Here is a 57,671-nt window from a genome sequence, read left to right as displayed (position 1 = left end):
ATCACACATTAACTGTTTTCCTCTTGAAAGGAGATCTAAGTATGCTGCATGTAAGACAGGTTAGTAAAATATATGAAGGTAAAATGTCCTATCGGGCTTTGACCGACATTAATTTAACGATTGATGATGGTGATTTTGTTGGGATTATGGGCCCCTCTGGAAGCGGGAAAACAACGCTGCTGAACTTAATTGCAACGATTGACGAGCCGACAACGGGAGACATATCATTTCACGGCAAAACGACCAGCAAGCTGGGCAAAAATGAGTTAGCTATATTTCGCCGCCGTGAGCTTGGATTTGTTTTTCAGGATTTCAATCTGCTTCACACCTTGACGGTTGAGGAGAATATTGTGCTGCCGCTGACATTAGATGGCAACAAGGTTAGCGAAATGAAGAAAAAAGTAAAAGCCATAGCAGAAAAGCTAGGCATTACAGAGATTATGGATAAACGCATGTATGAAATATCTGGGGGGCAGGCACAGCGAGCAGCGATAGCAAGGGCTATGATTCACTCTCCCAAGCTGCTGCTGGCAGATGAGCCGACAGGAAATCTTGACTCCAAAGCAGCGAAGGATGTTATGGAACTGCTGGAGAAAATTAACCGTGAGCAGAAAGCAACAATGATGCTGGTCACGCATGATGCGGTGGCTGCTAGTTATTGCAATCGCGTTATTTTCATTAAGGACGGCAGGTTCTATACGGAAATCCATCGGGGTGACAATCGTCAAACCTTCTTCCAAAAAATTATCGATACGCTTTCGCTGTTAGGAGGATATCATAATGACGTTTCGCCAGTTCGCATTCCGTAACGTCACTCGTAACAAACGGCTTTATGCAGGTTATTTCCTCAGCAGTCTATTTACGGTGATGGTTTTCTTTACTTTTTCTATCTTTGCATATCACCCTGTCCTTAGCGGGGAAAATATTCATTCCAGCGCTACGTTTGCGCTTTCTGTATCCAAGTGGATTATTTATGTCTTTTCCTTCTTTTTTGTTCTCTACTCCATGAGTACATTTCTACAATCGCGCAAAAGAGAATTTGGGCTGATGATCATGCAGGGCATGACCACTGTCCAGCTCCGTCTGATGATTTTTTTGGAAAATATGATTATTGGCCTATTTGCCATTATCGGCGGCATTGGTTTGGGACTTGTGTTTGCAAAGGCGATTTTGCTTGCAGGGGAAAATGTTCTTACCATCAATGAAAAGCTATCCTTTTATATTCCTTATAAGGCTATTGCCCTCACTCTGGTTTCATTTTTGATTCTATTTATTCTCATCTCTTTTTTTATTTCTACCGTACTGCGCAGCGGGCAGCTGGTTACGCTATTAAAGGCAAACAAGCAAGCGAAAAGTGAGCCAAAGTCATCCTTCCTTCTTTCCATGCTAGTACCAATCTTGATTGGAGCAAGCTACTTTCTTAGTTTACGAGCCGATGGGACCGAGGCTATTTTTCTGCTCATTCCGGTTACGATCATGGTTTGCATCGGCACCTACCTGCTGTTTACACAGCTTAGCGTTTATATCATTCGGAAGCTAAAGAGTATGGAATCGATTTTTTGGCTCAAAACGAATATGCTGCTTTTTTCCGATCTCGCCTACCGCTTGAAGGACAACGCGCGTTCGTTCTTTCTGGTCGCTATTATCTCCACTGTCTCGTTTTGTGCGATAGGCTCGCTTTATGGATTTCAATCCATCATCGGAGGAGATCATGTTAAGGGAAATCCTTATCTATTCACCTACCGGACAACGACGGATGGTGATAGCAGCGAGCAAAAGCATATGGAGCAGATTGATCGCACACTGAAAGAATCGAACATCGCAAATGAAAAAGCAATGCTTAAGCTTGGTTATTACAAGGCCTCCAATAGCGATAAAATGATTGTAGTGGTTAAGCAATCCGACTATAACCATTTGGCCGAATTAATGAAAATAGATAAGATTAAGCTTTCAGGCGGCAAAGCAGCGGTTGTCGACTTTGGGTTGTCACGAGCGGGTAAAGCAATGCTTAACGAGCCATTTACGCTGGAGCCTAGTGCTGTGATTGAAGCCAATCGAGCTGTTGTATCGCCAGCGGTACATGGTTTCAGCGGCTATTTCATTGTATCGGATGAACAATTTGCAAAACTCCAGCCTCCAGTACAAGAGAGCCATTATTATGCATGGCATGGACCACTGCGGCAGAAAGAAGCCATAAAGGCAGGCGGTAAGCTTACGAATCTTATTCCCTATAGCGATAAATATGAGTTTTACGCGCTTGAATTTCAAAATTCCGTGTTAAGCGAGCGCTTTGGCCCGATACTGTTCATTGGTTTGTTTATCGGAATCGTGTTTTTTGTCTCCGCAGGCAGTTTTCTTTATTTCCGCCTGTACAGCGATTTGGATGATGACAGGCAGAAGTTCAAAGCGGTTTCGAAAATGGGCCTAAGCGACAAAGAGCTTGCAAAAATACTGAATCGACAAATTATATTGCTATTCTTTGCACCAATCGTGGTGGCATTAGTACATGGGGCTGTTGCCCTCATGACACTATCCAACATGTTTAAATACTCGCTGCTCAAGGAATCCATACTCGTGCTTGGCCTATTTTTTATCGTTCAAGTCATTTACTTCTTCATCGTTCGTTTCTTCTATATTAGGCAGGTAAAGATGGCACTTGCCTAATTGAGCATCATAAAGAAAGAGTGCTTCGGAGGCGATTACACCTTCAAAGCACTCTTCTTTATTTGTCTAATGCTTTAATGAGCAGGTCTGCATAAAACTGTGCTCCATGCTTTTTCAAATGCACGCCATCAGCGGCAAAAAAGTCCTTTTTCCCTTTGCTTGCTGTATACCAGTCTACAATGGTCACGTTCTCCGTCTTTTTCGCTGTGGCTGCGAGCATTTTATTTACGGAATCCTGCCATTTGCGCGGGACACGCGTATTGATGAATATGATTTGACGTTCTGTGCCTAACGTGTCAAGAAGCTCATTCATCTGTTTTGTCGTAAAGGCACCGTTCGTTCCGAGCTGAATGACAACCGTATTTCCAAGCTGGTCATTTTTTTTCAAGCCCTCGATCACATCTAATGCCTGCCCAAACTGTCTTCCTATTTTTCCATCAACCACGATACCCGGAACCAGCTTCTCTAGGAATGGTTCAGCATCCAATAGGACGGAATCACCGATTGCTGTCACGCTGTTTTGATCGATAGGGGTGACAGTCGGTTTGTCTGGTACAGGCTTCTGATTTTTATTTCCCTGTGCGGGATTGCTGGTTGGTTTGTCATTAACAGTTGGTACAGGTTTTGGCTTACTGCCATCGGTACCGTTCACAATGGTATCAACTTTCGGCTGCTCAGGATCGGTGATAGACGGTTCGGTTTTATCCTTACCTGTACCCGGAGCCGTATTAGATTGACCAGGTTGTTCCGTCGCTTGCGGAGGCGTTTGTTTTTCTGGTTCAGCTGGCTTCGGCTCGATCACAGCCTCATTTTGTCCAGTCTTGCCTTGTTCACGATCTTTGCCTGGAGCAGCTTCCTCCGAAACATTCGGCTTGGCGGGCGCAACTACAGAGGTTTCATTGTTCGTGCTATCGCCGCTGGCTGACTGCAAATTCACACTGCTTGTGCAGGATACGCTCGAGAATACAATGACAAGCACGGCGAGATAACTGCTAGCTTTTTTTAATCCAATCCGCTCCGTTATTTGCAGTTTAAACAGGGAATATATTTTTCCAAGCGCACCATGCCTTATAGGCTCCTCTATAAACCGCCAAGAAAGCTCAGCAAGTACGAACGTTAGGATTACTTGAATAAGTGCTCTTACAGGATGCAGCTCCCCACTCTCGGCCGTTGGAGTCGTTAACACGATAATTGGATAATGGTATAAATAAATGCCGTAGGAACGGACGCCGATCCATGCAAGCACTTTACTTCCGATTACATTTKCGAATTTACTTGCGGGATGGGCGAGTGCAGCCACGACAACCGCAGTAGCAAGGGAGAACAGCACCATGCCTCCGCGATATAGAAAAGAATCATACTCATTGGTCTGATTAATCATAACCAAAATGATGACGAAGCCGAACGTGCCTACAGCATCCATAAGCATGCGGCTGCGTGCAGACAAGGTCGATGACAGCTTCCAACTCGGCCAAACGATAGCAAGCGCTGCCCCAATGAGAAGGGCAAAGGCTCTGGTGTCCGTCCCATAGTAAACACGGCTTGGATCAACACCCGGCTGGTAAAGGAGTACCATTGCACTGGCTGATACCGCAGCTGCCGCCAGTGTCCACAGTGCAAGTTTGCCCCGTTTTGGAGAGAAGCGGATAACGGCTAACAGCACGAGGGGCCACAATAAATAAAATTGTTCTTCCACTGCAAGCGACCATAAATGGCCGAACGGTGAAGCGGGGCCGAAGCTCTCGAAATAGGAAACCTCATGGAAAATAAGATACCAGTTGCTTATATAAAGAAGCGCTGACCCGATATCGCCTTTTAGAGACAATAACCGGCCTGTATCACTAATCAACAGCCATAATGAAACGACAGCTATCATGAGGAACATCGCAGGCAGCAATCGCCTAGCTCGGCGAATAAAAAACGTTTTGAGATCTAATTTCTTGGAAGGATGAAGCTGTTTCAGCAAAATGTCCGTGATTAAATACCCAGAGAGGACAAAAAACATAGTAACCCCGAGCAGTCCGCCCGGTACCCATTGCAAGTTCAAGTGATAAGCAATGACGGCAAGAACGGCAATGGCGCGCAAGCCATCCAGTCCCGGCATATAGCGACTACTGTTGCCGATTGGTTTAGGCATGGCGGAATCCTCCTACATGAATTTGAATGGGGAGAATTGCAGCAAGGTCGATGAGAATAAGACGGTGGAAAAAGCGATGATTACGAATAATACCGATGGTAAAAATGGTGTTCAGCCCCTCTGGATGATGAATCGTTGTAAATCAATTATATGGCGGCAGCTAAAATAATTCGTAACAGAACAGTTACAAATCGGTATCAAACTGGAAACAAAAAAAATGAAAAGCTACAGAACGAATAAATGCATGTTTCCACCAGTAAAGGGAACCGTAACCACAAGTATTTTTTTGGGAGGTTCCCTAGATGAGAATCGTAAAATTTTGGATCGCTTCGTTTCTTGCGTTGTTGTTTATGACGAGTGGAGCAGATATTGCAGCGGCACCGAATGGGGAACAAGAACAACTTCTAAGGGCTGCTTTTGTGCGAAATGGCGAGCTTTGGCTAAAGACAGGTCAAGTGGAGAAGAAGCTTGTAAGCGGACCTATTGTGCGCAATCCCAAGTGGTCATTCGATGGAGAATGGCTTGCATATACGCAGGGAGATGCAGAGCAAGAGCTATGGGTGCTGCATTTACCAACAGGCAAGAGCAAGCTCGTCGCTGCAAATGTCGGCAAAAATTTTCAATGGGCACCGAAGAATAAGCTGCTGGCATATCAGATAAAGGATCAACTGCAATACGTTGATGCGAGCTCGCCGGACAAACCGCTTGGTTCCGCTGCAGCCATAGATAATTTCTCATGGCTGCCATATGGTAAAGGTTTTTTTGCTTCTTCACAGTCAGAGCTGCTCCCGGATGGATGGACGCCGATCCATCTTTATCAAATACCACTTCGTACAATGGACGATCCTCGCACCTATACAACCGTTCATGTGCTGCCAGCACCATCTGACGATTTTTTTGCGGTCGGCACGAGCGAGTTCAAATGGTCCGCTGATGGTCGATGGATCGCATTTCTTGCTAAGCCAACCGCGTCATTATCGGCCGATAGCAACATCCTTTGTGTGATTTCAACGGACGGCGTTGTATTTCGAACACTTGATGAGATGGTGAATAATCCCCAGTGGTTCTCATGGGCAAAGAGCGGCAGCCGGCTCGCTTACATTGCAGGGATCGGGCGCGAGGCCACCAGCAATAAACAGCTGAAGGTGCTGGAAGTAACCTCAGAGAAGGGGGCTGCGTACACGCCTAAGCATTTCGTTGATCAAGTATTTGTTTGGCAGGATTTGCAGCATATTATTGTGTCGAGAGCAGCGGAATCTAAGCCGGATGGTGATCAGCGCCGCGCAGCATTTCCTTACTTAGTGAGGGTGGAGCTGAATAATGGCGTGCAAAAACATTTGACAAAGCCCTCCCGAAAGCATGGCGCTTATAACCCGGTAGTTCTTCATTCGAAGCTCTTTTGGGTGAGGGATGATCACATTACAGCAAATGTAATCATGGCGGACATAGATGGACACCATGCAGTGGAATGGATAAAAGGTATCGACCAAGCAGATTCTTATTATGGACAATGGGACTGGTCTGAGGTGATTGCATTCTATTGAGTGCATCATAACGTATGCCGCAAAGATCAGAATATGCTCAATTGATAACCTATTCTACATGCTATAATATAAGGAGGTAATGAAGACAAGCTGGCTGAGGAACGCCCAGTTCAATTATAATAATTACTTAAACAAGGGAGTGGAACAATCAATGATTAGTAAAGTCGGTCAAATCATGCTGTATGTAGATAACCAAGATAAGGCAGTAGAATTTTGGACAGAAAAAGTAGGTTTTCAAGTCATTTCTGAAGAAAATAACGGCCAAGGGTTTCGATATATTGAAATTGCTCCTACAAAGGATTCAGAAACAACGATCATTCTACATAATAAGGAATTCGTTGCAAAAATGTCACCAGGATTAAATCTTGGTACACCATCTTTAATGTTTTTTACGGAACACTTCGAACAGCTGCATGGCGACTTGTCCAATAAAAGTGTCACTGTCGGTGACATTGTAACGATGCCTTCTGGAAGAGTATTCAACTTTGCAGATGATGAAGCAAACTACTTTGCTGTAATGGAGAAAAAGTAATATTCCCCTCCAATGTTAGTGTATTAGGAAACGAAAGCTCTATCAAACAGCGGCAGTCTTTCGAGACTGCCGCTGTTCTTGCAATGACAAGTTAATTCATGCTCTTTATTCGAACAATCCCTTCAGTTGATGCCGCGTCTTCGTACATAAAATATAAAGAATAATCTCCTGTTGTATAACTAATGCCATATTCATCATACCCGCCTTCAGAATTGCCTTCGGAATCTGGTTCTCCCAAAACCTTTTTAACCTCTTCTACAGATTCGTTTATTTTTATATCGATTACGCCTATCTTATTTTCGTCCCAAATATAGAAGTAGCAGTTATCATATTTTAAATAATCAGCATTTTCAAATCCAACCTCGTCAGGCTGTCCATAGGCTTCCTCTAGTTCGCTCCTAGAGTGGTTTAAATTTACTTTCAAGCCCTTAAGCTGCCCTTTTTCGGCTGTTTCTAGAAGCTCACTGTCGAGGCTAAATCGACACGAATTCCCTTTACCCGTTTCTATTTGAGGTGTTGCAGGTTCCTCGGCTTTCGTACAAGCAGAGAGGAGGAGCATCGATAGTAAAAGGCATATTCCAGTGGTTTTGCTTATCATTCTTATCATAGAAACGCCTCCAATAGTTCACTCGATATAACTATAAACGGGCCGAGTAAATGTAATGTTTCAAGAGCCTCGCGCTGTCAAGCTAGGTCAAGTGTACAAGATGTCTGAGGACTGGCTGAGAGAGGACCCTCTTTCTATGCTGAGACAAATGAGCGGTGTTGTGAAAAGGCTTGGTGAGTGAGGTGTGGTCGTGCTTGGCCAATACAGATAGAGCTCTGTTCATGAAGCACCCGCCACCTATTTGAAATATTTGCTAATTAATCAGACTGCGTAATAGGGGAAATGTTTCATCAATAAATTAAATTATGTTCGAGGTTTAGCAAGGCGGCGTCTAGTCTCATGAAGTCGTTGCATCTAAACAAAAAAAGGGATGCTCTTAAGCAAATAAATTCGCTTGAGAGCATCCCTATTTCTTATATCTGAACAAGCAGCAAAATGATAGATGATAAACATAAGCATGTGCTGACCAAGCATAGGAACATGACGACCTGCTTATGATTGAGGCCAGCCCGCAGCAAGCGATAATGCGCTTGGCTTGCATCTGCCTGATAGATCGCTTTGCCTTGCAGCATGCGTTTCACGACAACGAATATATTATCGAAGATCGGTACGCCGAGAGCGAGAATCGGGATAAACAATGACATCACGGTAGCTTGCTTAAACGCGCCGTCTAGTGCAATGACCGCCAAAATAAACCCAAGGAAGGTAGCTCCAGCATCGCCCATAAAGATTTTTGCAGGAGGTTTGTTATATCGCAGGTACGCAATGGTGACACCTACTAAAATAATAGCCATGATGGCGGAATTGGATTGTCCTTTGGCCAGTGCTACAACGAACAGCGTTACGGCAGAAATCGCCGAAAGCCCTCCAGCGAGCCCGTCCATGCCATCGGAGAAGTTAATGACCGTCGTTACGCCAAAGATCCACAAAATCGTAAGCGTAAACTGCAAAATAACGGGAAGCAGCACGTATTCTCCTGAAAGTGGATTGTAAAAGCCGGTAAATGCGATGCCAGAAGCATAAACGAGCACCGCTGCTGATATTTGGACGATAAATTTAGGAAGCGACGGAAAGTCTTTGCCTTTCGTCTTGTACCAATCATCTACCGTGCCGATGAAGAGAAGCAGTACGCCGCCTAGAAATATGGCGCCAGTTTGCAGGGAGAAATCTCTTGTGACGAGCAAATAAGTAAAGAAAAATCCGATGAAAATAACATAACTAGCAGTAAGAGGGATCGGTTCCCTATGAATTTTTCGCTCAACATCCTTGCGGGGCTTGTCCACAAAATCAAGACGGAAAGCCAGCTTTGCAAACGGAGGAATTAAGAAATAAACGATAGCAAAGGAAACTAACAAAGAGATTGCATATAAAATAATAGTCACCACCGTTAGTTAATGAAGGAACAACAGAATTATACAATTCGTGAAGAAAATTGTCGATTGGAGATTACATAAGTGAGAAGATATTAATCTTTAGAAGCTGCCTGCAGCACGCCCTTCATTACATAATCAAGATGCATCCTTCCTGCCCAGATTGAATAAAGATAAGCGATAATTTGTTTAAACGTATCGGCTTGTTGTTAATAGTTCAACTGATAAGGGAGCGATAGATATGAAGCTGGATTGTGCCATCATCGGCGGCGGGCCTGCTGGTTTAAATGCAGCGCTCGTGCTGGGCAGATCGCGAAGAGTTGTAATTGTATTTGATCACAATAAGCCTAGAAACGCGGTAACCCATGAGTCGCATGGCTTCATCACGCGAGATGGCATTGAGCCGCGCGAGCTTCGTCGATTAGCCCATGCAGATATTGCTCAATATCCTTCGGTTACCATTAAGCCTGATAAAGTGACGGAGGTGCAGCGAAGCGAGATGGGCTTCCATCTGATGACAAGCAACGGTGTTATTTATCACGCTCGTACGCTTATTTTGGCAGCAGGTCTGAAGGAATCTTTGCCTGCTATCCCCGGCATACGAGATTTTTATGGCAGAAGCTTGTTCAGCTGCCCGTACTGCGATGGCTGGGAGCTGCGTGATCAACCGCTCGTCGTCATTTCGGAGGGCTCGAATATTTTCAATTTGGCGAAAACGGTGTTTAACTGGAGTCGCAATGTAGTCGTTTGTACGAATGGAATRAACAGCCTTAGCTCGCAGCAGATCGGTCAACTAGGCCAAAGAGGGATTCAAGTGACGCAGCAAAAAATTAAAGCTCTCCATGGCGAGAATGGCCGCCTTCATCGTATCGTATTTGCGAATAACACCGAGATTGAGCGCACAGGCGGCTTTGTTACGCCATCATGGGGCCAAGCAGCGCACTTCGGGGAGGCGCTTGGCTGTGCGATGACACAGGCAGGCGGCTTCGTTACCGATGATTACGGCAGAACGAGCATAAGGGGCATATATGCAGCTGGCGATTCTTCTATTATTGTACCTGCACAGCTTGTTGTCGCAGCCGGAGAAGGCAGCAAAGCTGCCATTGGGGTCAATACCGATTTGTCGCATCAGGATTTTGGATTTTAGCAGCTGAAGTGAGCGTTTATAAACGCAGCAGTATCGTTATACCTATTAAGGTTTTTTTGCTAAAATAAGGATCAGTTAATAGACATCGTTGTTACATCCCTACTCATTATGGGTATTGGTGTTGGACTGAATTAATTAGACGGCTCTAAAAGTATAGAGAGTGTTAATTATCAGCGAGAAAAGGAGGGATCATATGTTAGAAAAACTGCATCCAGACGATCATGTTTTAAATCAATTTCCATTTATGCGAGATGAGCTGCAATATAATCTGATTCATTTGATTACGGCATTGGAAGGCGCAACGAGCTTGAAGACGTCTGACGGACGGCTGCTCTTTGCAGGTTCGCCTGGGCATAACGCTTGGTTATGGCTATCGGAGGATATGACGGAAGAGCGCAGAGACATGCTTATGCAGGAGCTTATCGCTTATTACGAAGGAACGGATTTGCCGGGTATATGCGGAGCTCCGTCTACGGCAGAACCGTTCGCGAAAATGTATGCGGAGGCGAACCAGCTGCAATATCGTGCTTATATGTTGATGACTGCTTATTCATGCCCAAAGGTGATTAAGCCCATGAAGGTAAAAGGGAAAATGATTCAAGCAACGCGCCAGCATGTAGAGCTTGTCGCTGAGTTTTTGGCTGGCTTCTCTGAGGACGCGTATGGGGCGTCGGTTATACCTGCCAGTCAGATGCCCGCTGCAGAGGGAATGGTTATGAGAGGCAATTTATATTTCTGGTCTGTTGATGAGCTGCCAGTAGCGATGGCCAACATCGCACATCGATCTCCGCGGCACGGACGGATCAATGCGGTTTATACGCCGTCTGTCCTTCGTAGAAACGGCTATGCCAGTGCGGTCGTAGCGGGAATTTGCGAAATTTTGGAGGAAGAGAACAGGGAGCCGATGCTGTATGCGGATAATAAAAACCCTGCTGCTAACAAAGTCTATCAAAATATAGGTTTTGTCCAGAGTGGACCGATTGCTGAAATTAGATTTATGTAGATGCAAAAGCTTAGAAAGTAGGAACTGATTTGAAGATTGATCGTTTACTCGCGATGACGGTACTGCTTCTTAACCGGGGACGAATAAGCGCCAAGGAGCTGGCGGATCGTTTTGAAGTATCAACAAAAACAATTTACCGCGACATGGATACGTTAAGCCAGTCCGGCATTCCGGTATTGGCTCATCAAGGGACAACGGGCGGGTTCGAGATTATGGAGCAATATACGCTGTCTCGTCACTATCTAACATTAGCAGAAATCTCGTCGCTTATAGCAGCCGTCAAAGGCATAGGTACCGCATTAGATGATGCGACCTATGCTGGTTTGCATGAGAAGGTAAGAGCATTGCTGCACAAATCGGATAAGCTTCAGAACGATCACCTTGGAGATAGCTTGGTTTTTGATTTGAACCCTTGGGGACAGGGACCAGCAGCGCGCGACAAGGTAAACTTGTTCAAGAAGGCGATTGAAGAGACGCGGAAGGCGGGGCTCAGCTATATTAACATGAACGGCTCGGAGACGGAGCGAGTGATTGAGCCGTATGCGCTCATTTTGAAGGGGAACATATGGTATTTGCAGGCTTATTGCACGCTTCGCGAGCAGTTTCGCGTGTTCCGTTTATCGCGCATACAGAAGCTGAATCTATTGTTTGAGCAATTTGAACGCCGCGAGACTCCTTCGCTGGACAGTTACGCATGGGATGTAGAATGGTCGAAAAATGCCGATACCAATGTAACGCTTATTTTCCAGCCGCAGGTGCGCCACCGTGTAGGAGATGCTTTCCATCCGGATCAAGTGACTGTATTAGCGGATGGAAGCTTGCGTGTGGAAGGCAAGCATACGATAGATGACTGGTTTTATGGGATGCTGCTAAGCTACGGTGATCAGGTTAAGGTTGAGCAGCCTCAGGCTCTCGTGGAGGAAATCATTTTGCGAGCTCAAAATATTGTTAACCGTTATAAGAACTAAGACAGACAGCTGTCCAGTTTCCTACGGTAAAATAAGATCATACCAAGGAAATGGGGAAACAGCAGATGAATGATACCATTGCAGTAAAACCAGCAGTTACGCTTATAGGGGTAACAACGCGCACGACGAATGCCCAGGAAGCGGGAGCAAACGGACTTTTGTCCAGTCTATGGGATTCTTATTTCACCAGCGGTATCTCAGAACGAGCACAGGTGAATAACGGTCATCTTATCTATGCGCTGTATACGGATTATGAAAGTGATGCTAGTGGAGCCTACACGGTGCTTATTGGGCATGAGCGGGCAGATGCACAAGCCGAGCTGCCGGATGGACTAGAGCAAGCGACGGTTCCAGAGGCTAAATTTATGGTTTTTAAAACGAAGAAGGGTCCCGTTTATGAGGTTGTAGCGCAAGCATGGGGCGAGATTTGGGCGTTTTTCGAGCATTCGTCTATTGAGCGCACTTATGGCGGCGATTACGAGCTGTATGACGGCCGGACCTTTGACCCTGCGAATGCGGAAGTCGACATCTACATTGCGATAAAATAAAAAAACGGTTGTCCTATTGGCTGATTCAGCTGAAAGGACAACCGTTTTTTGTATTCTTTGCTGATGGTTCAATTACTCTGCTTGATAATCCTGAACGAGAAGCTCCAGAGCGCCCGTTTCGGGGTCGAGTATAAAGCCGTGAACTGGAATGGCTTTTGGGAAGAGAGGATGCTTACGAATCAATTTGACGCTGTGCATGACGCCTTCCTCGGAGCTTGAGAAGCCACGAAGGAATTTATCCATGCGTATGCCTGAATTTTCGAGCGTTTCGATGGCAAGCGGATCAATGCCATGCTCTTGGAATTTGCTGACCATGCCTTCAGTATTGAGGTTGGTCATACCGCAGCCATGATGGCCAATGACGAGAACCTCGCGAGCCCCAAGCTCGTACACGGCGATGAGGATGCTGCGCATCGCGCTTCCGAACGGCTGAGTCAGAATGGCGCCAGCATTTTTAATAAATTTGGCATCGCCATTTTTTAAATTTAATGCTTTTGGCAGAAGCTCTACAAGTCTAGTGTCCATACAAGTAAGGACTGCAATCTTCTTATCAGGAAATTTGTCAGTCAAATAGGCTTCATATTGTTTTTCCTCAACAAATTTCTTATTAAACTCCAATATTTGCGGAACCATGGACATATAATTGCCTCCTAACCCAAGATCGTTTTTCTATTGTTTATTTTATTATTCATAGAAAAAGGGGGCTAGTCAAATGTTTTACTAGTGAATTAATCCGCTCTGCTTTGCTTTTTCCAGCATTTTGGTAGAATAGCGGTTAATCCATTTCTTCAGAGCTAGGCCAATCAGCAGTGCAGCACCAGCAAAAAGGGCAAGAGCAATTAAATCTCTGGCAACGATATCCCATAAGATACCGCCCACCGCTTCGCGCATCATGCTGATCGCGTAGGTGAAGGGCAGGAAGGGGTGAATCGCTTGAAAAAATGGCGGTGTAACTTGAATTGGGAACGTGCCGCCAGATCCTGCAAGCTGAAGCACGAGCAGAACAATAGCCATCGCCTTGCCGACATTGCCAAATACGGATACAAGCGTGTACACAATCAGCATGAACACCGCGCTCAAAATAACGCCAAACAGCACAAACCATATTTTGTCGGCGACATAAGCCTTTAGCAGCCATATATCGCCGATCGTAACAAGCAGCGACTGTACAATCGCAATCGTAAGGAAGGTCAGGTAACGCCCAAAATAGACGTGATAGCTGCGGTATGCGGTTTCTGCTGTCGAATGGACGTCCACACTAAGCAGTGAAACGAGCAGCAGCGCACCAACCCATAGCGATAACGTTGTGAAAAATGGGGACATGGCTGAACCGTAATTCGGTATCGGATATAGGCGGTTCTCCTTCAATATAACCGGCTCAGCGAAAAAAGCACCCTCGCGTTCGGCGTCATTTTTGAGCAAATCAACAAGCTCATTTAAATTGCCTTCCTTCTCCAAGTCACGAATCCGCTGTGCGAGCCCTCTGATTTTTTGCTCTGCTGCGGGTAAGTTTTTTTGAATGTTGGCCATTTCCTTGCCGCCAAGCTCTAGTCCCTTAGCGGCGTCGCTTACGATGGATGCAGCACTCGGAATGACCTTGTTTGCTTCCGCTAATATGGACTCTGCGGTTGCAGCTGATTTTTTCGCTTTGTCAGCTGCTTGTTTGATATGCGGCAAAATTTCACTGTCATAACGGCCTAGCACATCCGTTAAGAACGAAGAGGTTTCCTTGGATAAGGTGCCGAGACGATCAATTAGCGTTTGCGCTGGCTTCTCGCCCTTTTCGACTGCTGACCGGATTTGCTTAACAATCGTAAGCTGCTGCTGAAACCTTGTGTTCACCTGTTTTAGTCGATCAATGGTCGACACGATTACTTTACTTGGTGCCAAATCATTCAAGCGATCGAGCAAATTCAGCATCCCATCAATGACGATGATGGAGCTTGTCAGGCGCTGCTCTGCCAGCTCCAAGCTCTTTTTTACCACTTCAGGATCTATATTCGTATCTTGTAATATGCCGACAAGCTCCTCCACCGAATTGGCCGTTTGCAGCAGCAGCTGCAAATCCTGCTTAATCAGCGGGCCAGCCGTGTCGAGGGACGATTTGCTTTGGTCAAAAAAAGTACCAAGCTGCTTGGAGAAAGCTTCGCCGTCCTTGGCGAGCTTGGCAGCTTTTGGTAGCTCCGTTTGAACGGTTGCAACGATTTTTTTCGATTTTTCAATATCGGTAACCGCTAGTGCGACGGCGTCATTAATCTGAGGAAATAAGGTTTCCAGCTTGAATACAGTACTGCGAACCTGCTCAATCGCTGGTTTGTTCTCCTCGAGCTCAATGCCTATTTGATTGAATATACGAAAAATCGTTTCGTTAGCGGTTTTGACGAAGCTTGCGCGAACCTGCTCAATGATGCCGCTCGCACCCTTCTGGGCGATTTTTGGCGATACGGCATTGATCTTCTCATTTACCGCGTAATCGAGCTCTGCTTGTTGAAGATTGTTCGATAGCACCGTGGCCATTTTGGCAGAAAAATCGGGCGGAATGGTGATGCTGGCATAATAGTCGCCATGCTTAACGCCTTCAATGGCCTTGTTGCCCTCTACGAACACCCAGCCAATTTTTTTATTTTCCTTCAAGGAGGCTATAATTTCGTCTCCAACTTTGATGGGCGTCCCATGCAGCACAGCGCCTTCATCGTTGTTCACGACGGCAATAGCAAGTGAACTGGTCTGGCCGTATGGGTCCCAAGACGCTTCAATGTTGAACCAAGCATATAAAGACGGCAAAAAAGCGAGTCCGACGATGACGATGGCAGCTGCGCTGTTCCGGAAAATACTGCGAAGATCTTTGGCGTAAATAGCGAATATAGGCCCCATGTTCTCCCACCTTCAACAATGATTTACTTAGTATTGCTGAATAGTCCAAAAACTACACCACAGAATTGTCGCTGGTATCCATGGGAGTACAGGTGAGCATAGAAAAAGCAGCATCCAAAGCGTTTTACGCCTCGGATACTGCTCTTGATTTGATTACTTCGCTGCTGAGCTTTCATTAAAAATTTCAGCGAGTAGCTCATAGGAGCGAAGGCGTGCCGCTTGATCATAAATTTGGCTAACGACAATTAACTCGTCAGCGCCAGTCTGTTCAATTAAGGCGTTCAGCTTGTCCCTAACCGTTTCTTTGGTGCCGGCAATGGTGAAGCTGAGCTGCTTTTGAACGATCATTTTCTCCTGCTCGTTCCATAGGCCATCCATGCTGTCAACTGGCGGGTTCAGCTGCCCCATGCGTCCTCTTATCAGGTTCAGGAAGGCTTGCTCCTGAGAGGTAGCTAGGAATTTAGCGGCTTCATCGGAATCAGCGACAATGACGTTCAAGCCAACCATCGCATATGGCTTATCCAGCACCTCCGATGGACGGAAGTTGTCGCGATACAGCTTCAATGCGGGCAGCAGGAAATCCGGCGCAAAATGGCTGGCAAAAGCAAACGGGAGGCCATGGTGACCAGCAAGCTGTGCACTAAAGCCGCTGGAGCCAAGCAGCCAGATCGGAACATCTAGACCCTCGCCGGGAACAGCCCTTGGCAATACGCCGCGTGATTCAGCGCTCGGATGGAAGTAATGGCGCAGCTCGTTCAGCTGCTCTGGGAAATCCTCGCCGTTGCTGCCAAGTCCGCGGCGCAGCGCGCGGGCTGCCACTTGATCAGAGCCTGGCGCTCTTCCAAGCCCAAGGTCGATACGGCCTGGATACATGGATTCGAGCGTACCGAACTGCTCGGCAATGACGAGCGGTGCGTGATTCGGAAGCATAATGCCGCCAGAGCCCACGCGGATTTTTTCTGTTCCAGCAGCTACGTAGCCTATAACAACTGAAGTGGCAGAGCTTGCGATGCCAGGCATATTATGATGCTCTGCCAGCCAGAACCGATTGTAGCCCCATTTATCAGCGTGCTGGGCTAGCTCAAGTGTGTTGCGGAACGAATGAGCGGGCGAGCTGCCGGTTACGATTGGTGCAAGATCTAATATCGAAAAGGGAATATTGTGTATAGACATCGTTGAATTTACCTCCCATGTAGCGCACAGCGGGATGCTGCTGTACGGATAGTTTAAAACCCCAGCGCCAGCAAGGGCGTGGGGCAATATGCTTAAGTCTATTATTGTGGGTTTGTTGTCCAGATTCCTGCGGCTTTAATAAAAACGCGGTCAGGCAGCTTCAACGTTGCAAGAACCAGCGCAGCCATATCCTCAGCTTGCATCATGCGATCCTCGTCACCAATTTTCAGGCCAGCGTTTGAAGCAAGCTCTGTGTTGACTGTGCTTGGTGTTAGGGCTGTTACACGAATATTGGATTTACGGACCTCTTGCATAAGCGCCTCAGTCATGCCCATGACAGCAAACTTGGACGCACAGTAAGCGGAGCCGGTTGCAAAGCCGCGTTCGCCAGCCGTAGAAGCGATATTGATGATGCTTCCGCCGCTTTGCTCCAGCATAGTTGGAAGTGCAGCGCGGGTTACATAATAGGTTCCGAGCACATTCGTTTGGATGATGYGCTCCCACTGCTCGTGATCCATTTCAAGCAAAGTGCCGAATGTACCGATTCCTGCATTGTTAATTAGAATATCGATGGAGCCTAAGTTCTCTTTGAGTGATGCAATCGCTTGATCGACATCCGATTTAACAGCGATATCGGCGGTTGCAATAAAGACCTTAATTCCGTAAGTGCTTGTAAGCGAGTCTTTCAACGTTTCCAAGTCAGCGCTCGTACGAGCAATGATGCCAAGGTTGACGCCCTCTGCAGCTAAAGCAACAGCAATCGCTTTGCCGATGCCTTTTCCTGCACCGGTAATGATAGCTGATCTATTTTTTAATTCCATGGTTATCTCTCCTCTATTCATTGTAGATTGCTTGATTCGTATGAAGCGGCATAGATATGATATCCTCATAACAAGGAATTTACTACGTTGTGTCTTATTATTGAGCTATATTCTAAGGATTGCAAGTACCAACTTAATATTTGAAAATAGGACAGAATGATGATGGCGCTTTCTCATAATGCCAGTTATCATGCGATTTTCTGGTGAATTAGACGGGCAGCGTAGTGATTGCATATGTAGATTTGTATAATGTTTTGACGAAAGGAGCCTCTCACATTGGGAGATCAGCATTTTAAAGAAACTGTAGAGTTGACTTTGAAAGTCATAGGCGGGAAATGGAAGCCAGTTATTCTTTGTCATTTGACTGCAGGAACGCATCGATTTGGCGAGCTGAAGCGGGAGATGCCGGCCATTACCCAAAAAATGCTTACGCAGCAGCTGCGAGAATTAGAGGAAGACGCGATCATTGATCGCAAGGTGTATGTTCAGGTGCCGCCTAAGGTAGAGTACTCTTTAACAGAGTACGGCTTAACGGTGAAGGAGCTGCTGAACGTCATGTCGAAATGGGGCGAGCAGCATCAAGAAAGAACGGCTGAGCTGCACGAAAAATGACAGAAATGGCTGCTCATAGTTCCCGAATGGGTACTACGTTACATAAAAGTGCGTACTTTTTTTTTCATCCGTAATCCTCTAGAATAGGCCTTGTCAGTGAAACAAACAGAACCTATGAGGAGTGAATATAGATGAAATTGCAATTAGCGCTGGATCTTGTTGATATTCAAGGGGCTATTGAAGTTGTGAAGCAGGTTGAATCTTATGTAGATGTCGTGGAAATTGGTACGCCAATCGTAATCAATGAAGGCTTGCATGCGGTCAAAGCGCTTAAGGAAGCTTTTCCTAACCTGACCGTACTTGCGGATTTGAAAATCATGGACGCAGGCGGCTACGAAGTGATGAAAGCTTCTGAGGCTGGTGCGGATATCGTAACAATTCTTGGTGTTGCAGAGGATGCGAGCATCAAGGGTGCCGTCGATGAAGCGAAGAAACAAGGAAAACAAATATTGGTTGATATGATTGCCGTTAAAAACTTGGCGGAGCGTGCGGCTGAAGTCGATGCACTCGGCGTTGATTATATTTGTGTTCATACGGGCTACGATCTGCAAGCGGCTGGTCAGAACTCCTTCGAGGACTTGCGCACTATTAAAGCAGTGGTAAAAAATGCGAAGGTAGCTGTGGCAGGCGGCATTAAGCTGAACACCTTGCCGGAAGTTATCGCTGCTGGTCCTGATCTTGTCATCGTAGGCGGCGGCATTACGGGACAAGCCGATATTAAAGCAGCAGCTGCCGAAATGCAGCAATTGATTAAGCAAGGTTAATTCGAAGGATGCCAAAAGAGAATAATCTAGCTGCTATCATGCAGGAGCTGAATCAAGCCTCGGGTCAGCTGTCAGAGGATCAATTGGAGCTGTTTTCTGAAGCTGTTGGCTCGGCAAGACGCGTATTCGTGGCAGGAGCTGGCCGCTCGGGACTGATGATGCGGGCGTTCGCGATGAGACTGATGCATCTCGGCTTGGATGTGTATGTCGTTGGTGAGACGGTTACGCGCAGCTTGAGCAAAGGTGATTTGCTTCTAATTGGCTCCGGCTCTGGCGAGACAAAATCGCTGGTGCCGATGGCGGAGAAAGCGCGAAGCTTGGAAGCTGCGGTAGGCGCGTTAACCCTCTCGCCGGCATCGACGATCGGCAATTTGGCTGACATCGTCGTCAAGCTGCCTGGCGCCCCGAAGGATCAGGCAGCGAATGAAGCGGCTACGATTCAGCCGATGGGCTCATTATTTGAGCAAATGCTGCTGATTGTATGCGACGCTATTATTTTGCGATTGATGGAGAAGCAGGCGTTAAGCGGACAAGCGATGTATGGCAATCATGCGAATTTAGAATAGCTGTAGTTTAGAAGGGACTTTCTCTAGGGCGCAATGCGGCCGGGGATCGTCCCTTTTTTTATTTCTAACTTTCTAACGACTAGGATCTATTCGCAATAGCGGCTCGATAGCGAAGGCGATACGGAAGCGAAGGCTTTCAGTGGGATCTTTGAGCTTGATGCCCATCAGCTTCTCGCATTTGTCCAATCGATAAATAACCGTATTGCGGTGCACAAAAAGCCGTTTAGACGTTTCGACGAGCTGGCATTGTGTATCGTAATACATATTCAGCGTCCGCGTCAGCTCCTTTTGCTCGGCTTCATCAATAGAAGAGAAGCACTGAAACGTTTCCTCGTAAAACTGCTTCAGCTCGTCATCGGGAATCATACGGAAGAGATAGCTGATATCCTTGGATTGATAGGACTGAACAAACCTCGTTTTTTTCATTTGGTAACCGATTTGCAGCGCTTTGACTGCCTCATTATACGACAGCCCGATATCAAGTACGTTAGTAACCGGATTGCCGACGCCAAGCGAGATGCTAAGCTGGGATTGCTCAAACAGCAAAGACGTCATAGCGGATAAATGCTTGAGGAACGTATCCTCCTCCCACTTGGACTCTTGAATGAACAAGAGCATCCCAAACAAATCATTTTTGGTAAACATAACAAACACTTCACCCAGCAAGGAAAAATGGCGCTTAATCAGCTCATATTGCACATCCCGCTCAGAGATCAGGCGCTCGTCGAACAGAGCCGCAGCATTAGTTGTTTGGCTCTCTCTAGGATTTGTCTGCTCATCCTTCTTTGCAGCTAAAAGCAGATATTTCCCTTTTTGCTTAAGGCCGTATTTTTTGCCGCGATGCAAAGCCTCTTGTTCAGAACCGATAAAACCATCAATTAAATCGGAGAAAAATTCATTTTTGTACCGACGTGAACGCTCCTTTACCGCCTGCAGCTTCGACATCTCCATGCCTATGACGTTCGAGGCCTGCTCTAGCGTTAAGTCATGTTGGTTTGATGGGGCTTGTTTTGGCTGAAAGGTAATCAAATAACCCTCATGCCTATAGGTGAATATCGGATAGATCGCTACATGGCGGTATTCGTGTAAAGCGGGATCAAGCAAGCAGTGGTGTGCTGCAGTTTGAAGAGAGGGCCGGCTGCTTAGAATGGTTTCGACTGCTGATACGAGAGGCAGAAACTTAGGCAGCTTGAAGTGATGCGAGTGAGACGTAACCTGCAGCTTGCTGTTAAGCAGCACAACAGGCGAGTGAAGCAGCTGCGTAAGGGCAGTTACAATTTCGGGAATACCGTTTCCTTTCATGATCATTGAAGCAAATTGTTTGTGGACGGTCAGCGAATGCTGCAGTTCATCATTTTTATTATCTAAAATAACGCTGGTCGAGCGCTGCAAGATTTCTCCGAGCGAATGTTCAACCGAAGAGATTTCGATAATCGGAAACGGGATACGATCGGCCGCATCCTTGATCTCTTGGGGAATGTCGAGGGCAAAACGTCTCGTCTTTACCGCCAGGCCAGAGCATTTCAATTGATTCATCTTCAATATCAGATCGAGTAGAGCTTCAGGATTTTCCTTCATAAAGTAGCCGTTTGTAAGCAGCAGCTCGCCAGGCTTTAAGAAATGAATGATGTCGGGGGCATCCATAATATTAACGGTTTCAACGACACGGGATAAGCCGCTGTGGCCTGCAATGACCGTTGATCCAGAAAATATTGGGTGTAACAGCAATTGTTCGAGCAGCATTCTTATTCATCCCTCTCCGGTTTAGTTCCTGATATAAAAGCTAGCAGTATTCAAGAATGCTGTAAAGATTATGTTAGACGTTTCATCTAAAAATATAATTAAGATTTGTATTGAACGTACAATGACAGTTCGTAGGCAAGCAGGTATGCTCTTTTCAAGGGTTTACATGCCAAACAACAACTGATGGGTGAGCCTCTCCGCAAGGTTTGTCTCATCGTCCACATGATAATCGGAGGTGAGGACAATGCTGGATTTACTTCTCACACAAGTTCGTTTACAGAATGAAACAAGGCTCATGGATATTGGAGTGCAGCAGGGAAAGATCGAGTATCTAGCGCCAAGCGGGAGCGAATGTGTACCCGAAGCACAGCTCATAGAGCTCGCTGCTGGCGGGATGCTGCTGCCGGGTTTTGTAGAGCCACATATTCATTTGGAAAAGTCTTGTCTGCTCTCGCGAATGACTCAGGAAGCAGCCTCTTTATCTGGGGCGATTCGCATGACCGCAGATATGAAGCATGACTTCACCCCGGCAGATATGAAGTCGCGTGCGCTTGCTGTTATTCGTGAAGCGATTCGCAGCGGTGTCACGCATATGCGCTGCCATGTGGAGATTGATCCTATCCTTGGTTTGACAGCCTTTGAGGCTGTGCTTGAGCTGAAGGAGAAGGTGAAACACGCCCTTGATATACAAATTGTAGTGTTTCCTCAAGAGGGTATATTCAAAAGTCCAGGTACGGCTGAAATCATGGATGAAGCCATGCGTTCAGGAGGCGATGTGGTAGGCGGCATTACGTATCAGGATGATGACCTTGAAGCGCATCTGCAGTATGTATTCGAACTTGCGGAGAAATACGGCAAGCCGATCGATTTTCACGCTGATTTCTCGGATAACCCCGAACAGCTTGCAATTGTTAAAATTGCTGACAGAACGATTGCAGCAGGGATGCAAGGCCTTGTATCCGCAGGGCATGTAACCTCGCTCGGTTCGCTGGAACGCAGGCAAGCGGAAGTTGTTGCTGATCTGATTAAGGAAGCCGATCTTCATATCATGACACTGCCGGCCACCGACTTGTTTATTGGCGGCAGAGGTGATCAGGAGAAGCAGCGACGCGGGTTAACGCCAGTAGGTATGCTGCTTGAGAAGGGGGTGAACGTTGTTGTCGGTGTTAACAATATACGCAACCCGTTTACTCCGTTTGGCAAAGCCGATCCGCTGGAGATCGCATGGCTGCTTGCAATAACCGCATATATGGGCGGTGAAGGCGATGCTCGCCAATTGATTAAGATGCTGACAGAGGGAGCCGCAAGAGCGCTCGGGATCAAGAGCTATGGACTGCAGCTGGGCTCAGAAGCTGATATGGTGTTATTTGCAGAACCGTCCGAACGGGACATTCTACTCGGTAAGCCGGAGCACAGAACGGTATGGAAACGTGGTGTTAAGGTGGCAGAGACCCATGTCACGAGCAGCTTGCAAGGTTTTTTACAAGCCTAAGCTTTGATCTCGAATGTCCGTATAATTACAAGGTATTCGTATGATAACAGCCTAACTAGGCACATATTAATCCAATAAAATGGTAGAGGGTGGAAAAGATGAACATCACACAACTAAATCGAGTTCTTATTAATGATCGTTTATTTGATATGACACTAGACTTGCAGAAGGGTACGATTTCAAAACTAACGCCAAGCAATAATGATTCTGCTGGCGTGAACACGGGTAGCGTAAGGGATGCTGAGGGATTGCAGTATTTGCCGGCGATGACCGATATGCATATCCATTTGGACAAACATTTTTTGGGTGAGCCGTGGAAGCCGCTGCAGCCTTTTATCACATTGCCCGGACAATTGGCGTTTGAGAAGTCCATGCTGGCTTCACTGCCGACTACGGCAGCCGAGCGTGCGCGTCGTCTTATCGATTTGCTCCTCAGCCATGGCACCACCAAAATTCGGACGCATGTAGATGTTGATCCAGAGCTCGGCATCTCCCATTTGGAGGATGTGCTAACCGTACGGGAAGAGTACCGAGGAATTATGGAAATGGAGATCGTAGCTTTCCCGCAGCAGGGACTACTTCGATCGGATTCCTTGCAGGTGATGAAGGAAGCTTTGCGTGCTGGAGCCGAATATGTCGGCGGTGTTGATCCGGCGGGGCTTGATCGCAAAGTCGATCGGAGTCTTGAAGCTATGTTTGAGCTTAGTGCAGAGTTTAATGCGGGCGTTGACCTTCACTTGCATGATCCCGGCCACTTAGGTCTATATACGATAAGCCGCTTTGCTGAACTGACGGCACAAGCGAATAAAGGCGGAAGAACAGCAGTTAGCCATGCGTATTGCTTAGGGCAAGTGAGCGAAGCAGAATCCAAAGAGCTCGCTCAGCAGTTGAAAGCAAATGACGTAGCAATCATTACGAGCGTTCCACTCGATAGACCAATGCCTCGCGTAGATCAGCTTGTAGCAGAAGGCGTTCGCGTACACGTCGGCTCGGATAATATTCTCGATGCTTGGAGCCCATTCGGCAACGGCGATTTGCTAGCAAGAGGTGCGAAGCTGGCAGAAAAATTCGGCTGGATACTTGATGACGAGCTACTGCAAACTTATCCGCTTATTTCAGCGGGGCCACTTGCGCCCAAGGCAGGCGATCCTGCCAGCTTTATGCTGGTAGCTGCGCTGAATGCGAAGCATGCACTGGCTTATGCTCCGGCTCGCACCGCGGCTTTCTCTAACGGGAAGCTGGTAGGCGGCAAATGGGCGGAAGCGATGACCAAGGCATAGGAATAGGAATAGGAATAGGAATAGCCTTAGTTAGAGATAGAGTCAATGGCAATGACAGAGTCAGAGACAATCACAGAGACAAAGGACTCACAATATAAGGCTGGTTCACTGCTCAGTACTGCCGCTCGTTCATATGGTGTTCATTATTTTTCTGTATGCTTGGCTTTCAAAGGTAAAGCGAGCATAGAGAGGAAGTAAACGATGAACCTATCATCTGTAACGAGCGGCAGCAAAGTATCCTATTCGGCGGTATCAACGGATACATCAAGCTTGGAGAAGCAGGTGACGAGCCTGCAGGCAGAGCTGGAAAAAGTAAATGACAGCAAGGATGACCAAGCGACCAAGGACAAGAAAGCGCAGGTTATTCAGCAGCAGATTCAGCAACTGGAGCAGGAGATTTTAAAGCAGAAGGGGAAGACAAGCGCTGCTTTGGCTGCTCCTTCCGAGGAAGCTGTCAGCGCACTGGCGCCAAAAGCTGCGATAGGGCAAGTGGCAAATTCGGATCGGACGTTCGACATGCGTGTTTAGTTTAAAATAAGCAGTCGTTTGGTGCACTTCACTAATAATACGATATGAAATAAGGGAAGAGTTAAATGGGTAAACTAGCGATTGGCTTGGTTTACCTATTTGACGTGCAACCAAAAGGTGTTATATAATCTCGTTACGAAACCAAATGGTTTCATATCGTTGTCTATAAACTGCCAAGATACATTAAATGGAGGTCATGAGTTGGAAAACAATAATACACAAGGTACGCTGTCTGATATTAGACAAACGCTGATATTTAACGCGCCGATTCAAAAAGTATGGGACGCTGTTGCAACATCCGAGGGTATTGCCGCATGGTTTATGCCGAACAATTTTCAAGCGGAGCTCGGTTATGAATTTCATTTGGAAGCGGGGCCTTTCGGAAATTCCCCTTGCAAAGTAACCGTGCTTGAACCGCCGACGCGCCTTACCTTTGAATGGGGCAAGGATTGGTCGCTCAGCTTCGAACTGTCTGATTTGCAAGGTAAAACGGAATTCACCCTTGTTCACTCTGGCTGGGATGCGAACAAAGTTACTGAGTTCGGACAGTCGCATGCAGAGGTTCGTGATCGCATGTCAGGCGGCTGGGTTGGTCTTGTTCAGAAACTTAGCACTTATGTAGAGGCCTAATATGGCTAAGCCCGCACCAAAGCATGATGTGTTTCAGGCTATTGCTGACCCAACGCGTCGCAAGCTGCTGCATTTGCTTGGGGATGAGGAGCTGCCGGTTACCGTTATAAGCGGTCATTTCACGATGAGCCGTACGGCGGTTTCGAAGCATTTGCGTGTTTTGGCGGATGCTGGGCTTGTGAAGGATAGGAAGGTTGGGCGGGAAACGCGTTACCGGCTCGATCCTGAGCCTCTCCTTGAGCTGAAGCGATGGCTGGCCTATTATGAGCGTTATTGGGAAAATAAACTGTTTGCGCTTAAGCGCTTTGTCGAAGCAGATGAAGATTCATCTGCGGACCCGTTTGGCCCGCTTACGGTTATAGAAAAGGATTCCAGCAAGTAAGGTCAGAGTGCAGCTGTGGTAGAAGAGGATGCTCCTAACGTAGATTTTTCTACTTTAGGTGCAGCCTCTTTTTTTAGTGCGGACTAAACAGATCGGTTCGCGTGCGAAAACAAGGTTAGTGAAAAGTAAGGCAGCGCTTTTGCTCTGTTGAGGCCATCATAATAGAAAACCCCCAATTCGTCGGAATTGGGGGTTTTGTTGTTCATTTTGCTGCAAAAAGCGCAGCTCACAAGCAGCCTGCAGATGAGTTTCTACATTGCAAGAAAATGCAGTGTAGATGGGAGCGGGTCTGCTGCGAAGCCTTCGTTTCTAAATAGCTTTACACTAGCGCAGCAGTGACAAGTCGAAGCTTGGGACGAGCCCTTCTTCAGCAGCACGGCCAAGCAGTGCAGTTATCGCGGCATACCCGTCGTCACCTAGATTTCCAGTAAACTCATTGACGTATAAATCGATGTGCGCCTGCGCAACGTCTGGTGAGAGCTCCTGCGCATGCATCATAATATAGGGGCGAGATTCCTCGGGATTAGCCCAAGCATATTCAACGGATGCGCGAACCCAATTGGTAATCGCATCTGTGTCCAATGAGCGCTTAGCGATGATGGCCCCAAGCGGAATAGGCAAGCCTGTGTCTGATTCCCACCAGCTGCCAAGATCAGTCAGCATGCTGAGTCCATATGTGGGATAAGTGAAGCGGGCTTCATGAATAACGAGCCCCGCATCGATTTGACCATCGCGAACTGCAGGCATAATTTCGTGGAAGGGCATGACGACAATTTCGAGATCCCCGTTCGGAATATGCTGAGCCGCCCATAATCGGAATAAAAGATAAGCGGTTGAGCGCTCACTTGGTACAGCTACTCGTTTGCCTGCTAGATCAGCAGCACTTTTTATTTCCCCAGCAGTTAATACGAGTGGCCCGCAGCCTCTGCCCAGCGCGCCTCCACAAGGTAGAAGCTTATAATCTTCCAATACCCAAGGGAGTGCAGCGTAAGATATTTTCATGACTTCGGGCCCTTTGCCTTTTGCAGCCCAATTGTTCGTAATATCGATATCGGCATAGGTAACGACCAGCTCAGGTGCACCCGGAATAAGCCCGTGCGCCCAAGCATGGAAAACGAAAGTATCATTTGGACAGGGTGAATAAGCGATATTCATTTTAAAAAACCTCCCGTATGGCTTTACTAGCTGCTTCTAATGAGGCTAATGCTTCTCCAATGCGCCACGCGGAGCGATCCCGCGGTCCAACCGCATTGGATATCGCGCGAATTTCAGTAACTGGAATACCAAGTGCGGACGCAGCTACTGCTACGCCATGGCCTTCCATTCCTTCCGCAGACGCACCGCTGATTCGCTTGCTTAGCGCAGCAGTGGTCTCAGCCGTACCTGTTGCTGTTGTAACGGTAAGAATAGCGCCGCTGCAAACCGTTAAGCCCGCTGATTGAATAGCAGCATACAAACGATCATTCCAAGTCGTGCTTACTGCAATACGTGCTGATCCGAACCCCAGCTCGTCCAAGCTAAGGAAACCATCCTGCGTCTCGGCACCTAGGTCAGCAGCAACAATGAGGTCGGCAACGACTAATGAGCCTATCTCTGCTTTTCCGACAAAACCGCCGCCAATGCCTGCGCTTATGACCAAATCGTAGGATTCAGCTGCAGCAGTTAAGTACGCCGCTGTGCGTGCTGCCGCCGACGCTGCGCCTACTCCAGCTGTTATGACGTCGACACGGTTTAACCCATCTAGCCCACGGAGAACCGCATCGCGCTCGGCATCAACCGCAGTCACGATCAGCACTCGTTTACTGCTATGGCGCCATTCCTCACGAGATTCCAGTATCGAATCGTTATGTGAATTTTTAATCATGATGACGTTAACTCCTTTAGTAGCCTTCCGGAACGACTAGCCTTTAGCTATCGTATCATTCACTAGATTATTGATGCAAATGCGAGCTTACCCAATCGTGATCTTGCCTTCAGGGTAGCGGTAGAGCTCTTTTTTGGTACGTGTGTTAAGCGCAAAGGCCAACGTGACAGGCCCTAGCCGTCCGACAAACATAAGCAAAATAATAATAATTTTTCCGATTTCGCTCAAGTGGCTCGTTAGTCCTGCTGACATGCCCACCGTACAGTAGGCTGAGGTCGCTTCAAACAATATGGCAAGAAAAGACCCTGTCTCCGTGATGGAGAGGAGCATGGTCGCCCCGCAAATAATCGAGAACGCAATCATGGTGAACATAATCGCTTGATGAATTTGGGTTTTGGAAATGCGATAACGGAACAAGACGACATCTTCTTTTCCTCTCATCATCGCTACGATTGCTCCAATGAGAATAGCGAAGGTCGTTACACGAATACCGCCGCCCGTTGAGCCGGGGCCCGCGCCGATAAACATAAGCAGGATGATGAAAAACTGTGTAACCTCTCGCAGCATGCTGGGATCAACCGTACTTAAACCAGCTGAACGAGCTGTAACCGATTGGAACAAGGCGCCAAAAATTTTTCCGATTGCGGATAGCGGGTGAAGCGTACTGGAATTGGAAAACTCCAAGGCAAAAATAACAATCGCGCCAACTACGGTGAGAAGGCCGGTAACTGACAAGACAACCTTGCTATGTAAGCTGAGCTTTCTGTTTTTTGGATAGTTCACGAGCTCTGATATGACGATAAACCCGATTCCGCCAAAAAAGATCAGCAGCATCGATACGATATTTACAAACGGGTCCTCCACGTAATGGATGAGACTACTTGCCCGTTCGGGAAATTGGGAAAACAAATCAAAGCCAGCATTGTTGAAAAAAGAAATACTATGGAAAATGCCAAAATAAATCGACTTCCCGACCGGCATTTCCAGCATGAAATAGCTGCTAAGCAGTACCGCTCCGGTTAACTCGATGACTAGAGCGTAGAGTAGAACTTTACGAATCATGCGTACGATGCCTTCTGTCGAACCATAGTTCATGGATTCTTGCAGCACGAGCCGCTCCCGAAACGAAATACGCTTGCGAAACAGCAAAGCAAATAAGGTTGCCATCGTCATAAAACCTAATCCGCCGATTTGGGCTAATGCGATGATGACAACCTGACCGAATGTGGAAAAATGAGTGCCGGGATTTAATACAGTAAGTCCTGTTACGCAAATTGCGCTGGTGGACATAAACAAAGCATCCAGATAAGAAAGCGAAACGTCACTCGAATAAGATATAGGCTGCGATAAGAGCTCGGCGCCAATCAATATAAGAAATATAAAGCCGAAGGTCATCACTTGCGGAGGACTTGGCCGAAAACGCAAAATGTCGCGCAAGGCGGCAAATTTAAACATGAAGTCATCCCACCTATCTCTTTCATGCTAGTATGGTTATTTTTGTTGATTTGCATGTACACGGTCCTGATTGGATAAATGCACAGCGTTTCTTCCGCTATGCTTGGATTGGTAGAGTGCCACGTCTGCTTCACTTAATAGCGCTTCAAGCGGAACATCGGCGGATTTTGCCTCAGCGACCCCGAAGCTAGCGGTTATGGATATCGCTCTAGCCGCGCTGTAGAGCGGATTTCCGGCAATGGCTGCACGGAGCTGCTCAGCGATTTGACCAGCTTGTACAAGTGATGTATTCGGCAAGCTTATAGCGAACTCTTCTCCGCCATAACGTCCGAATAAGGCATCAGCCGGGAGCGTTTGCTGGCAAATCATTACGACATGCTGTAATGCAAAATCGCCTAAGCTATGCCCATAACGGTCGTTGATTTGTTTGAAATAATCGATATCAAACAAAATAAACGAAAGCGGCTGCTTCGTTTGATGGGCAGAGGAAAGAAGCTGTCTGCTTTTTTCCATAAAGAAGGTTCGATTATAAATAGAAGTAAGCCCATCAATTTCCGCGAGATGGCGCAGTTTATTCTGAAGCAGCGTGTATTCCGTCACATCGATCATCACGATGGTTCTGCCAGCAAGCTGGCCATTTGGCTTTAATAGGTTGGAGGCTCTTATCCGGTAGTAGAACGTTTCCCCGCCTCGAATCCATTTGAACTCCTGCTCGTACTCTCCGGTTTCGTCCATTCCGAAGGAAAAGGCGCCTGATTCGGCTCCGCGCTTCCAAATGTGATCCAGCTTCTGGCCAATCGCCAAAGGAGTAAGCGCAGGAATAATCGTTGTGGCTGCGCCATTAAAGTCCATGATTTGGTTTTCTAAATTAAGAACGAGAACGCCGTCGCGCATGCTCTCAAAGATATGTTCCCGCGCGATAGGCGCAACGGTCAGCAGCGCAGTCGAGAATATGGATGTGACATACAATATGGAGGTCACACACATAAGAATCGGAACAGGGTCCATCCCAAGCGGAGTTTGACCAAGCACATACATAAGTGCCCCTAACATAGGGAGCGAAATGCCTACTGCCAGTGTGAGCATTTGCTTGCGATAAATGGATTTTGTCTTCTGCCAATGACGCGCCAATATAAACAAGCTGGCGAGCATAGATCCAAAAGTGTATCCGCCATGTACGTAATACCAGATGCCAGGCACTACATCCACCACTGTTGTAGCAACATGAGGCCGCAAATATAAGTTTTTATAAAAGAGATTATGATATTCGTTGGTTGTGACCATGAGCAGCGTTATGGCAGGAATAACGAATAAGACCCATGATTTTTTGAACGTATTGAATTTATTTAGCCCAACATAGTGCATGATGAGCAGGAGGCTGTAAGGAGCGATAAAGGGCATGCCTATATATTCAATGTTTAACCAAAAGCGAATTTCTTGAAGCGAATCGCTGGCAAGCTCAAATGCGAAAGCAAAGGTGTATACGGCTGATAGAACGGTCATCCACATAAACACGCTCATGCCTGAAAATTTATTCTTGTTGTAATAAGCATATATGGCAAGCAGCACGCTAAGAACGCCTGAAATAATGACAATAATAATGTACTGTGACATAGGGGAATTCATAGTCATGACATAAGCGACTCCCAATGTAGCGGAATGATAATACGTACTTATTAAAAAAAACTATGGATGGGTAATAGGCTACGGACACATTTTACCATAGTAGCTTAATTTTCTACAAAATAATATAAAACCGGACAGCAAGGTCGTTATCCTAGCTGTCCGTTGGCAATGATATTTCAACGCAGGTGCCTGAGCCGAGCTCGCTGTGGAACACAATGGTGCCCTTATGCGCAGCGATAATCTGTTGGCTTACCATAAGGCCGAGACCATTTCCGCTCGTTTTATTCGTAAAGAAAGGCTCTCCTAGGCGAAGCAAATCACTCTCGGCAATTCCGCAGCCTTGATCGATAAATTGCAGGATGATTACTCGATTTGCATCACACGCCACCTTCACGGAGAGTACGCCGCCGCTGGTCATCGATTCAATGCCGTTTTTCATAATATTTACGAAAACCTGCTTCAGCTGATTAGCCTCGCCAATCACCTCAGGAAGCTCGGCTTCCGCGAGCAGGGCAAGCTGCACATTGCTCATCTTTGCCTCTGAATCGAGCAGCATCATAATATCGCCAACGAGGCGGATGATATTCACAGGCTGATAGATCGTGGCCTGCGGCTTAGCGAATACGAGAAACTCGCTGACGATCATATTAATCTGATCGAGCTCGCCAAGCATAATCTCAAGATGAGCTGGCGATAACGAGCCGGTCTGCTTGTGCAACTGTACAAAGCCACGCAGTGTCGTAAGCGGATTGCGAACCTCATGCGCCACGCCCGCAGCAATTTGCCCAACGACCGATAGCTTCTCAGACCGCCTAATGATCTCTTCTGTTTGTTTGCGTGAAGTAATATTCCGAGATATAGTGGCAATCGCAATAATGGTGCCCAGCTCGTCGCGAATAGGAGAAATCGTAATGCTGAGATCGATGAGATTGCCGGATTTACTGTAACGCACTGTTTCATAATCCGTTACAGAGCCGCCTCGCAGTACAGTGGCCTCAAGCTCTTGGTGTGAGCTTAAGTAGCCTCGCGGAACGTTATCAAGCGTGATGCCAAGCGCTTCTTCTTGGCTCCAGCCGTACATTTTTTCAAAAGCGATATTGACCTGTATGACATGGCCTTCCAAATCAGTAACATGAATGGCGTCCGATGTATGATTGACGAATGATTCCAAATACTGCTTCGTGCTTTGCAGCTCTTCTGCAGCAGCTTTAAGCTGAGTTGTATAATGATTTAGATTATTGCCCATCGTATCGACACGAGAGGCAAGCAAGCCTAATTCGTCCTCGCTGCGAATCGTAATGACTTCCCCAAAATCTCCTGCAGCAATCGCGTTTACTTTACGTAAAACTTGATTGAGACCGCGCAGCATGAAGCCGGCTATGAAATAGCTCGCAATCATCGTAATAAGCACGAGTCCAAGTGAAATGACAAATTGCATAACCAGCAGCTGATTAACGGGCTTTTGAATCGCTTTCTGATCAAAAACGACGCTAAACACATAGTTTTTGTTCGTCTTAATCGGGATAAAGTTTTTGATAACCGGAACGCCGTTGATGTTTCTTTTGACAGTAAGGCTCTTACCGGTTTTATTGACTTGTTGAATATTTAAAAAATCGTTTGATTGATCCTGATAGTTATAGTCGCCAAACGGGATGGCTCGAACGTCGAGGTTGTAAACGGGAATGCCTTGTTTGTATTTAATAATTTTGTCCTTGCCGTAAAACTCAAGGTCGAATCCGGTAACTTCTAGAATATCGGATTGATCGGCAATGATCTTGTTAACGATTGCATCTGTCCCAATGGTATAGTCGAAATCAAGCAGCACTTGAGCGTTGACGTATGGATTGATGATATAGTTTGTTGAACCGTCATAGTAATAGCCCCATTTGCGAATTTCGGACGGATCCGACGTTGAGAAATTAAACGGGCCTGACCAGAAGTTTTTGAGCTTCTGACCTTGCACAATGTTTACTTCTTGTTTGTCGAAAAGCTGTAAAAAGGCAACATGCCAGTAATCCCAGGTTTTTGAGCTCATATTAATTTCATTGGGGTCTGAGGAACGTTTCGCAACAACATCGTTTCCAAAGCGCTGCCATAATGTAATATGATCGACGCCAAGCTGAGCGCTAAGCTTTACGAGCTGCTCATTTGTTACATTTTTAATTTCGGGATCCAGCTGTGACTTTGCCGCTAGAGAGGCAATGCGCAGCTTGTCGCCAAGCGTGTCCTCCATGTACTGGCGGGCGTTCTCTGACGCTTCGACAGTACTGCTTATTTGCTTTGCAATATTAGTAAACTGAACTTCTAGATTAGCCTCAGCTTCAGTTTTTGTTGTGTAGTAATAGAGCAAGGTGCTTAGTGTCAGTATGACAGCTACTATTATGGATATGGAGAAGGATAGCTTAGCTTTAATCGACAAAAATAATTCCTCCCACGGTCTAAGATGCTCCTACTTACAATTAGACACGGAATGACAAAAATCCTGTTTAGGCGCACAGAAAAAAGGAGAAACAGCAATCGTTTCTCCTTTTATGAAGCAATACGGATTTTGGTACCTATGAACAAACATTCGTTGCCATGTATCGGCTAGGCACGTGAGAATTGCTCTTCTTCTAAGTACTGCTCAGCTTCCTCGTAGGTCTCGAAAGCGGATTCCAGATTCAAGTCGGCATATAGATACCAAAGATCTTCTTCGAACAGCAGTGTTAGCACAGCATTGTCCGGTCCGATCCAGCGCTCTTCTTGCGGTGCCTTTTGCTTTTTCTTTTTCTTCGATTCCGGTTTCTCTGGCGGTGCGATGGATAGAGAATGGATCGATTTCTCAATAAGCGAGCGAAGCTCTTCCTCGTTGAAATCGCGAATGTTGACTAGGCCTTTGTCATCGGTTGCTACACCTTTAACTAAGCCAGCGAAAACATAACCGTTTCCGTTCGGATGCAGATGGTGCACGACCGACTTTTTCTCATGTGCGCTTTCTTCGTAATGGAAGTTCGTGCGGCCAAGAGAAACATCCTTCCGTTCTAATTCAGGAAAGCCTTCAATTATTGCAAGCTTTTGTTCAAAAGACAACATCTTTTATTTCCTCCTAAAGGTTTGCGAAGCAAACCACCTCGTAAGCATAATCTTAGGTTTGCGAAGCAAACCACCTCGTAAGCATAATCTTAGGTTTGCGAAGCAAACCACCTCGTAAGCATGTGCTTAGGTTCGCGATGCATGTGATTATACCATACCATAAGAGGGAGTTGTTAGATGTCTTTCTTCTTCGTCAGCAGGATGACAGCGCCGCAGAGAATAAGGATGATCGCAATGATCGGCTGGCTGAGTAAAAACTTGCTGTAGAGGGAGCCAATGGAGAAGACGGCGAAGAAGAGAATAGACAACACAGTCAAAATGTTAATGGGAATAAGCAGCCATTTGTTCCGATTGCCGAACCAATAAAATTCGAACAAGCCAATGGCAACGGCGAGAATAAAGCCCGGCCACATGTACCCCCAATTGTTGAATAACATAGCGATCTGACAAACGACACCTGCAGTGAACAAAATGCCTCCCGGAATTAATAGGCCTGATCCACGTCTGCCAATCATGGAGAAGTACAGCCAGTGGAAGAAAAGCCCAACGGGTATGACGAATAACGATGGCCAGAAGTAGGCAAATATTTTGCCTGGGCCAAATTCTTCGCCTTGGTTTAGAAATAATACAGCTCCGAGCAGCAGGAGGACAAACCCGCTAATGGTTTTTAGCTTCATTGTTTTATTGCACCCCAATCAACGTTTTATTAGCTGAATTCAGCATAGCATACATTGAAATTAACTGTCCTCCTGCTGTAGGTAAAATGGTTAGCTGGACTAAAGTCTAGTACTCACTCCTCCTCTGCATAGGGGTTGTCAGTGCTGGATGACAATTTGGCGCTCCGAGGGATGCAGAGAAAAAGCTTCATCTATTCCGTCGGGGATGATGCTTAGCCGCTCAGACAGGCGATTGCCCTCAAAGGCCATCATAAAGGGAATGCCCAGTATGGCTAAAACAACGAGTAGAACGCCAGTATGGCGCAATTTGCGCAGCCAAGGGCGGTAAACAGGTGGTGCCTCCGCTGCAAGTTGGTTGCGGTGAGTTTGAAGCATCCAGACGATGCAAGCAATAAACAAAAAGAAGGTGGTCGTCATTGTCACGAAAGACCAGCGGAATGAATGAGGCGGAATAAAAGCAAAATAAAGCATGGCAAATGAGCAAAGCGGTGCTAGCTGAAAGGGAACAATAAGTACGGGATCGGATGCTTGGCGGCGCCGTGCTACATCATTAGCATTATCAGTCCGGGCGTTCGTTCGCCGTATGAGCCTGCGCATTTTTGGGTAAGAACCCAGCCAAATGAGCAGCACTGGAATGATAGCAAACGGCGTGTGAATGAGCAGCCGATGTGTCCAAAACTGAGGATGCGTCATCGAAGCCAGTATTAAGTCTGCTGCAGCAATTCCCACCGTAAGGAAGCTTAAGCAAACAGACCAAAATAACAGCTTGCGTGTTTTGTAATTAAGCTGCTGCTCAGTTTGGCTATAAGCCAGTTTAGATGCTTTGGCAGCAACTATTAATGAAAAAATGACAAAGAGCATTAACGTGCCGAGTTCAAAATAAATGAATAAATAATGCATGGAATGAGCCCCCTGAAAGTAATGATAGCACCTTATACAGTTATATTATAGAAGCGATTTTACTAGTCGTTATACATCTTATCTAGTTCATCTGTTATGCAAAACCGCCGTAAGTCGGAACGAAGTACTAGACCTCTGGCGGGGAAAAAAAGTCGAAGAAACGCAAATGGAATCGAACAATACAAAATGCGGAAATAGTTCCTATGAAACGACATTTTACACCTCTTGTTTAGTTCTATGAAAGCGCTACAATTAAGGTAATAAGAAGTAGGAGGTGAATAAACATGAGCCAAGAAGAAGAAGTAGTTCAAGAAGGCGTGGAAGAAACCGCTGAACTGATTTCGGAAGAGGCTCCAGCTGAAGAAGTAGTAGAAGCTGTTGAGGCTGAACTGGAAGAAGAAGTGGAAGAAGCTGCTGCAGCTACGGAGGAAGAATCCTCTGAGGAAGCAGAAGAAGAGTCAGCTGAAGAAGAAGCAGCTGAGGAAGAGTCTGAAGAGCAATAATGATATCTATCATTTTATATTATAAAGAGAAAGACTGTTCTTAGGTTGCTTTGGCGACCCAAGTACAGTCTTTTTTTATTGTAAAAAAGGCTGGATTATACTTATTTCTTAGATCTATTTTTAAAAACCACGATTAGACCGCCAATAGAAATGCCAACTATAGCCCACGCTGCAATAAACAATATTGAATTCATGAGGTACACTCCTTATTTGTTACTGTATCGTTGAATAAAATTAGACACTAATTATAACATGTTTAAAAGTTGATTTTTCTTTCTAACTGTGAATCTTCTGCTTCTAAAAAGGTAACGACTCGGCATTATAGGAAGATTGTTTTAGTAGAAGAAATACAAAAAAATTATTTATGTAAAGGTACGATTCTAACGTGCAATAAGCTATTTTATATGCTACGATACCTTGTGTTTTACTTTTTATAATAGAAGCAGGTGACAGCATGACAACAGCAGAGGCTGGTAATGGAACAGGGCAAAAGGATCAGAAGGGCTTAAGCTTATTTTTTCTGACATGGCCCATATTTTTAGAAATCTTTTTGTTTATGCTGATGGGTATTGCAGATACGCTGATGCTGAGTGCAATTTCGGATAATGCGGTATCCGGCGTTGGTGCATCAAATCAATATTTGCATATAGCAATCTTACTATTAGAGGTAATCGGCAACGGGGCATCCATAGTCGTTGCGCAATATATCGGTTCTCGCAAGTATGTAGAAGCTGCCAAAATATCAGCGCTCGCAATCTCGCTCAATCTAGTAGTCGGGATTTTTATAAGCCTTATGTTCGTGTTGTTCGGCGGACATTTGCTGCAAACGTTAAATTTGCAAGGTGAAATACTTGAACATGCGAAAAGCTATTTAGCCATTGTAGGCGGCATGATTTTCCTTCAAGCTATCATCAACTCGATATCTGCCATTATTCGTGTACACGGTTTTACAAAGGAAGCGATGTTCGTATCGCTTGGCATGAATATCGTTCATATTATCGGAAACTATTTGCTTATTTTCGGGAAATTCGGATTTCCGGAGATGGGAGTTCAAGGTGCGGCGTTGTCATCAGTCATTAGCCGTGGTTTAGCGCTCATCGTCTTCTTCTGGATGCTGTACCGGATTATGTCAGTACGGATTGAAATCAAGTATTATATTGCATTGTCCAAGGAGTATATCCTTAAAATACTGAGAATCGGCATTCCGTCTGCATTGGAGCAAGTGATGTATCAGGCATGCCAAATCGTATTTTTGTATTATGCTACGTATCTTGGCGCGGCCTCCTTGGCGGCGAAAAACTATGCGAATAATATTTCGATGTTTACGTACCTGTTTGCCTTCGCAATTGGCATGGGTACTGCGATTATCGTAGGCAGGATGGTCGGTGCAGGCGAGCAAACGATTGCCTACCGTCAAGTATGGAAAAGCGTGCGCTGGGCAAGTGCCGTAACCTTGCTTGCCGTGTTGCTCGTTATTTTGTTCCGCGAGCCGCTCATGCGAATGTTTACGGACGATGAGGAAATTGTTCGGCTGGGCATAAATGTGCTCCTGCTAAGCATCGTGCTGGAGACTGGCCGTACGATTAATATCGTGCTTATCAACTCACTGCGTGCATCAGGCGATGCAAAGTACCCTCTGTATATCGGAATGGGTTCTATGGTCGCAATGAGCTTGCCGCTTGGCTACTTCTTCGTATTCCAGCTTGATATGGGCCTCGCTGGTATTTGGCTGGCGATTGCAGCAGATGAATGGCTGCGAGCCGTTATTATGTTTTTCCGATGGAAGAGTAGAAAATGGGAGAAATATGGGCTCGTTAAGCGTGATAATAAGGAGAAATCCGCAGTTTTGCAGGGTTAAGATGAGCTAAGGCAAAGCTGCTCGCTCAAATCATAATGAATAATGGACATCAGAGAAGTTTAACCACTTCACTGGTGTCTTTTTTTTGTAAATACAATTGACATAAATAGGATTACGCAATAAGATATAAATATACATAATATAAGTTAGTAAGTTTTAAAAAGTAAGTTAATATTTTATTTGGAGGAATTTTAAAATGGCAAAATCACAATGGACGGTTGATTCCACGCACAGCAGCATCGATTTCTCGGTAAAGCATATGATGATCGCAAAAGTAAAAGGTACTTTTCATGCGTTTGAAGCCAATATTTCCGCTGATGCGAATGACCTGACTTCAGCTGATATCCAGCTTACGATTGATCTTGATAGCGTGGACACACGCAACAAGGATCGTGACGCACATTTGCGCAACAATGATTTTTTTGATATCGAGAAGTTTCCGAAGCTTGTATTTACTGCAACGGCAATCACAAAAACAGACGACGGCGAATATTCCGTTGTTGGCGATGTGAGCCTTCATGGCGTCACACGTTCCGAGAAATTTGCAGTCAGCTTCGAAGGCGCAGGCAAAGACCCTTGGGGCAACGATAAAGTAGGCTTTAGCGCGACGGGCAGCCTGAAACGCAGCGACTACGGCTTAACGTATAATGCTGCTCTTGAAACGGGCGGCGTGCTCATTGGCGACGAAGTGAAGATTTCAATTGATATTGAAGCGATTCATCAAGGCTAATGGATTAAGAAGCATATTTATTAACGGCTCATCGGGCATTTGCCCGGTGGGTCGTTTTTTGTTGCTGTAAAACGCTTTCAGCGGTAGGATAAGGAAAGGAACAGCTAGTGAGAGTAAGGGGATATGCAATATGGAGCCAAATGCTTCAACACATATAAGGAACATCGGAATATTTGCTCACGTTGATGCGGGGAAGACGACTACAACAGAGCAGATTTTATTCCATAGCGGTCGCATTCGTTCGCTTGGCAGCGTGGATGCAGGCACGTCACAGACGGATTTTCTAGAAGTGGAACGCTCAAGAGGCATATCGGTACGTGCAGCAGCAACCCGTTTTACTTGGCAAGGAGTAACGATTAATCTGGTCGATACACCGGGGCACGTCGATTTTCTCTCTGAGGTCGAACGTTCACTGCGCGTCATGGATGGAGCGGTGCTTATTCTGTCGGCAGTTGAGGGTGTGCAGGCACAGACAGAAGTCATATGGCATGCGCTGCGCGAACGAAACATTCCAACGCTTATTTACGTGAACAAGCTGGACCGAATCGGTGCAGATCCAATAGGAACGATCCAGCAAATTAAGCGTTTGTTATCCAATCAAGCAGCGCCAGTTCAGGCTCCGCTTGGTCTCGAGGATAGTTTCAGCGGTGGAGTTAGCCTGCTCGTTTCGGGAATAGCAGGGAGTGAGACGGAGGAAGCGCAGCGTTATTTGCAACTGTTGGAGGAAGCTGTGGCAGAGCAAGATGAAACGTTGCTTCTTCAATATTTAGACAGTGGCACACTGCCCAAAGCAGAACTGAATCAACTGCTGCCTGCGCTTACGCAGCGCGGTGAATTATTTCCAATTCTTTTTGGCGCATCGAATCGTGGGATAGGCATCGAGCCTCTCATGCAAGCAATGATTACGCTGCTGCCGCCGCCCCAAATCGTCTCAGACGGTCCGGTGTCGGGCGTCGTCTTCCGTATTGAGCGCGATGCAGCGATGGGCAGAATCGCCTATGTCCGCCTGTACAGCGGGGTGATTCGCAATCGTGATTCCGTCCGCAATGAGACGCAGCAGATCGAAGAGAAAATTACGCAGATTCGCAAAATCGATGGGCAAAAGGCCGAGGATGTAGGGCTGCTCGCGGCAGGCGATATTGCAGCGGTTTGCGGCTGGACTCAGGCGCGCATTGGCGACATTATAGGCAGCGCTGAGTTTGTTCCCGGTGAGACGCGGATGGCTGTTCCGCTGCTGACGGTACAGGTGCGCTGGAGCAACGAAGCCGAATATCCGGCTGTCGTTGCGGCGCTGCATGAGCTTGCGGATGAAGATCCGCTGCTCGATTTGCAATGGCTGCAGGAGCAGCGCGAGCTGCACCTGAAAGTCATGGGGCCGATTCAGATTGAGGTGCTGACGCATGTGCTGAACAATCGGTACGGCTTAAAGGCTGAATTCGATCAGCCATCGGTTATCTATAAAGAGACGCCTGCTCAATCAGGCGAGGGTTTCATTGCCTATACGATGCCGAAGCCATGCTGGGCAATTCTGCGGTTTCATATTGAGCCTGGTGAGCGCGGGAGCGGGATAACGTTTAGCTCCGTTGTCCGATCAGAGCGGCTGCTTGACCGCTATCAGAACGAGGTGGCAAGAAGTGTGCCCGAAGCGCTTCAGCAGGGGTTATTTGGCTGGGAAGTAACGGATATAAAGGTTACTCTTATTGAGGGCGAGCATCATGTGTGGCATACGCATCCGCTAGATTTTGCAGTCGCAACCCCGATGGGCATTATGGATGGTTTGTCGCGCATTGGAGTAAAGCTGCTGGAGCCGATGCTGTCCTTCCGCCTCTCTGCCCCAGAAGAGACGGGCGGCAAGCTGATGAACGAGCTCATTCTAATGCGAGGCGAGTTTGATACGCCAGTCGTCAGGCAGGAGAGAATGGAAATTGAAGGGATCATTCCTGTTGCTACGTCGCTTGAGTTTCCTGCGAGATTTGGATCGCTTACCAAGGGCAGAGGTGCGCTTGCAACCTTCTTCGCCGGATATCGCGAATGTCCGCCTGATGTAAAGGCGGAACGGGTAAGACGAGGCGTCAACCCGCTGGATCAGTCAAAATATATATTAGCTGTTCGAAATGCGCTTTCCAGCTCATAGCCGCAAGCGTTTTTGTTCATTTATATAGCACAGGGCATATATTTAGGAACGGAAGGGAAATACGAGCGAAGTATTTTAATTTAAGGTAAAATATGGGTATCTGTACAAGTGTGTAAACCTGATAAAGGGAGGATTTTAATGATCATACGTTCCCTTGAAGAAATTACAAATATGTCTGATGGTTATGCGTTGCAAGATAGCTTGTTTGGATTCTTGGATCAAAAGGTCCATGGCGTATCCATTGATACAAGAACGATTCATCCTGGCAATTTGTATATTCCAATCGTACGGATCGACGATGGACACAAGTACGTTAAGCAGGCTTTTGAAAAGGGGGCAGTTGCTTCTTTATGGCAAGCAGATCATATCCCGCCACCTGAAGGCTTACCGATTATTATAGTAGAAGATACGTTAAAAGCACTGCAAAACATCGCCATGGCGTATCGAAGCCAATTAAACTGCAAGGTAATTGCTGTAACAGGCAGTAATGGCAAAACAACGGTTAAGGATATGGCCTATACCTTATTGAGTACAACGTTTAACGTTCAGAAAACAAGTGGAAATCCCAATGGCGAGTACGGACTTCCGCTCTCTTTATTAGAGGTTAGAGATGATACAGAAATCGTTGTTTTAGAAATGGGCATGAGCAACAGAGGTGAAATTAAAATTCTGTCTGAAATTGCAAAGCCTGATGTTGCTATAATTACAATGATTGGCGTTTCTCACTTGTCGAATCTAGGTTCTAGAGAACAAATCGCTTTGGCCAAGTTGGAAATAATTGAGGGACTAAACTCTGAAGGGAATTTCCTGTTTAATGGCGATGAGCCGCTGCTCGTTAAGGGACTGGAGGAGAGAGGCTTTCCGTGGACAGGAGCAACCATTCGATTCGGTCTATCTCCATCCAACGATTATTTTCCTCTGAATATAGAGCACAAGCAATCAGATCTCTTATTCACATTAAAGCAATATCATATGCCATTTCGATTGCCGCTCCTTGGTAGCCATAATGTGGCCAATGCCATTGCCGCGATTGCTGTTGCAAACCTTTTTAAAATCGATGAAGAACATATTCAATTAGGGCTGAGCAATTTAGAGATTTCAGGAATGAGAATGGAGCGGATTTGGTCGGCCAAAGGTTTCTTAATTATTAACGATGCTTGGAATGCCAGTCCTGTTTCTATGCAGGCGGCCATTGAAACGGTTCAAAACTTAGAGGGATTCCATAAAAAAGTATTAATATTAGGGGACATGCTCGAACTAGGAGATGCCGAGGCAGCGTTTCATGAAGAAGTAGCCCGGAGTGTGGATTTATCAAAAATTCACTCGGTGTTTACTTTCGGTCATATAAGCAAAATAATTTCGGATACGCTTCTCGATAATGGTTTTGAGGGAGAAGCCAAACATTTCACATCAAAAATAGCTTTAACTGAAGAGTGCATGCGAATCCTGAGTAAAGATGATGTTGTTTTAGTAAAAGGATCTCGCGGTTTGAAGCTAGAAGAGGTCTGTCACCTTCTAGAAGATAAGCAGCAATAGGCAGAAGGAGAGGATTTTATGTTGAAGAGAGTGAATGAGCTTCCGACGGATAAAAGAATCGCTGGCATACATAGTATTCCTTTGCTCGAGGATGGCTCTATCGTGATGGTGTKGGATCGCAACGAGCAGACGCTAACGACGGTTGGCGGAAGAATTGAACCGGGCGAGAGCATCGACGAGGCGCTAGATCGGGAGACGGTGGAGGAAGCCGGACTGCTGCTGATGCCGGAGAGAATACCTGTTGCCTGCTGGTATTGGACGGAAACAGATACGTATACCGTATTTGTTGTCGCGAAGGTTCATCGCTGCGTTCCGATGCCGGAAGGATTTGAGACCACGGGGCGCGTCACCTTTAATTTCGAAACGGCTAAACAAGTCGTAAATCGATTAGAGGGGCATGGCCAACGTATACTTATATTAAATTATGCGGAAGAAGCTGCCTCTCACATATTCACAACCCAAAACCCATGATCTTTACTCTAACGAACTGTACTATGCTTATTATGCAAAAAACTACGTTTGTTTCATTTTAACGAACCTAATTGACGTTATAGTAAGTTATGTAAGGTGTTAGGATCTATTTTTCGCAAAATAACGATTCTGGAGTTCGTTGTAATTTTAATTCATTACGAATGGTTTAAATAAGAGTGATTAGGTTCGTAAGCGATAGAGAAAATATGCTTATGCTCCTTCAAAAAAACAAAGCAGGGTCTGTTTCAAGCGTAGGTAATCCTACTTCTGAGACAGCCCCTTATTTGTTTATTATGATTCTCATGCAACTCTCTCTCTATCTTTTCGTCATAATAAGATACAATACAGGGAGGTTAGACCAAATGAGGAAGTTTATGTTTTTAATAAGCATTTTTTTCACGGTAAGTACATTTATTGCGTTAGGGACTGCTTATGCGGATTGGGCGTATCGTTTCGTTGTGAACGAAGGCAAGTCTTACATTGTTTCAAATACTCAGGTGGAATCCGCACAGATTGGCTCTAAAATCGGTATGGTTACTTCCTATTCAGACAAAGAAGGAACGTACTCTGGCAATTTCTCAAACGTTTATCCGAAAGGAACGGAATACTACGCAATCAAGGATATATCGATAAATGAGGCCATTGCGATAAAGCAGGACGATGGTTCTTTCATTAAGGCAGCGTATGGGAGCGAATATGAAGGAAAAGCAATTAATTTAAAAACAGTGCTGTTTTATATAGGCGGCCTATTTTTGTTGATTATCGTTTTTATGCTTGTGAAAAATAATTGGAAGCAAAGCGAGAATTATTTTACTAAATAACTCGTTTTGAGAAAAGAGGCTGATACGATGAGCACAAAACATTATTTTGCTATATGGTTAGTTATCCTGTTTTTCGAATTAGGGTATCTGTTCGATTTAACCCATCGTGTGCATGATACTGAAGATACTCTAGTAATTATTGTTGTTATCGCCGTTACGCTTGTTGTGGGCAATACCTTCATAAGAAGTGTGAAAAAATAATGGCTCTGTCCGAATAGAGGGAATTGTATGGTAACCAAGGTAGTATCAGTGCTGCTGGGACTTCTATTTTATCGCTCCCCTGTATTTAAGTTCACAGAGGACGAGGTCAATGAATATGAAAGATTGTATTCGGATGCTGTCCGCAATAAATCTGAAATAATGTACGCCAGCACTTTTCCCAAATTCCGTTTTGTTCAGTATATTGCAATGACAAAACCAGTCATAATGCACGGGTCAAATCATAAAAATATTGAACAATTCGAGTTAAGAAAGCAGACGCTTTTTAACGGTAAATATGTAGAAGCCATATTTGGCACAAAAGATGGCATTTGGCCGTTGTTTTATGCGGTTTTTGATCGGAGTAAAGTGGTAGGCAACTTTCGAAATGCTTGTTTAAAAGTGAAGGCATCTCAGAGCTATTATTTCTTCTCTATCACTAGCGAGACTAAAAATAAAGCACCTTGGACGAGCGGAATGGTGTACATTTTACCACAGGATACGTTCAAAATGGTTAGTCATTCTGTCGTGTCTTTTGACGAGTGGATTAGTGAATCGCCGGTGCTGCCCATTACAAAAATAGAGGTAGGTCCCCAAGATTTTTACTTCATAGATAAGGTTGCAAGCCATAAAGCAGAGGAATCGCTATTCATTTCATGGATTTCCTATAAACGCAGAGTTAAGCGGAATGTGAAGGTGTTATCATGACAATTATACATATGGAAGGTGCGAGTGCAGTTGGCAAGACGACCACCTCAAGCGCATTAGCATTAAAATACGGCGGTTATCATATTCCCGAAGTGAATACGTTGTGGAAACGCCCAGAAAACGAGTATCCTGAATGGTTTTTTGAGCGTCAGCTTGATCGCTTCAGAATAGCGCAGGAGAAGAGTAAGGACCATCGTTTTGTTGTTATTGATATCGATCTATTTCAGCCTTTCTGGTACAACTGGGCTTTTGGGTATACTCTCTTTGGCGGACAGTCGCTTGAGTTCCTAACGGATTATTTCCGTAAGCAATTGCTTGCCCGCAAGATTGGCTTTCCAGATAAGTATTACCTATTGAGCATAAATGAGGCTGAGCTGCGTAAACGCAAAGAGGGTGACGCAACCAGGGGACGCAGCGGGTTTGAAATGAATTTAACATTTATTGAACCGCAAAAGCACTATTTTGAAGCTTTAAATTCATTTATTCCGGGTTTGGTCAGTTTCATTGAATCCGTATCGATTGAAAATAATGTACAACAAATTGTAGAGACAATGCCCTCAAGACCCCAAGAACACACGTATTCTGTAGAGTTGTTTGATTTTATGATCAGTTGGCTTCGCGAACATAAGGCTTCTGGTTTTCTAAAAGGATAAGAGAGGTTGGGTGTTAATATGGAGCTATTGTATGACCGGTATGTAATAAGCGATGATAAATCAATGCTTAAGTTTGACACCATTTGTGGCTTCTTAGCTAGAAGCTATTGGGCGAATAAAAGGTCATTAGAAATGATAAAAAAATCTATAAATAACTCGGTCTGCTTTGGCGTGTATGATGGGGACAAGCAGGTTGGTTTTGCTCGTGTAGTGACGGACTTTGCGACTATGTATTATCTGTACGACGTTTATATTGATGAGGAATATAGAGGCGCCGGGCTAGGGAAGAAATTAGTAGAAGTGATAACCGAGCAATTTGAAGGAATGATGGGTCTACTTGGTACGCTCGATGGTCATGGACTATACGAAAAGTATGGCTTTATGAAGAACACGGAACGTTTTATGAATAGAATGCCTCGTTAAAAAAAGGACTCTCTATAAATACAGAATTAAGCGGAGCACGAAGGTGCTTTCAAGAAGATAATTTACGGTATGCGACAACACGCCATTTGAGGGAGCCCCTAAGGGCTCTTTTTTTTCACTGGGCGCAAACACCGCAAGTTAGGTCAATCCATTCGTTTATGTCATGATGAAGGAGAGTTATCCGCTTTATTTTCAAGCTTGCTCCTACGGACTATTCGCGTTATCTTGAGAGGTATGTCGAATCAATTTTTAAACAGATGAGAGCACTTGGGAGGCATATCGCGTGAACAAATGGATTAGAGGCTTAACTCCAGAAACGTTCAAAAACAGAATATTGATGGCTTTTTTGCTGCTAGTGCTAGCTCCGTTCGTTTTATTAGTTATTTATAATTTCAGTGAAACGGAAAGAGTTCTGCAGGAGGAAGCCTCCGCCAAAAACGAGGATCAGCTTCTCGATATCGAGAAGTCTTTCCTGGATGTGCTCGGGCTTGTTATGAAGACAGGCCTGCTATTAGAACAGGATGACACCATCCGCTCGGTTATGAAAAATCCGGAGCAGAAAGATCCGCTAACGCGGAAGGAACTGGTGGAGAATAAGTTCGCAAGCATTGAGAACAGCTTCTTCCTGACTGGTGCAACGGTGTATTATACGCTGGTAGATAAACAAGGTTATGCCTATACCTCCTTTGCTCCTCGTGAGCCACTGAATTACTCCTCGATTACGAGTGAAGCATGGGTAAAGATGCTTTCCTCCAATGAAGGGGAAAGCTCCATTTGGAATGCAAGCGATACCAATTATGTGAGTCCGGTTATTAAACCCAATCAAAATATGCTTAGTCTCTATCAGATGCTCCGCGATGAGAATCTTAAAGAGTACGCCTATGCCCGTATCAGCATCGATTATGAGCAATGGTTCAACAAGGTGATGAGAGATAGGCAGCGCGAAGGCATTTATTATTTATTGGATCATAGAGGAAAATCAATGGTGCAGTCCGATGCCGATGAAGCGATTGATCCCGCCATTTTATCAGCGATGCTCGAAGTAAAAGAGCCCTCTGCATCCGCTTCCATTGTTAGCCAAGATGAGAAGGTATTGTATACGTTCAGCCATATTGCTCAGTTAAATGGATTTATTGTGAAAAAAGTACCCTTGTCCTTGCTGTTTGAAGAAGTGGAAACGTTGAAAAAACGCTTTTTCGCCATCTTCGGGTTGATTACGCTTGTGTTTGTCATGATGACCTATTTTATTTCTTCAACGATTACTGTTCCTCTAAAAACGCTGCAGCGAAAGATGGAGATATCGGTCAAGACTAACCTCAAAGTAAAGCTGCCAGAACAAGGGCGAGGTGAAATTCTTGCACTCACGCGAAGCTTCAATACCATGATTGACGATATAAATGGCTTAATGGAACGGCTTCAATTAGAGGAACGTCAGAGGCAGATCGTCCGCTTTCAGGTTCTCTTATCTCAAATGAACCCGCATTTTCTTTTGAATACGCTTAATGTTATTAAAAGCATAGCGCTTGAGAAGGATGAGGATGACATTTATGAAATTTGTGTTTCGCTCGGAAAAATATTAGAGACGACATTGAATGTAGAGGTCGACCTTATATTGCTGAAAGATGAGATTGCGCTTATCGATTCCTATATGCGCATACAAAGCGCTCGCTTCGGTGGGCATATTACAGTCAGCTATGAGCTAAGTGACGAGCTAAACTTTGCACTGGTTCCGAAATTCTGTCTTCAGCCTTTGGTAGAAAACGCCATTATACATGGGTTTGGAGGGAGACGGAGTGACGGCCGAATTGAAATCAAAGCAGAGGCGAGACATGATCTTTTGTATCTTGAAGTGGCGGACAATGGAGTAGGGGTAGAACGTGCCAAAGAGAAGAAGGTGTTCCGTAAGCGGAAAAGCATCGGTATTCAAAATATTCGAGAAAGCTTGGAGCTTCTTTTCAAAAATCAGAGTACGGGCTTGTCCCTTGCCTCATCAGAAGAGGGAACAAAGGTTATGATGCATCTCCCTCTATTATTATCGAAACCCTATTTAAAGGAGACTGACAGCGATGTGGACCGTATTGATCGTTGATGATGAACAGCATGCAAGAGCGAGTCTCAGCAAGCTGATGAGCAAAGCTAATCTTCCTTTTGAAATTATAGCCACTGCTAATGACGGCGAGGAAGCGTTGCAGGTGATTCGAGAATTGCGGCCGGACGTGGTCATTTCCGATATTGATATGCCCATGATGGATGGAGTAGAGCTGCTGAAATCTGTCAGGAAAGAAGGGCTTGATTGCCGATTCGTTATGCTTACCTGTATGAATGAGTTCGAGTATGCAAGGCAGTCGCTGGAGTTCGGAGCGTCCAGCTATTTACTTAAGCTTTCAATGGATGTGAGCGGGTTGACGCAGGCACTAGAGAAGGTAACCCTTGAATTAGAGCAGCGAGAGCAATTAAGGAAAGCAGCCAAGTGGTTTCCTAAGAAGAATACGTCTGAACCTACGGATCATCCTGAGATGAATAAAATTATCCGCCATATTGAGGAGCATTACGCTGAGGAAATCACATTAAAACGTGCAGCTGAGCTCATCTCTATGGATGCAAGCTATGTGAGTGATTTGTTTAAGAAAAAAACGAGCCAAACCTTTATTCACTATGTACAGAACCGCCGAATCGAGGCAGCAAAGATGCTGCTTGAGGAAACAAGCCAATCAATAGGCGAGATTGCAAGGCAAGTAGGATTCGAGAATGACAACTATTTTATTAAAATATTTAAACGATGGTGCGGCATGACGCCAAGTGAATATCGCAAAGAGCAAAATAAATGATCCAAAGAATGTATCATGAATCGCCAAATATCGTTCCTTACCCCGCGAAATGCCCGGTGATAAGATTTAACTAAGCAATTAAACAAGTTTGTAGGGGGCAAAGAAATGAAAAGAAACAGAATGTTGATCAGTGCTCTTTCTCTTATTCTTGTCATGGTTCTGATCGCTGGATGCGGTGGGAACAACAAAAATAATGTTTCGGGGACACCAACAAACAGCGGCGCCACAACAACCAAAAAGATTAAGCTTACGCTATGGGGCGGCGTGCCTCCTGAAGCGGGACCTCAAGCAGTTGTTGACGCATGGAATGCCGAGAATCCAAATGTACAAGTGGAATATGTTCGGTTCGTTAATGATGATGCGGGCAACTTAAAGCTGGATACTGCTTTGCTTGCCGGGCAAGATGCAGATATTTATATAAACTACACCCTCTCTCGCCTTCAAAAGAGAATAGATGCAGGTGTAGCCGTAGATATGAGCGCAAAGACGGATTACAACATTGATGAGCAAATGGGTCCTGAAGCTAAGCAATGGATGATTAATGACAAGTATTACGGCATGCCTACAAAGAAAAACATGGCGTTCATCTGGTTGAACAAAGATATGCTTGATGCGGCAGGTTTGCCTATTCCTCCGCTAGATTGGACATGGTCTGATTTACAGGAATATGCACTGAAATTGAAACAACCTAATGTATGGGGCTTGCTCCAGCATGATGCTGCATTTACTACGCAATTCGACGGCACGATCGGTGGAGACGGGTACGTGAAAGCAGACGGCACATCCAACTTCGATAATGCTTATTGGAAACAAGGGTTTGAAATTTTGCACAACATGATGTTCAAGGATAAATCAACTCCGGAATATGGCGAGCAGCTGACCAGCAAGATGCCGGTGGATACGATGTTCCTAAAAGGCGAGACAGCGATGCTGACAGCTGGTGAATTTATATTCCGTAATGCGAACAATCTAGTCGATTTCCCGCATGATTTCAAAATTGCTTTTGCACCAATTCCGCGTATCTCCAAGGATCAAACCAACTTCAAATATCCAGGCGGATTGGGCGACGTGATTTCGGTTAACGCGAAATCCAAAAATCAAGAAGCGGCTTGGGAATTTGTGAAATGGTACGCTGATGGCGGAATGCTGCCAATGGCTCCGGGCGGACGTATTCCGTCATCCAAAAGTGTAGACAGCACGGAAGCGATTGATTTGCTCCTAAAAGGGTATGAAGAAAATTATGATCGGGATTCTCTTAACAAAGTGGTATTCGGCAAATTCGAATCATTCCAGCTTAACGTGCCTCAGCAAGTGATCGATGCGCGCAAAGAAGAATATGAGAAGTACTTCCTCAATAAGCAAGATATCGACACGACGTTGAAAAATATGGCAGAGCGGCACAACGAATTCATCAAGAAATAAGCTGCGTAAAGAAAGTAAGAAGGAGCAGCCTTGTCCTTCTTACTTTTTTTTACGGGTGAACGAAGAAAGGCGGGTTGTTATGAGTAAAACGAGCTGGATGCGCAAGCAAAGCTGGTTGGGTTATGTGTTTATTCTTCCGAATATGTTGGGCGTATTATTGTTTTTTGTCGTACCTGCGTTATTTTCCTTTGGACTGATTTTTACCGATTATCAATTTTCGAATCCAAATGTCTCGTTCACGGGAATGGACAATATAAAGCGAATGTTTCAGGATGATCAGTTTTATAATGCGATTAAGAATACGGCGATATTCCTTCTTTCTGTTCCAGTATCGCTTGGACTATCCTTTGTCGTCGCTCTCGTTCTGAATAAGAATGTATATCTGAAAGGGCTGCTGCGGGGGATGTTTTTTCTTCCCTATATTTCTAGCGGGGTAGCTGTTGCATTCGTTTGGATGCTCTTGTTTCAACCCTCTCAAGGGCCGATCAATGAAATACTTCGCTGGATTGGCATTGTATCGCCGCCAGGCTGGTTCGCTGATACCGAGACTGCGATGTATGCGATTGACATCATACAGATCTGGTTCTTGTTAGGCTACAACATGATTATTTATCTTGCTGCGCTTCAAGAAGTGTCGCCTGAACTGCTGGAAGCAGCGAAGATAGACGGCGCGAAGAGCCGGACTGTCACGTGGCGAATTGTATGGCCGCTTGTTAGTCCGACTACCTTTATGCTGCTCATTACGGGCTTAATCATGACGATGAAATCCTTCTCCATCATTCAAGCGATTACACAGGGCGGTCCGAGCGGAAGCACGACGATCTTGTCGCTATACATTTACAAAACAGCCTTCAGCTATTATGAAATGGGCTATGCTTCAGCGATATCATGGTTCTTGTTCGCTATTATTATGGGGATAACCGTTATTCAATGGATTAGCCAGAAGCGCTGGGTCCACTATTAGAAAGGGGAGTTTTCAATGAACAATCTAGTCAGCTCTGTCAAAACCAAGATGCCGTTAACTGTACTCATGCTCATTTGCGGCGTGTTCATGATACTTCCGTTTCTATGGATGGTCAGCACGTCCCTGCAGAGTCCAAGTGAAGTATTTACAAGATGGCTGCCCTCTAAGCTTGATTGGAGAAGCCATGAACGAATTTGGACAGGTGACTATAACTTCATCACCTATTATTTGAATTCACTTAAAATCTCCATTATTAGCACAGTCGGCGCAGTGTTTCTATCCGCTTTCGCTGCTTATGGTTTTGCGAGAATCGAGTTTAGAGGCAGGAATGCCATGTTTCTCGTCTACTTGTCCATGATGATGATACCGCCACAGGTTATTTTTGTTCCGAAGTTCATCATGTTTAACTGGATGCATATATACAATACGCATTGGGCGCTTATATTGCCGGGCTTGTTCTCGATTTTTGGCGTGTTTATGCTAAGACAATTTTTTATGAGCATTCCAAAGGAAATTACGGAATCTGCTTTTATAGACGGTGCTGGTCATTTTCGCATTTTCTTTAAGCTTGTTCTGCCTTTAGCGAAGCCGGCACTAGCTACCTTTACGATTATCGACTTCTCGTGGCACTGGAATGACTTTGAGAACGCGCTCGTATTTTTATCCAGCCCCAATTTATATACGATCCCGCTTGGCTTGCAAAATTTTATTTTGGAAAATAACGTCGATTACAACGGCATGATGGCTGCGGCAACCGCTGCGATTGTCCCTATGATCCTAATTTTTATCATCGGTCAAAAATATATTATTCAGGGCATATCGGGCTCTGCCGTTAAGGGCTGATCACTCACAAAGAAAAGGAGCGTTATGATATGAGATCTGAAATTATAAAGACAGAAGTAACCGTCATTGGTGGCGGGCTCGCCGGCGTTTGCGCTGCCATTGCTGCGGCAAGACTAGGACAGACCGTATCCTTGGTACAGAACCGACCTGTCTTGGGCGGCAACTCCAGCAGCGAGGTGCGCGTTTGGGTATGCGGTGCTACAGGGCATGGCGTGAATCGTTATGCCAGAGAAACGGGTATTATGGGTGAATTGTTCGTAGAAAATCAGTATCGCAATCCTGATGGCAATCCTTATCTTTGGGATCTGATCGTATTAGAGGCCGTTAAAGCGGAGAAAAACATCGAGCTGTTCCTCAACACAGATGTACATGAGGTTGAAGCAACAGGCTCAGAGGTGGATCGTCAGATTCATTCCGTGACAGGCTGGATGATGGGATCTGAACGCAAAATTCGCTTCGAGAGCAAAATGTTTTTAGATTGCACCGGGGACGGTCTGGTCGGTTTTCTAGCAGGAGCAAAGTTTCGAATTGGACGGGAAGCGCATCATGAATTTAAGGAGGATTGGGCTCCTGAAGTTGCGGATGACATCACGCTCGGAAGCACGATTTTATTTTATACAAAGGATGCAGGCCAACCAGTCAAATATATCCCGCCAAGCTTTGCCAAGGATATTTCCCAAACCTCCATACCGGTACGCCGGGTAATGCGAAGCGGAGATTCGGGCTGCCACTACTGGTGGATTGAATGGGGCGGGGAGCTGGATACCGTTCATGAGAATGAGAGAATACGGGATGAGCTGTGGTCCGTTATTTATGGCATCTGGGATTATATTAAAAACTCAGGGAAATTTGAAGCGGATAATATGACTCTGGAATGGGTAGGATCTCTTCCAGGCAAACGGGAATACAGGAGATTTGTTGGTGATTATATCCTCAATCAGAATGATATCGTGGCGCAGGAGCAATTTGAGGATCGAGTAGCGTTCGGTGGCTGGTCCATCGATTTGCATCCACCAAAGGGAATGTATGCGGAAGAGAGCGGCTCCAAACACTTCCATGCAGATGGTACGTACCATATTCCGTTCCGTTCGCTGTATTCCAGCAACGTTAATAATTTATTGTTCGCCGGCAGAAATGTTAGTGCGACACATGTTGCTTTTGGCACGACTAGAGTAATGGCTACTTGTGCGGTAATGGGAGAAGCGGCCGGGACGGGAGCTGCCATCTCTGCTATGAAGGGAATTACACCAAGAGAGCTAAGTCAGTCTCATCTTGCAGAGCTGCAGCAAACACTCCTTAGACAAGATGCTTCCATTATTGGTATTCGCAATGAGGATGCCGGCGATTTGGGGAGAAGCGCCAAAGCAGCTGCTTCGAGTACGATGAGAAACGTGCATATAGATGATGCGTCTAAGGTTTATTCTTTACTGAATCCGGTCGGAATAACGTTCCCGGTCACTTCGGAGCTAAATAAGCTGTCTTTGCTTGTTGATGCTTTGGCGAATACAGAAATGACGATTGAAATACATTCTACTGGAAAAAAAGAAAACTATATTCCAATGGGACTTATCTCCAAGCATACCGTGAAAGTAACACAGGGAACGAAGCAGTGGGTTGATTTTGCGCTTGATTATAAGGCGGAAGAAGCGATCAATTTATTCGTTGTCATTCAGTCGAACCCGGAGCTGCAATTGTATACGTCTGAAACGCCGCTTTACGGTGTGTTGTGCTTCGAGAACAAGATCGATTCATCCGCTGATTTCTCTAGTTACTCGGATACGCAGCAGACCATGGCTTGGCAAATGAAAGGGCTGCACAGAACACCTTTCTGCTTCAAGGCATTCCCTGAGACTACAGCATACGAAGCGGTATCTGCTATTGATGGCTATACAAGACCTTATGGCGGTCCTCATACATGGGTTTCTAATCGAATGGAGAGCAATAAGCCAGAGTGGCTTTCTCTTGAGTGGGATTCCTCTGTTTTCATATCCAATATTCATATTACCTTCAATGATGATGTGAATGAGGATCTAATCAACCTGCACCATCATAGAACGCCATTTGAAGTTATTCCTGAGCTGGTGAAGGATTATCGAATTGAGGCTTTTGTCGATGAGCAATGGAAGGTATTGCTGCGTGAGACGGATAATAGAAAACGTAAACGGACGCATCAGCTGGAGCCTATCCGTACCAATAAGATCCGCGTTGTAATTGAAGCTACAAATGGATGCCCTTATGCTGAAGTTGTTGAAATACGGGCTTATGAGTAGTCATGCTGTGGTGCGCTTAGCAGGACTCTAATTGAATTTTAAAAAAATAAGCTAATTCAAGGCAGCTTTAACCACCGTGAATTAGCTTATTTTTTATTGTTATCTGTTCTTTCATAAAATCTTTCTCCAGTACTAGGGTTAAACCATACTTGCTGCTGAACGCCCGTTGTCGGATCAATAAATATTTCATTCGTTATCTGGAAACCAGCTGGAGGCTGAAGCGTGCGTTGCTTTAGCCGCCTACGGCGATATATAAACGTACTAATAATAGCGATAATAATAACCAACAATTGAAGGGCGAAGTAAATGCTCATGAAATAGGGCATCGCTAATTTTTCTCAGCCACAACTGCAGTACCATAAGCGACGATTTCAGACATCGTTTGTCCGATTTCACCAGAGTCAAATCGCATCATCACGATTGCATTTGCTCCCATGGCATGTGCATTTTGAATCATACGGTCTATAGCGACCTTACGGGCATCTTCAATCATTTCAGTATATTCTTTAATTTCTCCACCGAATATACTTCGCACAGAGGCTGTAATATTTCCTCCAAGGCCGCGGCTTCTTACTACTACACCAAACGTGTGGCCTAATACTTTATCAATATGATAACCAGGAATATTTTCTGTAGTGACAACTAACATTTTGGTTCCTCCCATTCTAATTATGTACTGAACATAACATGCTTATCATAACAAAATCATTATTACATTCTTCTTGCGATATAGAAGTCATATCAACTAAAATCATAGTATCACTCATTCCAATAATATCCAATGGAAATATATATAAAATGAGAGGCTAGTACTATGATTTATGTTGTTAGGCATGGCAAACCGATTTATAAAGTGTATTTTGCGCGATAAGAAAAGAGGATCATATGCGGATTCGACTGGCGACGATTGACGATGTACCTGATATCGCTCATGTCCACGTAGAGAGCTGGAAATCCACCTACAAAGGGATAATCTCGGATGATTATTTGACCAAGCTTAGCATCGAAAGTCGTATTAAAAATTGGTTATGGGTATTTAATCGCTCGAACCCTGATGAAGTGATTTACGTTATTGAAAATGATGAAGGTACGATAGTAGGATTCGCAAACGGTGGGAAGTGCAGGAGTGAGCAATACGACTACGACGGAGAGCTTTACTCCATATACTTGCTGGAGGAGTACCAGGGGCTCGGGTTCGGAAAAGCACTGTTTTCCGCTGTGGTCGATCATTTGAGAATACATAATTATCAAACATTAATGGTATGGGTGCTGGAGAAAAATAGTGCAATCAACTTTTATTATCGATTAGGGGCGAAGGCCTTTACGAAAAAAGATATCCAAATAGGCAATGATACCGTTACCGAATTAGGGCTTGGCTGGGATGAGCTCCTGTAACTTATTTCCTTATTTACACGTCATAGCAGTCAAAGGGGCGATGTTATGAGGAAAATGGTTATGATCGTTTGTATGATTTGTTTAGTCGTTACAGGCTGTGCTTATGGCGGCGGTTCGAACAAAAGAAACGAAGAAACGATAACATTGGATCAAATAAAGAGTGTATTTGAAAGCCATGGCATCCCGTTAACCGCAAAAACCGATATAAACCCGGGTGCTGTATTTTCTAGAGCCTATAACGATATAAAACCGGAGCAATTCAACTATAATACGAGTCAAAGTATTAGTATTTATATTTATTCATCAAGCAAAGAGGCTAAAAAAGGCTTAGAGGATTTTGCTAATAGCTGGGCAGCGGCGGATTTGGCGTCTTATCGTTCCCACCATGTAGCCAATGTATTGTTTTTTTACGGAGCAGAAACGACATTGGGAGAGGAACACATCACGATGGCGATCGAGGAGTTAAAAGCTCTGACGAAGAAATAGGTTAGAATGCATATAAAACAGCCCACCATAGGATATGGTCCAGCCCCAATATTGTAGACAATGAAAAAAGCCCTATGAAATGAACTGTTAAATGACAAAGCGGCAGACCAAATTCTGGTCTGCCCTTCATGATTAAACTATCGAGTCCCCTTTAGCTTAATACCTGTTCCTTCTGATGGACCCAATTAGGAATGTGATGTCCAAAATATTTCGTGACTTTTTTTGCTTCAGTGAGAACTGTTTTTATTCCAACTTCATCAAGAAACCAGTTTTCTTTGTTATAACGTAAATCATCTTGCTTAACTTGGAAGGTTACGTTCGGAGGGAATACGGTTTGATAAGTCATCAGTGCCCTCCTTGAGAAAAAGGACTTGCAAACTAATATCGCACGTCTTACTTCAATCTGCTGCTCCATGATAACATTCCAGGAATTTCTTGCATTTTCGAATGTGTTTTTCGCTTGATCTTCTTTAAGTATTCGATCTTCCGGAACACCTAAAGATATACCAATCTCCTTTTGAAATTCCCATTCTGTTTTTTCGATTTTTACATTATAGCCACCTGAAGGTAATATGTAATTTGCCATCCCYGAATGGAATAACTCCGATGCAATCTTCATTGGTTTAGTGTGACTGCCACCAGGAACCAGGATAATATCCGCTGGTATAATCTCTTCTTCAGTGACAAATATCAAATCTGTAAGACAATCAAACGGATATTTCAACGATGCTGTAGTTCCAACATGATTGGTAAACAAAAAACGTCCCTTCCTTTCCATTGTCCCATGAAATCCCATTTTTCAATTATATCATCTGTTTGAGTTATTAACGATAAATCCAGCTAGTTGAGAAAACGGCAGCTGATCATCATTTGATCGGCTGCCGCCGTGTCTTTATACCACTATCGTTACCCGATAGCTTAATGATCATCACCGATGTCTCGTTTGACACAATAACTAAGTACAATTTCCCCGTCTTCCATTTCACCAGTCTCTTGAAAGCCGAGACTTTTATATAAACGATTCGCGGCGGTGTTATGTGGTACATGATTAACCCTAATTTGCTTACAATCAGGCCTGGCGGATAGTATCTTGATGACCTCTCTTATTGCCAACGATCCGTAGCCTTTCTTTTGGAAACGTGCATCGACCATGAATCGCAGTATCCAATAGTACCCGTCCTTATAAATTTCATTGTCAAAGAGCAGGAAACCAACCATTGTATCGTCAGTATAAATACCAAAAGGCTTGGATGTTGGTTCTTTCGTAGCGTGTATAATGGAATCTGCATTGGGAGCTACCAGATCCTCCTGCTTCTTTTGGGGCTTTAAATTGATGCACTCAGTTTCGTTGTCTTTAGTTATAGGTCGTAACTGAACCACGTGATCAGTCATAAAATTACCTCCTTCTCGACAAAATACTGATAAACGCCCACTAATCTGCCCGTTAGCGGAGCGAATTTCCAGGATTGCAATACGCTAGTCTATCGTTCCTCTTGAAAAATATTTATACTATAATTTCTTCTTAAAGAAAAATTGTTTTATATCTTCTGGGTATTCATCATTAACGGCAAAAATCTCATAACCCATACGCTTATAAAATTCCGGCGATTGATACGTGAATGTGGAAGTATGAGCAAATATACAGCCAAGTTCTTTCTCTAGCCGCTCAGCTTCTGCTATCATGATTTTTCCATATCCTTTGTTTCTGTATTCATTAGCTATCCAAAATACATCAATATACAAACCGTAAGACCAGGTTTCACAAAATAAACCGCCCACGACTTTGCCTGATTTATCTTTTAGATATAAATTAATATTTTGCCTGGCTTTTTTAGTAACCCATTTGTCGCACGAACATTGTACTCATATAAATTATTACATACCTGATTGTAATCAGTGTCATTTGAGTCTACTGTAATCTTGATATTGTCTAAAGTTATATCAGTCATAGGTCTCCCCAATAGGATATTTGTGCTTAATCATTTATTTGTATAAACTCTCTCAGACATGTATTAACTAACAAATAATACCACAAAGAAGTAATAATTCATTGGTAAAGAACAATTAAAGCTAATTAATCCTACTCATTAGCTGATATGCTCCCCAAATAGTAGACAGGTGAAATAATAAAAAACCTGTTGCTATGAGGGGAGCATTTTCATGTCTAAAGTTATATATTCCGTATTAGAGAAACCTACTATTATCGGAGAGATTGAAAGTGGTGAACTAGGCCTTATGGCCGCTACCTATAGCGGTGTTGGATTACCTAAGAACGGATAGAGATTGTTCAATATTGCCTGACAAATAACGATGACTATGGGAAGACTGCGGAGCAACATCAGGTTTCCTACCAACAGGTATATCAGTGGGTGAAGAAATACCAAGACGGCGGGCAAGATGCGCTGCAGGATGGACGTGGACGTAAAAAGACCGAAGAAGAGTTAACTGA

General features: G+C 45.1%; 58 protein-coding genes. 37 read left to right on the top strand and 21 right to left on the bottom strand.

The window, feature by feature from the left end:
* Positions 1 to 41: 41 nt before the first annotated feature.
* Together AC1DPK_RS04850 and AC1DPK_RS04845 are read left to right on the top strand one after the other, a co-directional pair.
* The gene (locus AC1DPK_RS04850) at positions 42 to 809 is read left to right on the top strand and encodes an ABC transporter ATP-binding protein (protein ID WP_441878433.1); all 768 of its coding nucleotides are present in this window, start codon (positions 42 to 44) and stop codon (positions 807 to 809) included.
* Positions 781 to 2,664 carry an FtsX-like permease family protein gene (locus tag AC1DPK_RS04845; RefSeq protein ID WP_441878435.1) on the top strand — a complete coding sequence of 628 codons (1,884 nt, stop codon included), beginning with the start codon at positions 781 to 783 and terminating at the stop codon, positions 2,662 to 2,664. Before AC1DPK_RS04850 ends, AC1DPK_RS04845 begins: the two co-directional genes overlap by 29 nt.
* 58 nt (positions 2,665 to 2,722) lie before the next feature.
* Here AC1DPK_RS04845 and AC1DPK_RS04840 read toward each other — a convergent pair whose 3' ends face one another.
* A complete protein-coding gene (locus tag AC1DPK_RS04840; protein WP_477509510.1) occupies positions 2,723 to 4,801 on the bottom strand; it encodes an acyltransferase family protein in 2,079 nt (692 codons plus the stop codon).
* A 16-nt stretch (positions 4,802 to 4,817) separates the two neighbouring features.
* Here AC1DPK_RS04840 and AC1DPK_RS04835 point away from each other — a divergent pair, with 16 nt between their 5' ends.
* The 3 genes from AC1DPK_RS04835 (at position 4,818) to AC1DPK_RS04825 (ending at position 6,877) form a co-directional block, all read left to right on the top strand.
* Positions 4,818 to 4,970 carry a hypothetical protein gene (locus AC1DPK_RS04835; protein ID WP_339205563.1) on the top strand — a complete coding sequence of 51 codons (153 nt, stop codon included), beginning with the start codon at positions 4,818 to 4,820 and terminating at the stop codon, positions 4,968 to 4,970.
* Between the two features lie 133 nt (positions 4,971 to 5,103).
* Positions 5,104 to 6,345: a TolB-like translocation protein gene (locus AC1DPK_RS04830; protein ID WP_477509509.1), complete on the top strand. Its 1,242-nt coding sequence runs from the start codon at positions 5,104 to 5,106 to the stop codon at positions 6,343 to 6,345.
* Between the two features lie 151 nt (positions 6,346 to 6,496).
* Positions 6,497 to 6,877, top strand: a complete 381-nt coding sequence (locus AC1DPK_RS04825) for a VOC family protein (RefSeq protein ID WP_441878494.1) — start codon at positions 6,497 to 6,499, stop codon at positions 6,875 to 6,877.
* A 91-nt stretch (positions 6,878 to 6,968) separates the two neighbouring features.
* On the opposite strand, the gene AC1DPK_RS04820 is transcribed toward AC1DPK_RS04825, so the two are convergent.
* The gene (locus AC1DPK_RS04820; RefSeq protein ID WP_477509508.1) at positions 6,969 to 7,484 is read right to left on the bottom strand and encodes a DUF4309 domain-containing protein; all 516 of its coding nucleotides are present in this window, start codon (positions 7,482 to 7,484) and stop codon (positions 6,969 to 6,971) included.
* A gap of 413 nt (positions 7,485 to 7,897) precedes the next feature.
* Positions 7,898 to 8,866, bottom strand: a complete 969-nt coding sequence (locus AC1DPK_RS04815; RefSeq protein ID WP_477509507.1) for an MraY family glycosyltransferase — start codon at positions 8,864 to 8,866, stop codon at positions 7,898 to 7,900.
* 229 nt (positions 8,867 to 9,095) lie between these two features.
* Here AC1DPK_RS04815 and AC1DPK_RS04810 point away from each other — a divergent pair, with 229 nt between their 5' ends.
* From AC1DPK_RS04810 to AC1DPK_RS04795, 4 genes are all read left to right on the top strand, one after another.
* Positions 9,096 to 10,001, top strand: coding sequence for an NAD(P)/FAD-dependent oxidoreductase (locus tag AC1DPK_RS04810; protein WP_477509506.1), 906 nt, complete (start codon positions 9,096 to 9,098; stop codon positions 9,999 to 10,001).
* A gap of 193 nt (positions 10,002 to 10,194) precedes the next feature.
* Positions 10,195 to 11,004: a GNAT family N-acetyltransferase gene (locus tag AC1DPK_RS04805; protein ID WP_477509505.1), complete on the top strand. Its 810-nt coding sequence runs from the start codon at positions 10,195 to 10,197 to the stop codon at positions 11,002 to 11,004.
* Positions 11,005 to 11,033: 29 nt separating this feature from the next.
* Entirely contained in the window at positions 11,034 to 11,972 is a 939-nt protein-coding gene (locus AC1DPK_RS04800) for a helix-turn-helix transcriptional regulator (protein ID WP_477509504.1), read from the top strand.
* A 65-nt stretch (positions 11,973 to 12,037) separates the two neighbouring features.
* Entirely contained in the window at positions 12,038 to 12,520 is a 483-nt protein-coding gene (locus tag AC1DPK_RS04795) for a GyrI-like domain-containing protein (protein ID WP_477509503.1), read from the top strand.
* A gap of 72 nt (positions 12,521 to 12,592) precedes the next feature.
* Here the strand turns inward: AC1DPK_RS04795 and AC1DPK_RS04790 are convergent, their stop codons facing one another.
* The 4 genes from AC1DPK_RS04790 to AC1DPK_RS04775 form a co-directional block, all read right to left on the bottom strand.
* The gene (locus AC1DPK_RS04790; protein WP_477509502.1) at positions 12,593 to 13,159 is read right to left on the bottom strand and encodes a beta-class carbonic anhydrase; all 567 of its coding nucleotides are present in this window, start codon (positions 13,157 to 13,159) and stop codon (positions 12,593 to 12,595) included.
* Between the two features lie 81 nt (positions 13,160 to 13,240).
* A complete protein-coding gene (locus AC1DPK_RS04785) occupies positions 13,241 to 15,394 on the bottom strand; it encodes a YhgE/Pip domain-containing protein (protein ID WP_477509501.1) in 2,154 nt (717 codons plus the stop codon).
* 153 nt (positions 15,395 to 15,547) lie between these two features.
* On the bottom strand, positions 15,548 to 16,567 hold the full coding sequence (locus AC1DPK_RS04780) for an LLM class flavin-dependent oxidoreductase (protein ID WP_477509500.1): 1,020 nt from the start codon (positions 16,565 to 16,567) through the stop codon (positions 15,548 to 15,550).
* A 101-nt stretch (positions 16,568 to 16,668) separates the two neighbouring features.
* Positions 16,669 to 17,388 (bottom strand): 3-ketoacyl-ACP reductase, encoded by a 720-nt coding sequence (locus AC1DPK_RS04775; protein ID WP_477509499.1) that lies wholly within the window; start codon positions 17,386 to 17,388, stop codon positions 16,669 to 16,671.
* Between the two features lie 276 nt (positions 17,389 to 17,664).
* On the opposite strand from AC1DPK_RS04775, the gene AC1DPK_RS04770 reads away from it, so the two are divergent.
* The 3 genes from AC1DPK_RS04770 (at position 17,665) to hxlB (ending at position 19,330) form a co-directional block, all read left to right on the top strand.
* Positions 17,665 to 18,000, top strand: coding sequence for a winged helix-turn-helix transcriptional regulator (locus AC1DPK_RS04770; RefSeq protein WP_441910001.1), 336 nt, complete (start codon positions 17,665 to 17,667; stop codon positions 17,998 to 18,000).
* 131 nt (positions 18,001 to 18,131) lie between these two features.
* Positions 18,132 to 18,764 (top strand): 3-hexulose-6-phosphate synthase, encoded by a 633-nt coding sequence (gene hxlA / locus AC1DPK_RS04765; RefSeq protein WP_477509498.1) that lies wholly within the window; start codon positions 18,132 to 18,134, stop codon positions 18,762 to 18,764.
* A gap of 8 nt (positions 18,765 to 18,772) precedes the next feature.
* Positions 18,773 to 19,330 (top strand): 6-phospho-3-hexuloisomerase, encoded by a 558-nt coding sequence (hxlB, locus tag AC1DPK_RS04760; protein WP_477509497.1) that lies wholly within the window; start codon positions 18,773 to 18,775, stop codon positions 19,328 to 19,330.
* A 72-nt stretch (positions 19,331 to 19,402) separates the two neighbouring features.
* On the opposite strand, the gene AC1DPK_RS04755 is transcribed toward hxlB, so the two are convergent.
* A complete protein-coding gene (locus tag AC1DPK_RS04755; RefSeq protein WP_477509496.1) occupies positions 19,403 to 21,073 on the bottom strand; it encodes a PucR family transcriptional regulator in 1,671 nt (556 codons plus the stop codon).
* A 244-nt stretch (positions 21,074 to 21,317) separates the two neighbouring features.
* Between AC1DPK_RS04755 and AC1DPK_RS04750 the strand changes: the two genes are divergently transcribed.
* From AC1DPK_RS04750 to AC1DPK_RS04730, 5 genes are all read left to right on the top strand, one after another.
* Positions 21,318 to 22,565, top strand: coding sequence for an amidohydrolase family protein (locus AC1DPK_RS04750; protein WP_477509495.1), 1,248 nt, complete (start codon positions 21,318 to 21,320; stop codon positions 22,563 to 22,565).
* Positions 22,566 to 22,663: 98 nt separating this feature from the next.
* Positions 22,664 to 23,845: an amidohydrolase family protein gene (locus AC1DPK_RS04745; RefSeq protein WP_477509494.1), complete on the top strand. Its 1,182-nt coding sequence runs from the start codon at positions 22,664 to 22,666 to the stop codon at positions 23,843 to 23,845.
* 201 nt (positions 23,846 to 24,046) lie between these two features.
* Positions 24,047 to 24,373, top strand: coding sequence for a FlxA-like family protein (locus tag AC1DPK_RS04740; protein ID WP_477509493.1), 327 nt, complete (start codon positions 24,047 to 24,049; stop codon positions 24,371 to 24,373).
* 201 nt (positions 24,374 to 24,574) lie between these two features.
* Positions 24,575 to 25,003, top strand: coding sequence for an SRPBCC family protein (locus AC1DPK_RS04735; protein WP_477509492.1), 429 nt, complete (start codon positions 24,575 to 24,577; stop codon positions 25,001 to 25,003).
* 1 nt (position 25,004) lies between these two features.
* Positions 25,005 to 25,385, top strand: coding sequence for an ArsR/SmtB family transcription factor (locus AC1DPK_RS04730; protein ID WP_441878476.1), 381 nt, complete (start codon positions 25,005 to 25,007; stop codon positions 25,383 to 25,385).
* Between the two features lie 324 nt (positions 25,386 to 25,709).
* On the opposite strand, the gene AC1DPK_RS04725 is transcribed toward AC1DPK_RS04730, so the two are convergent.
* The 8 genes from AC1DPK_RS04725 to AC1DPK_RS04690 all read right to left on the bottom strand — a co-directional run bounded on the left by AC1DPK_RS04725 (position 25,710) and on the right by AC1DPK_RS04690 (position 34,979).
* Positions 25,710 to 26,540 (bottom strand): 1,4-dihydroxy-6-naphthoate synthase, encoded by an 831-nt coding sequence (locus AC1DPK_RS04725; RefSeq protein ID WP_477509491.1) that lies wholly within the window; start codon positions 26,538 to 26,540, stop codon positions 25,710 to 25,712.
* 1 nt (position 26,541) lies between these two features.
* On the bottom strand, positions 26,542 to 27,249 hold the full coding sequence (locus AC1DPK_RS04720) for a futalosine hydrolase (RefSeq protein ID WP_477509490.1): 708 nt from the start codon (positions 27,247 to 27,249) through the stop codon (positions 26,542 to 26,544).
* Positions 27,250 to 27,336: 87 nt separating this feature from the next.
* Positions 27,337 to 28,704 (bottom strand): TrkH family potassium uptake protein, encoded by a 1,368-nt coding sequence (locus AC1DPK_RS04715; protein WP_477509489.1) that lies wholly within the window; start codon positions 28,702 to 28,704, stop codon positions 27,337 to 27,339.
* Between the two features lie 36 nt (positions 28,705 to 28,740).
* Positions 28,741 to 30,336, bottom strand: coding sequence for a histidine kinase N-terminal 7TM domain-containing diguanylate cyclase (locus tag AC1DPK_RS04710; RefSeq protein ID WP_477509488.1), 1,596 nt, complete (start codon positions 30,334 to 30,336; stop codon positions 28,741 to 28,743).
* Between the two features lie 145 nt (positions 30,337 to 30,481).
* Positions 30,482 to 32,749 carry a PAS domain S-box protein gene (locus AC1DPK_RS04705; protein ID WP_477509487.1) on the bottom strand — a complete coding sequence of 756 codons (2,268 nt, stop codon included), beginning with the start codon at positions 32,747 to 32,749 and terminating at the stop codon, positions 30,482 to 30,484.
* Positions 32,750 to 32,916: 167 nt separating this feature from the next.
* Positions 32,917 to 33,402 carry a hypothetical protein gene (locus AC1DPK_RS04700; protein ID WP_076266379.1) on the bottom strand — a complete coding sequence of 162 codons (486 nt, stop codon included), beginning with the start codon at positions 33,400 to 33,402 and terminating at the stop codon, positions 32,917 to 32,919.
* Positions 33,403 to 33,575: 173 nt separating this feature from the next.
* Positions 33,576 to 34,079: a hypothetical protein gene (locus tag AC1DPK_RS04695; protein WP_339205534.1), complete on the bottom strand. Its 504-nt coding sequence runs from the start codon at positions 34,077 to 34,079 to the stop codon at positions 33,576 to 33,578.
* 138 nt (positions 34,080 to 34,217) lie between these two features.
* Complete coding sequence (locus AC1DPK_RS04690) at positions 34,218 to 34,979, bottom strand: hypothetical protein (protein ID WP_477509486.1); 762 nt, start codon at positions 34,977 to 34,979, stop codon at positions 34,218 to 34,220.
* A 284-nt stretch (positions 34,980 to 35,263) separates the two neighbouring features.
* On the opposite strand from AC1DPK_RS04690, the gene AC1DPK_RS04685 reads away from it, so the two are divergent.
* The 17 genes from AC1DPK_RS04685 to AC1DPK_RS04605 all read left to right on the top strand — a co-directional run bounded on the left by AC1DPK_RS04685 (position 35,264) and on the right by AC1DPK_RS04605 (position 53,341).
* The gene (locus AC1DPK_RS04685) at positions 35,264 to 35,482 is read left to right on the top strand and encodes a hypothetical protein (protein WP_339205532.1); all 219 of its coding nucleotides are present in this window, start codon (positions 35,264 to 35,266) and stop codon (positions 35,480 to 35,482) included.
* A gap of 454 nt (positions 35,483 to 35,936) precedes the next feature.
* Complete coding sequence (locus AC1DPK_RS04680; protein ID WP_477509485.1) at positions 35,937 to 37,340, top strand: MATE family efflux transporter; 1,404 nt, start codon at positions 35,937 to 35,939, stop codon at positions 37,338 to 37,340.
* A gap of 196 nt (positions 37,341 to 37,536) precedes the next feature.
* Entirely contained in the window at positions 37,537 to 38,070 is a 534-nt protein-coding gene (locus AC1DPK_RS04675) for a YceI family protein (RefSeq protein WP_441874582.1), read from the top strand.
* A 130-nt stretch (positions 38,071 to 38,200) separates the two neighbouring features.
* Positions 38,201 to 40,204: a GTP-binding protein gene (locus AC1DPK_RS04670; protein WP_477509484.1), complete on the top strand. Its 2,004-nt coding sequence runs from the start codon at positions 38,201 to 38,203 to the stop codon at positions 40,202 to 40,204.
* Positions 40,205 to 40,342: 138 nt separating this feature from the next.
* Positions 40,343 to 41,740 carry a UDP-N-acetylmuramoyl-tripeptide--D-alanyl-D-alanine ligase gene (locus AC1DPK_RS04665; RefSeq protein ID WP_477509483.1) on the top strand — a complete coding sequence of 466 codons (1,398 nt, stop codon included), beginning with the start codon at positions 40,343 to 40,345 and terminating at the stop codon, positions 41,738 to 41,740.
* A gap of 18 nt (positions 41,741 to 41,758) precedes the next feature.
* Positions 41,759 to 42,211: an NUDIX domain-containing protein gene (locus AC1DPK_RS04660; protein ID WP_477509482.1), complete on the top strand. Its 453-nt coding sequence runs from the start codon at positions 41,759 to 41,761 to the stop codon at positions 42,209 to 42,211.
* A gap of 362 nt (positions 42,212 to 42,573) precedes the next feature.
* Entirely contained in the window at positions 42,574 to 43,032 is a 459-nt protein-coding gene (locus AC1DPK_RS04655) for a hypothetical protein (RefSeq protein ID WP_477509481.1), read from the top strand.
* A gap of 27 nt (positions 43,033 to 43,059) precedes the next feature.
* Complete coding sequence (locus AC1DPK_RS04650; RefSeq protein WP_179089745.1) at positions 43,060 to 43,233, top strand: hypothetical protein; 174 nt, start codon at positions 43,060 to 43,062, stop codon at positions 43,231 to 43,233.
* A gap of 27 nt (positions 43,234 to 43,260) precedes the next feature.
* Entirely contained in the window at positions 43,261 to 43,938 is a 678-nt protein-coding gene (locus AC1DPK_RS04645) for a hypothetical protein (RefSeq protein ID WP_477509480.1), read from the top strand.
* Positions 43,935 to 44,591 (top strand): ATP-binding protein, encoded by a 657-nt coding sequence (locus tag AC1DPK_RS04640; protein WP_477509479.1) that lies wholly within the window; start codon positions 43,935 to 43,937, stop codon positions 44,589 to 44,591. Before AC1DPK_RS04645 ends, AC1DPK_RS04640 begins: the two co-directional genes overlap by 4 nt.
* Before the next feature lie 132 nt (positions 44,592 to 44,723).
* Positions 44,724 to 45,014, top strand: coding sequence for a GNAT family N-acetyltransferase (locus tag AC1DPK_RS04635; protein WP_477509478.1), 291 nt, complete (start codon positions 44,724 to 44,726; stop codon positions 45,012 to 45,014).
* A gap of 283 nt (positions 45,015 to 45,297) precedes the next feature.
* On the top strand, positions 45,298 to 47,103 hold the full coding sequence (locus tag AC1DPK_RS04630) for a sensor histidine kinase (protein ID WP_477509477.1): 1,806 nt from the start codon (positions 45,298 to 45,300) through the stop codon (positions 47,101 to 47,103).
* The gene (locus tag AC1DPK_RS04625; protein WP_477509476.1) at positions 47,081 to 47,842 is read left to right on the top strand and encodes a response regulator transcription factor; all 762 of its coding nucleotides are present in this window, start codon (positions 47,081 to 47,083) and stop codon (positions 47,840 to 47,842) included. Before AC1DPK_RS04630 ends, AC1DPK_RS04625 begins: the two co-directional genes overlap by 23 nt.
* Positions 47,843 to 47,947: 105 nt before the next feature.
* On the top strand, positions 47,948 to 49,264 hold the full coding sequence (locus tag AC1DPK_RS04620) for an ABC transporter substrate-binding protein (RefSeq protein WP_441874592.1): 1,317 nt from the start codon (positions 47,948 to 47,950) through the stop codon (positions 49,262 to 49,264).
* Positions 49,265 to 49,343: 79 nt separating this feature from the next.
* The gene (locus AC1DPK_RS04615; protein ID WP_339205520.1) at positions 49,344 to 50,228 is read left to right on the top strand and encodes a carbohydrate ABC transporter permease; all 885 of its coding nucleotides are present in this window, start codon (positions 49,344 to 49,346) and stop codon (positions 50,226 to 50,228) included.
* Between the two features lie 15 nt (positions 50,229 to 50,243).
* Complete coding sequence (locus AC1DPK_RS04610) at positions 50,244 to 51,071, top strand: carbohydrate ABC transporter permease (RefSeq protein ID WP_076266365.1); 828 nt, start codon at positions 50,244 to 50,246, stop codon at positions 51,069 to 51,071.
* A 29-nt stretch (positions 51,072 to 51,100) separates the two neighbouring features.
* Positions 51,101 to 53,341, top strand: a complete 2,241-nt coding sequence (locus AC1DPK_RS04605) for an FAD-dependent oxidoreductase (protein WP_477509475.1) — start codon at positions 51,101 to 51,103, stop codon at positions 53,339 to 53,341.
* Between the two features lie 86 nt (positions 53,342 to 53,427).
* On the opposite strand, the gene AC1DPK_RS04600 is transcribed toward AC1DPK_RS04605, so the two are convergent.
* Positions 53,428 to 53,655, bottom strand: a complete 228-nt coding sequence (locus AC1DPK_RS04600) for a hypothetical protein (protein WP_477509474.1) — start codon at positions 53,653 to 53,655, stop codon at positions 53,428 to 53,430.
* Between the two features lie 14 nt (positions 53,656 to 53,669).
* On the bottom strand, positions 53,670 to 53,990 hold the full coding sequence (locus AC1DPK_RS04595; protein ID WP_076266362.1) for a heavy metal-binding domain-containing protein: 321 nt from the start codon (positions 53,988 to 53,990) through the stop codon (positions 53,670 to 53,672).
* A 236-nt stretch (positions 53,991 to 54,226) separates the two neighbouring features.
* Here AC1DPK_RS04595 and AC1DPK_RS04590 point away from each other — a divergent pair, with 236 nt between their 5' ends.
* Positions 54,227 to 54,736, top strand: coding sequence for an N-acetyltransferase family protein (locus tag AC1DPK_RS04590; RefSeq protein WP_477509473.1), 510 nt, complete (start codon positions 54,227 to 54,229; stop codon positions 54,734 to 54,736).
* A gap of 45 nt (positions 54,737 to 54,781) precedes the next feature.
* A complete protein-coding gene (locus tag AC1DPK_RS04585; RefSeq protein WP_477509472.1) occupies positions 54,782 to 55,222 on the top strand; it encodes a hypothetical protein in 441 nt (146 codons plus the stop codon).
* A gap of 151 nt (positions 55,223 to 55,373) precedes the next feature.
* Here the strand turns inward: AC1DPK_RS04585 and AC1DPK_RS04580 are convergent, their stop codons facing one another.
* From AC1DPK_RS04580 to AC1DPK_RS04570, 3 genes are all read right to left on the bottom strand, one after another.
* Positions 55,374 to 55,979, bottom strand: coding sequence for a YdcF family protein (locus AC1DPK_RS04580; protein WP_477509471.1), 606 nt, complete (start codon positions 55,977 to 55,979; stop codon positions 55,374 to 55,376).
* Positions 55,980 to 56,140: 161 nt separating this feature from the next.
* Positions 56,141 to 56,614, bottom strand: a complete 474-nt coding sequence (locus AC1DPK_RS04575) for a GNAT family N-acetyltransferase (RefSeq protein ID WP_477509470.1) — start codon at positions 56,612 to 56,614, stop codon at positions 56,141 to 56,143.
* A 117-nt stretch (positions 56,615 to 56,731) separates the two neighbouring features.
* The gene (locus AC1DPK_RS04570) at positions 56,732 to 57,001 is read right to left on the bottom strand and encodes a GNAT family N-acetyltransferase (protein ID WP_477509469.1); all 270 of its coding nucleotides are present in this window, start codon (positions 56,999 to 57,001) and stop codon (positions 56,732 to 56,734) included.
* Between the two features lie 497 nt (positions 57,002 to 57,498).
* Between AC1DPK_RS04570 and AC1DPK_RS04565 the strand changes: the two genes are divergently transcribed.
* Positions 57,499 to 57,671, top strand: a 173-nt coding sequence (locus tag AC1DPK_RS04565; protein WP_477509601.1) for a helix-turn-helix domain-containing protein, incomplete at its 3' end; no start/stop codon positions are given.

The organism is Paenibacillus sp. 01T424 (assembly GCF_056398745.1).
This window is presented reverse-complemented; position numbering and strand designations above follow the sequence as displayed.

What these genes read in the sequence shown, in the direction of transcription:
- AC1DPK_RS04690 (WP_477509486.1), bottom strand. Translation starts at nt 34,979, where the DNA reads ATGCATTATTTATTCATTTATTTTGAACTCGGCACGTTAATGCTCTTT.
- AC1DPK_RS04785 (WP_477509501.1), bottom strand. Translation starts at nt 15,394, where the DNA reads ATGGGGCCTATATTCGCTATTTACGCCAAAGATCTTCGCAGTATTTTC.
- AC1DPK_RS04830 (WP_477509509.1), top strand. Translation starts at nt 5,104, where the DNA reads ATGAGAATCGTAAAATTTTGGATCGCTTCGTTTCTTGCGTTGTTGTTT.
- AC1DPK_RS04595 (WP_076266362.1), bottom strand. Translation starts at nt 53,990, where the DNA reads ATGTTAGTTGTCACTACAGAAAATATTCCTGGTTATCATATTGATAAA.
- AC1DPK_RS04720 (WP_477509490.1), bottom strand. Translation starts at nt 27,249, where the DNA reads ATGATTAAAAATTCACATAACGATTCGATACTGGAATCTCGTGAGGAA.
- AC1DPK_RS04715 (WP_477509489.1), bottom strand. Translation starts at nt 28,704, where the DNA reads ATGTTTAAATTTGCCGCCTTGCGCGACATTTTGCGTTTTCGGCCAAGT.
- AC1DPK_RS04615 (WP_339205520.1), top strand. Translation starts at nt 49,344, where the DNA reads ATGAGTAAAACGAGCTGGATGCGCAAGCAAAGCTGGTTGGGTTATGTG.
- AC1DPK_RS04725 (WP_477509491.1), bottom strand. Translation starts at nt 26,540, where the DNA reads ATGAATATCGCTTATTCACCCTGTCCAAATGATACTTTCGTTTTCCAT.
- AC1DPK_RS04665 (WP_477509483.1), top strand. Translation starts at nt 40,343, where the DNA reads ATGATCATACGTTCCCTTGAAGAAATTACAAATATGTCTGATGGTTAT.
- AC1DPK_RS04610 (WP_076266365.1), top strand. Translation starts at nt 50,244, where the DNA reads ATGAACAATCTAGTCAGCTCTGTCAAAACCAAGATGCCGTTAACTGTA.
- AC1DPK_RS04780 (WP_477509500.1), bottom strand. Translation starts at nt 16,567, where the DNA reads ATGTCTATACACAATATTCCCTTTTCGATATTAGATCTTGCACCAATC.
- AC1DPK_RS04740 (WP_477509493.1), top strand. Translation starts at nt 24,047, where the DNA reads ATGAACCTATCATCTGTAACGAGCGGCAGCAAAGTATCCTATTCGGCG.
- AC1DPK_RS04845 (WP_441878435.1), top strand. Translation starts at nt 781, where the DNA reads ATGACGTTTCGCCAGTTCGCATTCCGTAACGTCACTCGTAACAAACGG.
- AC1DPK_RS04590 (WP_477509473.1), top strand. Translation starts at nt 54,227, where the DNA reads ATGCGGATTCGACTGGCGACGATTGACGATGTACCTGATATCGCTCAT.
- hxlA (WP_477509498.1), top strand. Translation starts at nt 18,132, where the DNA reads ATGAAATTGCAATTAGCGCTGGATCTTGTTGATATTCAAGGGGCTATT.
- AC1DPK_RS04645 (WP_477509480.1), top strand. Translation starts at nt 43,261, where the DNA reads ATGGTAACCAAGGTAGTATCAGTGCTGCTGGGACTTCTATTTTATCGC.
- AC1DPK_RS04620 (WP_441874592.1), top strand. Translation starts at nt 47,948, where the DNA reads ATGAAAAGAAACAGAATGTTGATCAGTGCTCTTTCTCTTATTCTTGTC.
- AC1DPK_RS04670 (WP_477509484.1), top strand. Translation starts at nt 38,201, where the DNA reads ATGGAGCCAAATGCTTCAACACATATAAGGAACATCGGAATATTTGCT.
- AC1DPK_RS04795 (WP_477509503.1), top strand. Translation starts at nt 12,038, where the DNA reads ATGAATGATACCATTGCAGTAAAACCAGCAGTTACGCTTATAGGGGTA.
- AC1DPK_RS04605 (WP_477509475.1), top strand. Translation starts at nt 51,101, where the DNA reads ATGAGATCTGAAATTATAAAGACAGAAGTAACCGTCATTGGTGGCGGG.
- AC1DPK_RS04805 (WP_477509505.1), top strand. Translation starts at nt 10,195, where the DNA reads ATGTTAGAAAAACTGCATCCAGACGATCATGTTTTAAATCAATTTCCA.
- AC1DPK_RS04710 (WP_477509488.1), bottom strand. Translation starts at nt 30,336, where the DNA reads ATGACTATGAATTCCCCTATGTCACAGTACATTATTATTGTCATTATT.
- AC1DPK_RS04750 (WP_477509495.1), top strand. Translation starts at nt 21,318, where the DNA reads ATGCTGGATTTACTTCTCACACAAGTTCGTTTACAGAATGAAACAAGG.
- AC1DPK_RS04700 (WP_076266379.1), bottom strand. Translation starts at nt 33,402, where the DNA reads ATGTTGTCTTTTGAACAAAAGCTTGCAATAATTGAAGGCTTTCCTGAA.
- AC1DPK_RS04585 (WP_477509472.1), top strand. Translation starts at nt 54,782, where the DNA reads ATGAGGAAAATGGTTATGATCGTTTGTATGATTTGTTTAGTCGTTACA.
- AC1DPK_RS04825 (WP_441878494.1), top strand. Translation starts at nt 6,497, where the DNA reads ATGATTAGTAAAGTCGGTCAAATCATGCTGTATGTAGATAACCAAGAT.
- AC1DPK_RS04675 (WP_441874582.1), top strand. Translation starts at nt 37,537, where the DNA reads ATGGCAAAATCACAATGGACGGTTGATTCCACGCACAGCAGCATCGAT.
- hxlB (WP_477509497.1), top strand. Translation starts at nt 18,773, where the DNA reads ATGCCAAAAGAGAATAATCTAGCTGCTATCATGCAGGAGCTGAATCAA.
- AC1DPK_RS04635 (WP_477509478.1), top strand. Translation starts at nt 44,724, where the DNA reads ATGATAAAAAAATCTATAAATAACTCGGTCTGCTTTGGCGTGTATGAT.
- AC1DPK_RS04695 (WP_339205534.1), bottom strand. Translation starts at nt 34,079, where the DNA reads ATGAAGCTAAAAACCATTAGCGGGTTTGTCCTCCTGCTGCTCGGAGCT.
- AC1DPK_RS04850 (WP_441878433.1), top strand. Translation starts at nt 42, where the DNA reads ATGCTGCATGTAAGACAGGTTAGTAAAATATATGAAGGTAAAATGTCC.
- AC1DPK_RS04600 (WP_477509474.1), bottom strand. Translation starts at nt 53,655, where the DNA reads ATGAGCATTTACTTCGCCCTTCAATTGTTGGTTATTATTATCGCTATT.
- AC1DPK_RS04625 (WP_477509476.1), top strand. Translation starts at nt 47,081, where the DNA reads ATGTGGACCGTATTGATCGTTGATGATGAACAGCATGCAAGAGCGAGT.
- AC1DPK_RS04730 (WP_441878476.1), top strand. Translation starts at nt 25,005, where the DNA reads ATGGCTAAGCCCGCACCAAAGCATGATGTGTTTCAGGCTATTGCTGAC.
- AC1DPK_RS04655 (WP_477509481.1), top strand. Translation starts at nt 42,574, where the DNA reads ATGAGGAAGTTTATGTTTTTAATAAGCATTTTTTTCACGGTAAGTACA.
- AC1DPK_RS04640 (WP_477509479.1), top strand. Translation starts at nt 43,935, where the DNA reads ATGACAATTATACATATGGAAGGTGCGAGTGCAGTTGGCAAGACGACC.
- AC1DPK_RS04745 (WP_477509494.1), top strand. Translation starts at nt 22,664, where the DNA reads ATGAACATCACACAACTAAATCGAGTTCTTATTAATGATCGTTTATTT.
- AC1DPK_RS04820 (WP_477509508.1), bottom strand. Translation starts at nt 7,484, where the DNA reads ATGATAAGAATGATAAGCAAAACCACTGGAATATGCCTTTTACTATCG.
- AC1DPK_RS04650 (WP_179089745.1), top strand. Translation starts at nt 43,060, where the DNA reads ATGAGCACAAAACATTATTTTGCTATATGGTTAGTTATCCTGTTTTTC.
- AC1DPK_RS04575 (WP_477509470.1), bottom strand. Translation starts at nt 56,614, where the DNA reads ATGACTGATCACGTGGTTCAGTTACGACCTATAACTAAAGACAACGAA.
- AC1DPK_RS04790 (WP_477509502.1), bottom strand. Translation starts at nt 13,159, where the DNA reads ATGTCCATGGTTCCGCAAATATTGGAGTTTAATAAGAAATTTGTTGAG.
- AC1DPK_RS04680 (WP_477509485.1), top strand. Translation starts at nt 35,937, where the DNA reads ATGACAACAGCAGAGGCTGGTAATGGAACAGGGCAAAAGGATCAGAAG.
- AC1DPK_RS04685 (WP_339205532.1), top strand. Translation starts at nt 35,264, where the DNA reads ATGAGCCAAGAAGAAGAAGTAGTTCAAGAAGGCGTGGAAGAAACCGCT.
- AC1DPK_RS04835 (WP_339205563.1), top strand. Translation starts at nt 4,818, where the DNA reads ATGAATTTGAATGGGGAGAATTGCAGCAAGGTCGATGAGAATAAGACG.
- AC1DPK_RS04755 (WP_477509496.1), bottom strand. Translation starts at nt 21,073, where the DNA reads ATGCTGCTCGAACAATTGCTGTTACACCCAATATTTTCTGGATCAACG.